Here is a 57,671-nt window from a genome sequence, read left to right as displayed (position 1 = left end):
GCTGGTCTTTATTAAACCAAAGCTCTTCTGCCTCAAAAACGGTGGTCATAAACCCAATTGACCATTCTTCAGCAATCGTTAACCACTGCTCTTCATCTTCTTCAAATTGAAAAGGTAATAAGGGTGGTTCTGCAAGATACAGTTGGCGTTGGATTTGTTGACCAAGTTGATTCAGCAGAGAGGCAAGCTCATCTAGTGGAAATTGGGTTGGAAGTGATGAGTCACCAATAACAACCTGGCAAATAGCTTGTTCCTGAATAGTGGGGGCAATGGCATTGGCGGTGAGCAGGCCTAAACACTCTAAATAGGTTAACCCATCTTCTGCTAATGCTGGGTGGTCCAGTAATTGCTCAAGTTGGCTGATATGCTGTTGAAAAGAAGTGTGTGGCATTATGTCTCAACTATCAAAAATAAAACCTATTTTAAGGGTATCTGCATTAATTGAAAATGCTGAGTTTTTTCTAGGTATTTTCTTTGCTAACTATTCAGCACTAGTGACTCTCTATATACTCTGCCATTTCCTTGTCAGGTAAGGTTTGCATAAACAGTGGGAGTAAAACTGGGTGAGCCACGATACGCAAGCTGAATTAAAGTGTTTATTAAAAAAGGTGTTTGGGTACGATGAGTTTAGAGGGCAGCAAGCAGAAATTATAACCAGGTTAGTTAATAATCAAGATGCAGTGGTCATTATGCCAACAGGTGCAGGTAAATCCCTTTGTTACCAATTGCCTGCTATTGCCCGTGCTGGTACCGCTATTGTGGTATCACCCTTAATTGCGTTAATGCAAGACCAGGTAGCTGGTTTAATTGAAAATGGGATTAATGCTGCTGCTCTCCATGGCCACTTAACTATAGAACAACGCCAAGCAACTGAACAAGCCTTGCTTGCTGGCCAACTTGATATTCTATATGTTGCTCCTGAGCGTTTAAAAAGCGAACGACTGTTGGGTGTGTTTCAGCAAATTCCTTTGGCATTATTTGCGATTGATGAAGCTCATTGTGTGTCGCAGTGGGGACATGATTTTCGGCCTGATTATTTAACACTAGGTTGTTTAGCTCAGCAATTTCCACATGTACCTAGAATTGCCCTGACGGCAACTGCAGATAAGCGAACTCAGCAGGAAATTATTGAACGTTTGCACTTACAGCAAGCGCAATTGTTTTGTTCAGGTTTTGATCGCAGCAATTTGTTTTATCATATCGAACCCAAACAACAAGCCAGGCAACAACTGTTGAGTTTTTTATCACAGCAATCAGGAGCAGCAGGAATTATTTATTGTGCCAGTCGTCGGAAAGTGGAGCAAACAGCTGAATGGCTGCAACAGCAAGGATTTGCTGCACTGGCTTATCATGCAGGGCTGGACGCGAATACAAGGGAAGTTAATCAGCGCCAATTTATTTACGAAGATGGTCAATTAATGGTTGCCACAGTGGCTTTTGGAATGGGGGTGGATAAGCCAGATGTGCGGTTTGTAGTCCACTTGGATATGCCGCGTAGTATTGAGTCTTACTATCAGGAGACAGGCCGAGCGGGACGTGATGGTTTGCCGGCCACTGCATGGATGTTGTATGGGTTACAAGATGTATTATTTAATCGCCAGTTATTGGCTCAATCAACAGCCGAGCCAAGAGTAAAAGCAGTTGAGCAACACCGCCTAGATACAATGTTGGCGTTATGTGAAAGCACCTGTTGCCGGCGTCAAGTATTATTACGTTATTTTAGTGAAAATTATCCCAAACCTTGTGGCCAGTGTGACTGGTGCGTTAATCCTGCCAGTACCTGGAATGCAACAGAAGCGGCACAAAAAGCGTTGTCTTGTGTGTATCGTACTCATCAACGGTATGGTGTCAGTCATGTCATTAATGTGCTGTTGGGTAGGAAAAATAAACAAATACAACAATGTGGCCATCAGCAGCTAAGTACGTGGGGAATTGGCCAAGAATTTAGTGAAGCACAGTGGCGGTCAGTATTTCGCCAGTTGATTGCGCAAGGTTATTTAGGAATAAGTATGGATGGTTATGGTACGTTGCAATTAACTGAACGCTGCCGTCCTTTGCTGCGTGGTGAAATAGACTTGTATTTACGTTCAGATCAGAGAGCGGTTAAACGTCCTAAAGGTCGCTTTGAGCTGGAAGTGTCTCCAGAAGACTACCCTTTGTGGCAGGCATTAAAACGATTAAGGCGCCAATTGGCAGCTGAACATCAAGTGCCACCTTACCGAATTTGTAGTGATGCTACCTTATTTGAGATGTTGCAGCTGAAACCAACCCAGCAAAGTCAGTTATTACAGGTGCCAGGTATTGGCACCCACAAAAGACGGCAGTTTGGTAACCAGTTTATTGAATTATTTACTTCTGCCCAATATTTTGGAGAGGAGTTATCTTGAGATGCTTTTAAAAGCGCTTATTATTTTTCCCAAGGCCACTTTTGGCGTTCAGGAGTAGCACTATCTTTAATAGATTGGGGATCAGCTTCGATAACTGGGTTGGCAAGCTGTCGCTTAACCCATAATTGTGTGACTACTAATAAACAGATCAAATGGTAAACTAAATCAAAATAGGCTAGCCCTAAGAATGCACCACCTGTTGCATAAGCAATAATACTCACTTGAATCATCCGGGCTAACTGGTTTGCCCATAACATGTCGGCTCTGTCTTTAGTATGGCGAATAATCCAACTACCTGTTCGCCAAGCTAAGAAAAATAGCAGCAAAAATAAGAAAAGCCCAATGAATCCCTGCTCACCCAATACCTCAAAATAGATACTGTGGGCATCATGGACCCGCTCCGGATTAGAATAAAGTGCAAAATTTTCGGGGGTCCAGCATTTGAACCCTCCAGCAGTGACACGGTGTGTAGCAATATTAAATGCCATTCGCCAAGCACTTAAGCGTCCTAGCCCTGATTCATCAATTTCAGGACCTTCATCTGCATTGGTAATGTACTTACCTACTACAGGGATAGAGCCCATACGTTCAATCCAATGATCGGGTAGGAAGGGGGTAATGGCTAATAAACTCACTATACAGACAATGGCAAGGGGTAGCTTATGTTTGCTTTTAAACCATAAAAAGCCAAGCATGCAAACAAATGCTAAAAAGGCACCTCTAGAGAAAGTACTCAAGATAGATAAAGCACATAACATGATGCTGGCTAATAGAAAGCGCTTGAGCATTTTTTTTGAGCTGTTTTGGTAGAGATAGACAAGCAGCGGAATAATCATCAATAGTGCAACTCCTAGCTCGTTATTACCTTCTATCACTGAGCCAGGTGGCCCCCAAACACGGTAGCTCAACCCAGTCGCTAGCGAAAAGACGCCACCCTTGATACCGAAAAAGCCTATGGAGAGGGCCATTACCCACACTAAACCATGAATTCTTTCTTTTGACTGAATAAGAATCATGGATAAAAAAGTGATAAATTGCACTTTTAGTATTTCTATATAACTGGTACTTGCTGCTTCAGGATATACAGCAAAAAGAGTACTGATACCAATCCATACAATAAATAGGATTAAGACCACCGTAATTGGAGTAGCGGGTAGTTTTTTATTTTCTTTAGAAACAATAAAAGCGAATATCGTGACAAGGGCTATTATATAAGCGAAGGGAAAGGTATAGGCAAAGCCCCAGCCGAGCCGGTGAGGGTTCATGTAGCTGATCCAGGCAAATAAAAAGATGCCGATATGTGGTCGGCGTAATACAAGGGGTAAACATCCAAAAACAATAAGCGTAACGATGATGTCGCGCATTTTCTATTCCCTTAGGCGTTACTTGACCAAGGTGGGCAATCGATTTACCCAACAGCTAATAAGTGAATGACTTGATAAGTCGTAAGTTGCACTGGAGTTGCTACACTTGCATCTTGCTAAATAAATATCATGACTGGTGTATGGCAACCCATTAATCATATTTATCAAGTATGGTATACCCTTCTCGGATGATTTTTAGGGTTTGTTATCGTCGCTCATTACCCAACCATTTATAAAAACATAAACTCATGGGGCATCGTCATTCGACTGTCCACAGCACTTTTATTTCAATTAGTGCTGCTATTGCTAGTTTTACAGTAGTAAGCCAGCCTCCTAAAAACCATTCGCTTTGGCTATAACTAAACAGATGTATTAAAAGTACCCAATAAAATAGTCTTTAATAGCGAAAAAAGCATGCTATAGGGTTAAAAACGACCCGTCAACGCTAAAGTTTAGTTTTAGGAATATTGGTTAACAAAATATTTAATTAAAGATTTGAATAAGATAAACAATTCCGGTTTGTTTTTGTAGGTATCATGTTTACCCTTAATGCTAAAGAGTAGAGTACATGAAATGAAGAGCGGCTATATTGCTAATTCAAACATCTGGTAAGTTATAGAAACAAAGTAAATGTGACTCACATCTCTAATTATAAGGTGAAGTCGTTGATATAAGTGATAATTGAGCACCATCACAATATTAGAACCTTACTTAAAGAAATATAGTCCGGCTTATATAAACGCAATATAATCTTACAACATGAATTACTTATCTATCGTGCTAAGATTGGTCTGTAAATGATAAACAAAATGATGAAGCCACCAACTTATGAGTGAGGATAAAAGAAAGAGGCTAGCTAACCGATTAACAGCTAAAATCTAGTTATTCATAAAAGTTTGACGCATACCTCCATAAAAAACCAGTCATATGTAGATCTACTCCTTAAAAGAAAGCCTGTGTAGTAACTGTTGGTGATATCCATGAAAAATAATACCCTGAGAATTTATACTAAAACAAATGATAAAGATCTATTTATAGAGTTCACTAAGAAAAATATTGCTAATAAAAGTGATCAGCATTGTATAAATGTTCAGTTGCCAGTCGCGGGATATGGAATTGTTAATCAGTCAATCCCCTTAGCAGATGATGATGTCAAAAAATTATTTGAGTTTTTATCGCTAGCGTGAGTTTTGATCAGAGATATCAAGCAGTTGAGCAGGGAACCCAAAGCGTGAAAATTTTAATTACAGCAGGTTACTTTCCTCCTTATTGTCCAGCGTCGGCAAGCCGGGTAAATAAGTTTGCAAAATATTTGGTTGATCAAGGGTATGATGTCAGGGTTTTATCACCAAAAGACCCGCGTTTTCCAGAAACGCTAAAAGCTGAAATTACGCAAGATCGGGTACTTTATACTGAATATACAGATATTAATGATATCCCTGTCCGTTTAAAAAAGTTACTACGGTCTGTGTTTTGTCGAAGCAACCAAGTAGCTGAGGCTACAAAACAAGAGCAGCCAGTCAGTGATACGAAACTGGTAAAAACCAACAAGGAATCCCTACTGAGTCGCCTTTATAGGTCCATGATGAATATACCTGACAATTCTGTGGGCTGGTATTTTCACGCAATCAAGGCTGGACGAACGCTTTTTGAACACTGGCGTCCTGATATTATTTTTGCAACTGCACCACCCTTTACTACCTTATTAGTTGGATCTCGCCTCGCTCGTTTAAGCAATGTACCTTGGGTCGCAGATTACCGCGATTTGTGGTCAGACCATGGTTATTACGATAGTGGTTATTTGCGCAGAAGGCTTGATGTATTACTTGAGCGTTATATGCTCAGTAATTGCAAAGGACTAGTGACCGTTACCGAGAGTTGGACTGACCTTTTAAGGGAGAAAAGAAATAAACCTGTTACCTGTGTGATGAATGGCTTTGATCCTGAGGACTTTTGCTTGCATGATGAAAAGCCTGATAGCAATAATGCTTTATTGGGAGGCGATAAGGTTACGATTCTATATGCAGGCCATCTCTATGGACAAAAACGAGATCCCTCTGTTTTATTTGAAGCACTTGGACAGTTAGGCGATAAAGCTAATTACTTTAAAGTGATCTTCTATACTGAAAGTGGTTTGGGGGACTTTAACACAGATCAGAAACAACTAGTTGAAAAGTATCAGCTTGAAGATGTAATAGAATTTAACACCTATATCTCACAAAAAGAGTTACATAAAGTTCAGCAGCAGGTTGATGTCTTGCTGCTACTACGTTGGAATGACCCTCGAGAAGATAGTGTAATCGCTGGTAAACTATTTGAATATATTGGTGCAGGTAAGCCGATTTTGTCTGTGGGAAGTACCACTGGCGAAGCTGCAGATATTATTCGATATAATGATTTTGGCTGTGTATCATGTGACCCAGATGAAATAGGCCATTTTTTACTACAAAAATATCAGGAAAAACAACGTGGTATTCCATTAAAACTCAACGAGAGTAATCGTAATAAATTTAAAAGGTCTGAACAGTTTTCCAAGCTTGAGATTTTCCTCAAGGCTGTTGTAGAGAAAAATGGTTCATCTTTGGGTAGCTATAAAGTTAATACTGAAGAAGATATTTTAAAATAGTTTACCATTTAGTGTGGTAAACTTTGGGAACTGTCTATTTACTTTGGTTTATACCAGTCGCGAGTTATTCTTAGGTTTCATAACCATGACTTTTTATCTCAATAACTTATTAATTACAAACTTATAGCGTTTCAGCACTAGGTGGTTTTGCTTAAAAAGCTTCGCACTAAGGTTATTTTAACTATGAGGTCAGACAGGAAACTTATTTTTTGTACTATCCTTTCGTATGATTTTTTTTGCCCAATTATCTAATATGTGAAAAATAACGGTAATCATAGGTTTATATAAATATTTTTTGCGCTCGGTCATGCTTCCTATAATGAAAGTGACTATTGCGACTAGTGAAATGATAAAAACAAATGAAACTAAAGAATTTTTGTTATAGTTGAAGTGGTACTCTAGTGTTTTAATGGTTGGTGCATGAACAAGATATAAGGTAAAAGTGAAAGATGCAAGGTAGCGAATTACTTTAGTGATATCCTCTCTAATTGATATTATATAATGCTTGGCTGCATATAAATGAATAACTGCTAAAACAGCAACAAAATAGTCGGAAATAAATTTTCTGGCACTTCCCAGGGGTAATTGTTCAAAGACCCAAATTTGATCTGCTAAACTGAATAGATATTTATCCCATAGCAAAGTTTTATATATAAAGTAAATAAAAATTGGTGACCAGAATAATATCGCAGACTGCAGGTAACTTAGCTTCCAACGATGAATATTTTTAAACAACCATACTCCAAGTAGCCAGATAGGGTAAAGTAACCATAATTTATAGCCTACAAAAAGGAATAAAATGGTGAAAAAGCCTACTCTTTTCCAACCAGTGAAGAAATATAAAGGAACAAATAGGATGTAATACCAAACTTCATAACCTAAGGACCAATAGGGGATGACGGTGAAAGGTTGTTCAGAAATAGTCCAGATTTCGCCGAAAAAGCCAAAATGTAAAGGTATATAAATATAAAGCTTTTGATATTGATAAAGACCTTGGTATTTATCAGGGTTGAACTGTAGACCAATGAGATCAATGATGACTGTTAATAGTAATACGGGGATTGCTACTGAGTAAATCCGAGTTGCTCTGTCAATTAAATACTGTTTAACAGAGGATTGTTTTTGGTTAACTGTATAGGTGATAACAAAGCCAGAAAGAATAAAAAATAATACAACAGCATCCCTACCTGATTCTGGAAGGTACTGGCCTATTTCTGGAGAAACTAAACCCCACATTGCAATATGGGCTAGTAAGACAATTAATGCAGCCAAAAACCGGCATAGATCAAGATAAGTAGAAAGTGCTTTATTCATATTTGAATTCTTTTTCACTACTGTAGTTGCATTAACACTAACGATTCACTGCTACTTTTAACTAATTCAAATAACAGACTTAGTTAGTTTTTTATAAAAGACAGTAGTTCCCTGATTATTCCTTTAAAAAATAGCAATAATAATGCTGAATAAGTCAACATGCCAGTGACTATAGCAAGTAAAAATATCTGTAAATCGGACAGTGTTCCCACTGTTTTGAAATACAATAATGCAACCACAGAGGCCATCAGAGTGCTGGATAAAAAACCTGGAAATAAGTTCTGTAAAAACTCGCTAAACCGAATGTTGAGGGCTTTACATGAAATATTAGTGCACAGCAAAAATTGGATTGGTGTTACCACTATCCAGGCTAATACTAAGCCTATAACGCCTTGCTCAACAAATAGAAGGATGGTTATGGCTAAGCTTGTTATCATAATGAGTGTATTAGCCAGATTCACTTTTGGCTTGCCAATGCCTTTAGTTGCCGGAGAGAAGAGGTTCAGTGAGAATCTCAGCGGTACTACCAGACAAAGCAGAGTGAAGGGAATAGCTGAGTCTGTCCAGTGATCTCCTAGAATAAGGGGTAATGCATAAAACCCAGTAGCGGCCATCCCAAAGAAAATAGGAAAAGAGATAATCCCCCCTAAACGTTGGCTTTTTAAAAAATAGTATTTAATCTCATCTGGATTTTGTTGTTTTTTGGAGTAAAAAGGGAATGCGACCTGGCCGATAATCGGAATCAGCTTGGTCATGGGTAGCATTGAAAGGCTGGCAGCTACAGCAAATATGCCAATTTGCTCAGTTGTTAAAAATCGACCCGCAATCAGGATGTCAACTTTAGTGTAAAGTGACCAAATGACTGAGGTTAGAGTGATAATGCCGCCAAAAGCTAGAAAATGTTTTATTTCAGAAAATTTGAAGCTGGGCACTATAAAAAACTTTGCAACTATACAATAGCTTATTGACTGGTAAACAAACATAAAAATCATAGAAGCTACTAGTGCCCAATGTTGGAAGTTATTAATAGCTAGGGTCAGGGCAATAATTGCTGATAGCACTGATGCGATTAAATCGGCAATGGACTTCTTTTTAAAATCCATTTCTCTCGATAGTAAGGCTGATGGTAAGGCAATCCAGGGTATGAGCAAAAATGTAAAGGATAAAACGATAAGTACTTGAAAAAGTGCTGGTTCAGAAAAGTATTCTGCTAGTGGTCGAGCGATGGCAAGGTGGACTAAAAAAATTGCTGCACAGGCAACGATATAAAATCCTAACAGATTACGAATTTGATTTTTTGATAGTTCTTTTGCCTGAATAAGGCTTTCAGCTAGCCCTGTGCTGCTAATTAGAACAAACAGAGAAAAAGAGATTTCTGCTAGACTAATGATACCGTAAGCGGTTGGGTTGATATACCGGATAACTAAAAAGGTTGATGCCCAAGAAAATAGCTGTGCTCCGAATCTTGCGGTTGCAGTCCAGAATAATGCTGTTTTTGCTTTTTGAATAAACGTTTTTTCCATAAGATGACTACAAACAAGAATCAGATCATTCGATTTTTATTTGACTTTCCAATAGTGTGCTGCAATAAGTGGGTCACTTATCAAGATAAAAGTTGAATTATATCTCGGTTTGGCTTTCCGATGCTTCCTAATTGCCAGTTTTGTGCAGTCCGTTAATACCAATTGCTTTCATCAAAAAACCAATAATTGGACACGGGAGCGTATAAGTTGGCGTTTTACCCCATTCGACGGTTATGGTTACTACCGAGCGTTACTCTACTAAGTCTAACCTTATAAATCAATACACCATGAATATTCCATTGTTATAACCAGTAATAAATAATTGTAAAGAATTCCTTCAGTTATGAAGCTTTCTTAAATGGAGTTTTGTTAACTACTAGCCTCAATTATTAGGGAATAGGCCTAAAATAATATGCGAAATTGCTGGCGTGCTGACTGAAATTTATCTACTGACTTTTATCTAGCGTATAATTAACCCTATTTATAGGGGCACACAAGAAAAAGTAGGAATGAGGATAATTGCTGGGACTAAAAAGCTTGGTTAAGTGTAATTTAATTCGACTTATTCAAACACTGGCGGCTGCTTCAAGTGGTTGTCGACATTGTTTACAAATATAACGAGCACCTTGTTGGGCTCGTTTATGTTGTATAGGCCCAAGCCAAACAGGTTGAGCACATTGGCAGTGATAAGGACGTTGATTGTTGACAGTGGATAGGTCATATTGATGACAACGCTCTGCTGGACAGCAAAAGACTTCCTCCATTACAAACTGCCATTCTTCACCATGGGGCTTAATATGACTGCCATAGATGAGGGGAGCGACCAAGTGAGCCACTTCATGGGCGACAGTATGGGTAATAAAGTGTTGTTGATGGTGGGTTAAAAATAGTGGGTTGAATCTTACTTCATTATTGAGCCAGTCGGCAGTGCCGGCACAGGTGCCTTTCAAGTCAAAACGAATAGTGGGCATTTGAAACATTCTACCAAAACGTGTTTCAGCTAGGCAGATTAATACTCTGACTCGTTTAATTACTGCATCTTCAAGCATTTTCAACTAGCACAACAATTGCCGAATAGATTACCCGGCAATTGTAGACTGTTGACTAATGACTGCCAAGTTGCAGTAAGTGTAGGAAAGCTAAAACACAACCTGTGATGGTCCAATGCCAATTCCCCAAACCAGCACTGTAATGGTGATAATAGAGACTAATACCACTAAGCCAACACACAGCACACTACTGGCAAATAAAAAGCCAACTTCTTTAGGTACCTGCATCATTACAGGAATACCGGTATAGAGAAGGTAAGTTGCATAACTGGCGCCTGCGATAGCAAGTAACATATTTAGCCATACGTTTGGTAACAGGGCACCCAGGCCAGTGAAGAATAAGGGAGTGGCAGTATAAGCAGCAAAGACAATAGTTTGACTTAAACTAGTGCTAGCGTTATAGGTTTTTGCCATCCACTGAATAAAGCAGCCCATCACAAAGATACCTGCCAACATAGCACAGTAGCTTAACAAGGCCATCCCAGCGGCATTGGATTCTGTCAGTTTGACAAGCTTGTCATTACCAACTGACCATCCCACTTGGGTAAAGCCAATATAGCCGCATATAGCAGGGATAGCTGCAAGTAACAAAACATGAGTAAGATAGACTTTACTGACAGAGCTGGACTCACTGCGGATCAGCTGCCATTCTTGTTGGGGCATCGTAAATAGACCCCAAATGTGGTTTAACAGCACTTGTGTTACCTCCTTGGCTTTAATCGTCATATAAAGTGTGCATTTAGCAGAGCCTGTAACTGGTTGCTGCATATGTTCACTTGTTTGACGGGTGAAAAGTAGTTTATTTCGCGTTAATTCAGCTGCTAAAGGCATCTCACCTAAGTGGTCAGTTCTTTCAATACATGAATACTTAGCTGCTACTATGGAATTATTGGAAATTGCTACTTTTCGTACCTTGTTATTGTTAGTTTATTTTTTATTAGTTTTTATTGCTTTAATTGACTTATGTTAAATCCAGTTAACAGGCTCAGTATAAATAAATCAACTTGGCGGGTCACTGGCTTTATTATATTTTTCAGGACTTAAGAATAGCATTTTTAAAAATTATTAAGCTTTTTCCCTTTTTATATGACTGCCAGTTATGAAGGAAACATCTCTTTAGTGTGAAATTGAAAGAAAATTCACTGTTTCCCCTTTCCTTTACTTAAAGAGTAAGAAAGCCTGCTAGGAGGTTGTTAAATGTTAGTCATTAAACGTTGGGTGTTGCCTTTATTGTGGGGAATATGCATATTGATAGCTTATCAAGCTCCCTATACTTATGCTGCGCCAAAAGCTGATTTGTGGGGTTTTTGGCAAACCAGTAATGAGCAGAATAGGGCTGAGATCAACCATCAACCATGGCAGCAGCTGTTAGATCGCTATTTAGTGACAAGTTCAAAGGGGCATTTAATTAATTATGAAAAAGTGACGGCCACCCATAAACAACAGTTGAATAACTATATTAAACAGCTAAGTGGTATTGACCCACGTGATTACAATAAACAGCAACAATTTGCTTACTGGGTTAACTTATATAATGCACTAACTGTACAGTTGGTGTTGAATAACTATCCTGTTAGCTCAATTAAAAAATTGGGTAAAGGGCTTTTCAGTTTTGGACCTTGGGATGATGAGATTATTCAGATTGCAGGACAAGCAGTTACATTGAATGATATCGAACACCGTATTCTCAGACCTATTTGGCAAGACCCTCGGATTCATTATGTAGTGAATTGTGCCAGCTTTGGTTGCCCTGATTTGGCTAGTCAAGCTTTAACTGCAGCCAATCAACAACAGGTGTTAAAAGCAGCTGCGAAACGGTTTATTAATCAAACCAAAGGAGTTTCCTTTACTAAAGGCGAGCTTATTCTGTCGAAAATATATGATTGGTACCAGGTAGACTTCGGGGCTAATGAAGCTGCTGTGATAAAGCACTTACAACAATATGCCAAACCTGCACTGCATCAACAGTTAGCGCAATATCAAGGTAATATAAGCTATCAATATGATTGGAACTTAAACAAGGTGAATTAAAAAACAGCGTTAGGCCAGGCTGGTCAAATGATACATGCCAGCCTGAGTAAGCTGTTTGTTATGCTTGAAACGAACTAGTTACAGAGAAATAAGCTTTACAATAGCTGCATCTTCTTCCATGTTTTCGCTTGGAATATTTGCTTGATAATCAATGTTTGGTGGGTCAAAGGCCTGATCACCATCTACAAACGGCTGGTCCTGGGTTGCCAGTGATTGAAAGTCAAATAGTCCTGTATCAACCATATGTGAAGGTACAATATTTTGCATGGCACGAAACATACTCTCAATGCGGCCAGGGAACTGACGGTCCCACTGGTTTAACATAGCCTTGATCTGTTTACGTTGTAGGTTTTCTTGAGAGCCACACAGGTTGCAGGGAATAATCGGAAAGTTTTTCAAATTGGCATATTTAGCAATGTTTTTTTCGCGGCTGTAAGCCAAGGGGCGAATGACCATATGCTGACCATCATCAGAAACCAGCTTGGCTGGCATAGCTTTCATCTTTCCGCCATAAAACATGTTTAATAATAGGGTCTCAATCATGTCATCGCGATGATGACCCAGGGCGATCTTAGTAGCACCCAGTTTTTTAGCAGTACTATATAAAATGCCGCGCCTTAACCTTGAGCATAATGCACAGGTGGTTTTTCCTTCAGGTACCTTTTCTTTGACAATACTATAGGTGTCTTCCTCAACAATTAAGTAGTCGATATTGAGCGTACTCAAATAATTCGGCAGTACATCTTCAGGAAAGCCTGGCTGCTTTTGGTCAAGATTGACTGCAATAATGGAAAAGCTGATGGGCGCATGTTGCTGCAGGTTGAGTAAGATATCCAGCAACGTATAGCTATCCTTACCACCTGACAAGCAGCACATTACTTTGTCACCGTCTTCAATCATATTGAAGTCAGCAATGGCCCGGCCTACTTCTCGACGTAATCGCTTTTGTAGCTTGTTGAGGGTGAGTCTGTCAGATTTTGGGTTTTGCATAGACATTGTACTGCTAAAGGCACTCAGTAATGGGGGGCTGATTATACCTGAGCATAGGGTTAATGAGAATAAAGTATGTCGATAAGGGAAGGGTAAGCAAACTTTTTACCGATATTGCTTGCCCAAACAATAGGGGCGTTAGAAAACGCTATAGTTAGATAGAGATGTAGACCATTAAAACAATAACGCCTTTTAACAATGCTTAAGTGATGAGGCACTGCATGACTTTATATGAAGACATTAAACGCCAGTTACAGGCAAAGCAAGTGGAGTTGGAACAGCGACTATCTCGGTTGAAACGTGATGCAGTCAAGCCAACCAGTAGAGATTGGTCAGAGCAGGCACAAGAGCGCGAAAATGATGAGGTAGTTGATGCTCTGGGGAATGAAACCTTGTCTGAGTTGATGAAAGTTCAGCGCGCATTGGTGCGTATTGATAGTGAAGAATATTTATTCTGTAGCCAGTGTGGTCAAGAGATCGCACCCGCTCGACTAAAAGTGATGCCCTATACAGACTTGTGTATTCAGTGTGCAGAACAATTGTCTAACTAACCCAGCCAATTACTGAGTCAAGAGCTATTATACGCTAGTAAGCAGTTAATCTGGTTTTTAGAATAAAATGTGATAAATAAACAAGTTGCCTTTGCCTGTTAGTAACTATAAAAAAATTCAACAGTTGCTGTGGTAAATTTTCAGGCGGCTTGTGGAGTACCAAGTATATACTGATGATAATTTTGGATGAAATCATCCATTGATGCCCGGGGCTTGCCGTGATAGTAACGGCGCCAACATTTTGCTAATAATCCTAAATTGGACGGGTCGCCTTTTGTTGGAAAATTGGGCACTCGTTGATAAACCATCCATGCTATGGCAGTCGCATAACTGAGATTTGTTGCTAGTTCTTGATGAGGATTTTCTAAAAATTCATGCTGGCTTGCGAGGCCTCTTACTTGGCTTGCTAGTTCAGGTTGGGTAACCAAATACTTATCCCAAATATTTTTATGCATGAGTGGGGTAATACAATAAATACCATAAGAGTGGTATGTTTTTGGTCTTAGGTAGAATCCTAGCCCACTTTCTTGAGCGGCTGTCCCCATTAGCAAATTTTCGGCTAAACAATGTTTGACTTGTAACTGCCTTAACGTTGGTTGAACTACATAATGTCTAAGTTCTTCTGCACAAATGCCCATCACTCAACTCTCATTTTCCCTACATTTATTCCTATTAGTCTTTGATGCATTTTTTTGACCAGAATGGGCCTACTCAACCTGCTTGCATCATTATATTCATTTTAAAAAGCAGGTTTATTTTATATTCTACGGTTAGTTTAGACTGAAATATTCAAGTTATTGGTTTGCTTTACAAGAAAAGAAGCTAAAAATCCGTTTTTTTTGAAACTGATTTGTTGCAAAAGTAGCGGTTATTATTGCCTGTCTTAATACAGATATAATAATGAAATAAAGGCCTGTGCAGTAAATCAACTTGCAATTTGATCAAATAGCTGACACTAATGTCATTTAAATGGCGAAGAAGGACATTTAGAAATAACCCAGCACCCAGTTAATAAGCAAAGAAGGGCACTGGGTAAACGGTTAATCTTTAGCAAAAGCACAAAGTGTATAGATAGGAATATCAGAGTCTTGAAGCTTTTGACTGCCTCCTAAGTCAGGTAAGTCAACAATAGCAGCTGCTTCGTAGACACTCCCTCCCAATCGACGGGTTAAGGCGGCGGCGGCAAGCAGGGTACCCCCGGTGGCAATCAAATCATCAACTAAGAGGATGCTGGCATCATTGCCAAAAGCATCTTCTTGAACTTCCAAAACTGCTTTGCCATATTCAATGTCATATTCTTCAGCGATGGTTTTGGTTGGAAGCTTGCCTTGTTTTCGAAATAGCACCAAAGGCTTGTTTAATTCATAGGCAATAACAGAACCCAGTAAAAAGCCTCGTGCTTCCATGGCGCCAATATGAGTAATTTCAGCATCAACATAGCGTTGAATAAAGCTATCAACTACCATCCGCTGTGCTTTGGGAGACTGATACAATGGGGTAATATCGCGAAATACAACACCTGGGGTAGGCCAGTCAGTAATATTGCGGATCAGTGACTTGATATAGTACTCATCAAAAATCATTGTTGTTTTCCATATGATGGTGTATCGACGCTGCCCTTGCAGGCTGCCGCAAATTGGCAGTATAGGATATTTAACTGATCACCTGATAACTTTTCGCGGAAGCCTTAGTGTGCTGATGAAATTAACCTACTAGTGAGTCATTGGTTCCATTGGGTTGATCAACAGACTTACCTCCGGCTAAGGAGCAGATAGCCATGGAGTCCTTAATTTGAATTTCCTTACCATTCGCATCGATTAAGCCATTTTTTTGGAAACGCGTGAAGACCCGGCTGACAGTTTCAACTGCTAGGCCTAGATAATTACCCATTTCATTGCGAGACATAGGGAGTCTAAAGGCTTGTGAGGAAAAACCGCGTCGACGGAAGCGAGCTGCTAAGTTGAGTAGGAATGTTGCAATGCGTTCGTCAGCAGTCTTTTTGCTGAGCAATAACATCATTTGCTGATCTTCCCGAATTTCCTTACTCATAATTTGCATTAATTTACGTCGTAGCTCAGGTAGGGTACTGGCTAGCTCATCCAGCTTCTCGAAGGGAATCTCACAAACCATAGTGGTTTCCACTGCTTGGGCTGACACTGGGTAGTGCTCATCATCAAGACCACTAAGACCAACCAGCTCACTGGGTAACTGAAAGCCGGTAATTTGTTCAATACCATCATCAGTGGTGGTGTAAGTTTTTAGGGCTCCAGAGCGGACAGCATAAATTGAGTGAAAAGAGTCACCCTGGAAAAATAAGTGTTCACCTTTGCGTAATGGTTTGCCTCGTTTGATAATGCTATCCAGCGTATCAATATCTTCTATTTTTAACGCAATAGGCAGGCAAAGAGTGCTGAGTATACAATCTTTGCAGGCGACTTGGTTAATGGGTTTTACTTTTGCAATCATTGTTATGCTGAGGCCTCAAACGCTAGAAGTGGGTATTCCATGCTAACGGATACATTTTGATTTATTGTAGGGGCGCACCCTGTTAGCGACAAGCTAATTATTGATGCAACTAAATCACTTTAGAAAATAAGTTGCTTGGTTGGTTCTTGGCTAAGTAGCTATCAAAAACCATGCAAATATTTCTCACTAACAATCTGCCGCTATCAGTGATAGTAATCTTGCTATCATCAATAGTGACCAAACCATCGCTTGCCATGGGGTGTAACTGAGTTAGTTCATCTTGAAAATAACTATGCCAATTAATATTTAATGGCTGACAATATTTAGCCAAGTCAACATGAAAGTGGCAGATTAACTGTTGAATAATTGACCGTCTGAGTAAATCATCCTGGTTTAATTGGATTCCACGCTTAATAGGCAACTGGTTATGTTTTTCCAGCGACTGGATATAGTCTTCTACTGATGTATGGTTCTGACAGTAATTATCTCCTAGCTGACTAATGGAGGATACCCCCAGCCCAATTAAGCTGCAGTGGCCATGGGTGGTGTAGCCTTGGAAATTACGATGTAACTCGCCTTTATTTTGGGCAATAGCCAGCTTGTCGTCAGGTAGTGCAAAATGATCCATACCAATGTAGTGATAACCAGCTGCCTGTAAGTGCTCAATAGTGTGCTGCAAAATACTGAGCTTTTCTTTAGCTGAAGGTAAATTTTCAGCTTTAATCCGTCGTTGTGGTTTAAAACGGTGAGGCAAATGGGCGTAATTAAATATTGACAGCCGGTCAGGGGCGAGTTGAACCACTTTATCCAGTGTTTCGAGAAAACTCTTAGTAGTTTGGAAAGGTAGGCCATAAATTAAATCCACATTAATGGACTTAAACATTAAGGCTCGAGCTGCTTCAAAAATAGCTTCGGTTTCTGCTTCAGACTGTAATCGGTTAACGGCTTTTTGTACTGTTGGGTTAAAGTCCTGAATACCCAAACTAATTCTATTAAATCCTAGTGAGCGGAGCAGTCCCATGGTTGGCCAGTCCGCTTCTCTTGGATCAATTTCAATTGAATAATCCCCATCAAAATCATCTGCTAGCTGAAAGTGCTGTTCCAGTAATTTAAAGAGTTGAATGGTTTGTTCGTGTGTTAAGAAGGTGGGGGTACCACCGCCCCAGTGGAGTTGCTCAACAATGGGCTTACAGCCCAGCTGTTTAGAAACTAATTGAATTTCTTTTTCTATAGCAGCTAAGTAGGGCAGGGCTTTTTGCCGGTTTTTGGTAATTATTTTATTGCAGCCACAGTAATAACAAACACTGGCGCAAAAGGGGACATGAACATAAAGCGAAAGTGGTGTTTGTTGCTGCTTAATTTTAGCAAGTGCCTGTAAATAGTGTTCAGGGGCAAACGCCTCTGAAAACTCGACGGCTGTTGGGTATGAGGTATAACGTGGGCCTTGCTGATTGTATCGCTCGATGAGCGAGGACTGCCACTTAAGAGGTCCTAACATAAATTTGACCTGTTTCTGTTGATGCAGATTAACAGTGTAAAGTGGTAGGGCTGAAAAGAATTGACGTGGGTCAAAGGCCTGTCTGAATAGCAGGTATAGGGCTCAATATAATTCACTATTACCCAATATCTACTAGCTTTTGCTTTCAGTATTTAATGATGATGGGCATGACTCTCATGGCTTGGCATTAACAGCGTTTGGTGGGGGCCAGGAATGGTCCATAACCCAAAGCCAATCATAATAATTGCCGCAATGGTGCGGGTGAGATGGTGAGCAATAAACTGCTTTAATACATCAGCAAAAAAGCCTGTAGCGAGAACCGTGGGGAGAGTGCCTAAGCCAAACCCCAACATCAGCAACCCGCCATTTAGGGTATTGCCACTGGCCGCTGACCAGGTGAGGGCACTGTAAATTAAGCCACAGGGTAGCCAACCCCATAAAATGCCTAAACAAAACCCTTGTTTAACAGTAGATGCAGGTAAAAAGGGTTTGGTTAACGGCTGAATGTGTCGCCATAGGTGCTGTCCCGCCTTCTCTATCCAGGTCAGTGCTTTCCACCAGTTAGCGATATAGCAGGCCATTAAAATCAATAAAATTCCAGCTATCCATCGGAGCCCTTGATTGGCAGTAGGGCCAAGCTGTTGAATAGACCAACCTAAACTGCCCACTAACATGCCTGCTAAGGTATAGCTGGTGATACGCCCAGTGTTATAACTCAGTAGCACCGGTAGTTTTTTCTGTTCTGGTAAGTGGAGGCTTATCGCTGCCATAATCCCTCCACACATGCCTAAACAGTGGGCTCCACCCAGTAAGCCCAGTAGAAAAGCGCTGGTTAGTTGGGTTAACTCAATACTCATTGCTGCTTATCAGAATCAGACGTGGGCTGTTTGCTATTTTCTGATGAGGGCTGATTGTCCTCTTGTTGTTGAGGGTTAGAGCGAGGTTCATCATCAAACAAAATACTGTGGGCTGGGCTTTCTAAGTCGTCAAACTGGCCACTATCCACTGCCCAGAAAAAAATCCACACGCCGATGGCAACAAACAATAAGGCAATGGGAATAAGTAAATAAATTGATTCCATAATCACATGCCTGCTTTGGTTTTGTGGGAGTGCTGACTATTCCAGGTTACTTGGGGAGCGATTTTGGGGGATGGTGTAGTCAGTTTCGTATTTAACCTTAAAGCATTCAGCACCACAACTAACGAACTACTGGTCATCCCTATAGCTGCCGCCCAGGGTGGGATCAACCCTAGAGCCGCTAAAGGTAGTGCCACTAAATTATAAGTAAGTGCCCAGATTAAATTGCCACGAATAATTTGCTGGGTTTTCTGTGCCTTAGTGAAGGCAAGTAGTAACGTGGCAAGTTTACCATTGAGTAAAACCCCATCGGCAGAGGTTTTCGCTAAATCAGTTGCTGAGCCCATGGCAATAGAAACATCCGCCGTAGCAAGCACAGGAGCATCGTTTACCCCATCTCCTACCATTAATACCTTATCACCTTGACTTTGCAATACCTTAATATAAGCCAGTTTATCTTCCGGAGAGGCTCCTTGCTGAAGGTTTTGAATGCCTAATGCTTGAGCTGTATTGGCTGCTTGGACAGAGCGATCCCCCGTTAGTAACGACAGCTTGAACCCTTGTTGCAGTAAAGCTGCTACTGTGTCGGTGGCATCTACACGCAAACTATCACTGACTTCAAACCAGGCTATCGGCTGTTCGGTGTTGGCTAATAACAGCCAATGGCCATTTGTGGTTGGTGGTGAAATAGTTCTATTCGGCCAGGCATAGCTAGTAATTCCAATACGGTAAACTGCATCATTAATTGAGCCACTAATGCCCTGGCCAGGAGTATTCTCAATATGTTCAGCTTGATAAGAAGGCGTAGCAGGGAAGGCTTTGGCTATTGGGTGTTCAGAGTGTGTTTCTAAAGATGTTGCTAGTTTAGTAGCTTGATCAATACTGATATCAACAATCGGTACTACCTGAATAAGACTGAACTGCCCAGAGGTGAGCGTGCCGGTTTTATCAAACACAACATGGTTGATAGTGGTTAGGCCTTCCAGTAAATGCCCTTTGGTAATTAGAAAACCTTGTTGTTGCAAAGCATAGGTGGCAGCCGTTAAAGCAGTTGGCGTTGCCAATGATAAAGCGCAGGGGCAGGTCACCACTAGCACGGATAAAGTAATCCATAGCGCATTTTCTGGGGCGAATTGCCACCAGCTCAAAAACACTAAGCTGGCAATAACCAGTACCCCTGCTACAAAGTAATGGGCGACTTTGTTGGCTAGTAAGGCAATGGGGGGCTTATCCTGTTGGGCTTGGGTTAACAGCTGCTCAATACAGGCTAGCTGAGTCTCAGGCCCTGTATTCATGACCTTTACCTGAATGGGCTGATCAACATTAATGCTACCCGCAATCACCTGATCACCTATTTGACGGGGCTCTGGTAAAAACTCGCCAGTAAGTGCAGCTTCGTTAATCGTGGTTTGACCTGCTTGAATAATTCCATCAGCTGGGACGGTTGCACCAGGCTTGACCAGAAGAGTGTCAGCTGGTTTAAGCAGGGTTAATGGGATAATGGCTTCTTTACCGTTGCTGATAATGGTTACTTGATCAGGCAATAGTTGATTCAGCCGATAACCACTGAGATGAGCTCGCTGGCGGGCACTGAACTCAACAAACCTTCCTAGCAGCAGAAAGAAGGTAAACATACATACCGAGTCAAAATAGACTTCGCCACTATTGGTTAGCATGGCCCAACTGCTTGCTGCATAGGCCCCACCAATGGCCAAAGCAATGGGCACATCCATGCTGAGCTGACGAGTGTTAAGGTCGCGCCAGGCGGCTTGGAAAAAGGGCTTGGCTGAATAAAACACTACAGGTGTCGCCACAATAAAACTGACCCAGCGTAAAAACCATTGGTGCAGATCGGCAATGCCTTGTAGTGCACCAGCATATAACGCTACTGCATACATCATCACCTGCATTGCGCCAATTCCAGCCACTGCTAGTTGACGAATCATTTTTCGCTGTTTTCTGGCCATTAAGGCTTGCTGCTGGTTAGGGTGATAGGGCAGAGGGGGATAGCCAATTTGTTGTAATGCAGACATCAACTCACTTAATGAGCTAATACTGGGATCCCAAGTGAGTTGTAGCTGATGCTGCGTAAAGTTGACTGTTGCCTGCTTAACTGCGGAGAGCTGTTGTAAGTGGTGTTCTATTAACCAGATACAAGCAGCACAGTGTATATTTTCTAGTAGGAGTAAAGCCGTTTTTAGGCCATTAGTCTGGGTTTTAACGAAGGTTTCTTGCAGAGCAGGCTCATCATAGACTTGAAATTGCGAGGTGTTGGCCTCAGCTTTGGCAGCTTTGTTAGTGCGATATTGGTAATACTGGCTCAGCCCACCTTGATCAATAGCTTCGGCTACTGTCTCGCAGGCGGGACAGCACATGGGCTGTTGTTCACCATTAATTGAGGCGAAAAACTCAATGGCACCAGTGATAGAAGTGCCACAATGATAGCAGGCAGTGAGTTGAGACACAGCTAAATACCAACGTCTTAATTAGTTTCGCTTGTGGCAGAGGCTTTAGTGCTACCTAAACTAATGGACTCTTGCTCATTACTGAGATACCACTCAGAAATTAGTCGCCAGTCATTGTCAGTGTATTGATCTCGCTCAGCAGGGATTGTTTCTAGTTGAATGTAACGCTTGCCCATTACCTTTTGTTTTAGCTGGCCAACATAGTGACCTTTGGTAATATGCTGCATAAGTAGCGACTGGTCATCATCTGGGATAGTTGGGGAAACCAGACTTAAGCTAAGTTGGGTAGGGTATTGAGCTAATTCACCAGTTAGTTGAATGCTAATATCGCCAGTTAAATTATCCACTTTGATAGTGGCAGCCAATTGTAAATCTTTCGCTTTATAGTCACGGGATAAGTCATTACGAATGGCCAGCCCATCTTTGTAATAATTATCTCGTACTAAGGTGTCGGCACCATTGATTGAAACGGTGATCATGGCAATCCCAGAAGCAATAGCAAGCAATGGAATGGCTATGATAAACCAGAACCAAAACTCTTTATACCAAGGGTTAGCTGCTTGTTTTTCGGGTTGTTCTGGCTGATCTATTGTCTGCATATCAATTACTTCAATCTAACGGGGTCGGTAGGTGCAATAAAACGACTTTCCTGTGTAGCAGCCAAGTGTTCGCTATCTTGGGAAACTATTTTAAAGCTAAAAGTCATATTGCGACTGGTGATTTTATCAGGGCTTAGCTCCAGTCGTACAGGTACCATTTTGACTTCACCAGTAGGGACGATGACTTTGGTTTCCTCTGATAGTTTTATTCCGGGAATACCACTCACTGTTACTTTAAAAGGATGGTCGTGCTGATCCATATTGCCAATTTTCAGCATATAGACATTTTCAATGGTGCCACGGCTAGTTTCATTGTAAAGGGTGTTGCGGTCACGGGAAATTTCCAGCGTCACAGGCACTCGGGTGAGTAAGGTATAGCTGAAAAAACCACTAATTATTAACAGGGCAGATAAGTAACCCAATAAACTTGGTCGAAGAATTTTGGTGGCTTTACCGGCTAGACTATTCTCAGTGGTATAGCGAATTAGCCCTTTGGGATAATTCATTTTTTCCATGATGTTATCGCAGGCATCAATACAAGCGGCACAACCAATACACTCATATTGCAGGCCATCGCGAATGTCTATCCCCGTGGGACAAACCTGCACACACATTTGACAGTCAATACAGTCACCCAAACCTTTGGTTTTATAGTCGCTGTCGCGTTTTCTAGGGCCTCGGGTTTCTCCCCGGTTAGGGTCATAGGAGACAATTAAGGTGTTTTCATCAAACATCACACTTTGGAAGCGCGCGTAAGGACACATATAAATACAAACTTGTTCCCGTAACCAGCCTGCATTGCCATAAGTGGCCAAGGTGAAAAAGCCGACCCAAAAATAAGCCCAGGAGTTAGCTGCCCCTGAAACTAGATCAATCACCAGCGTATTAATGGGGGTGAAATAGCCAACAAAGGTAATTCCTGTGGCTAAGGAGATCATTAACCAAAGCGTATGTTTAAGAAACTTGCGGCGAAATTTACTAATGCCCATTTCGGCTTTATCTAATTTCATCCGCTTATTGCGATCACCCTCAGTAATTTTTTCAGCCCACATAAATACCCAAGTAAATACACTTTGTGGACAGGTATAACCACACCAGATACGACCAGCTAATACAGTGATAAAAAATAGGCCAAAAGCACAAATAATTAATAAGGAGGAGAGGAGTATCATATCTTGGGGCCAGAAGGTAACACTAAAGATATGAAATTGACGGGCGGGCAAATCAAATAAAATGGCTTGGCGATCACCCCATGGTATCCAGACTGTACCAAAATAGAGAATAAATAAAAAAGCACCGCCAATTATACGTAAGTTGCGGTACACACCCTTAAACGCGCGAGTATAGACTTTTTCACGCTTTTGATAGAGGTCAACAACTTCTATTAATTCGGATTTGTCCGGTTTGACTTCATTTATAGGAGAGGTACTCATCAGGCATTACCGGTAACTGGTTAGAGACTGTAGTTAGTAATGGCAGAGAACGCCTAAAATATGGCTGTAGGAATTTATTATTAGAATAGAGGGAATGACCAGCTTCGATACTACTGGTCATTCAAAGGCTTTATTGTTTGTGGGACAGGCTATAAATATAGGCCGCCACAACATGAACCTTATCAGGCCCCAGGATTTTATCCCAAGCCGGCATTACCCCGTTGCGACCATTACGTAAGGTATATTCTATCTGAATTTGACGTGAGCCATACAGCCAAATATCGTCAGTTAAATTAGGGGCACCTACGTCGGTTTTACCTTTACCATCATTGCCATGGCAAACAGCACACTGAGTTTGGAAAGCTTTTTCACCTTCGGCAAGCTCTTCAGCACTGGCTGATACTTTCAAGCCAGCCAGGTTTCGTACATAGCTGGCAGTATGCTTGATTTGCTCAGGTGTTAATAAAGCACCCCAGGCAGGCATTTGGCCATTTCTACCTTTTAGTAGTGTCTCTTTAATTTTGTCTGGGCTACCACCATGAATCCAATCATTATCGGTCAGATTTGGATAACCATAAGCGCCTTTGGCATCAGAGCCATGGCAAATTGCGCAGTTGCTGGCAAAAATGCGTTGCCCAGTGGCCACCGCTTTAGGAATTTTTGCAACCTCTTCGATAGATAGTTCGGCATAGCCCTCAAACAGCTTGCCATATTGGGCATCGGCTTTTGCCACTTCGTGTTTTAGCTGACCACGAGCTGTCCAGCCGTAGTCTCCAGATTCTAGGCGATCAGACCTAAATTCCAAGCCATCTTCTTTAGAGTATGAAATTAAGCCCCAAGCGCCTTTCCATAACCCTGGATAAAGAATCAAATAAAGGGCAGCAAATACGATGGTGGCAACAAATAGGTTAAACCACCAGCTGGGTAAAGGGTTATCGTATTCTTCGATACCATCGTAAGCATGCCCAGTCGTTTCTTCCGTTAAGCTAGTACGATGTTTGCGGCGGGTAGCAAATAACACAATAATAATTAACCCTAAGCAGGTTAGTGTCAGTACAGCTATCCAGCCTTCCCAAAAGTCACTTAAATACTGGTTAATCTCGATCACGGCTCATCTCCTGAGTGTTGCCTTGTTTTTTTTCAGGCTCATCAGCAAAGGGTAAGTTTGCAGCTTCATCAAAGTCTTTTTTGCGACGGTGGCTATAGGCCCACAGACAAATGCCAATAAAGGCTACCATCGCAAATATTGTGGCCAGGCCACGAAACGTGTTGATATCCATAACTAGTTAACATCAACTGGTTTGGGTTTTATTCCGGTGACGCCCTTAGGAATAGCAGTACCTAGCCCTTGTAAATAAGCCACTAAGGCATCCATCTCAGTCTTACCTTTGACGTCATCCTGGGCATTGGCTATTTCTTCATCGGTATATGGAACACCCACTTTTCTTAAAGCACGCATCTTGTCGGCTGTGTGTTCACCGGTGAGAGTGTTGTCATATAACCAAGGGTAAGCTGGCATGACGGACTCAGGCACCACTTCACGAGGGTTATTCAAATGTTGACGATGCCAGTCATCGGAGTAACGGCCTCCTACTCGTGCCAGGTCAGGACCGGTACGCTTAGAACCCCACAGGAATGGGTGGTCATATACGCTCTCTGCCGCTAATGAATAATGCCCATAACGCTCAGTTTCGGCTCGGAATGGGCGAATCATTTGAGAGTGGCAGCCAACACATCCTTCACGGATATAAATATCACGACCTTCTAGGCGTAGTGGGCTGTATGGTTTGATTTCAACCTGCTGGATATTACCTTTGCTATCAGTGTAACTTAGCAAGTTGGTATTCAGCTCTTTAGAGAAGAATAAGGGAACAATTTCAACCAAACCGCCAAAGCTTATAGCTACTACGGTCAGGATCAGCATCAAGCCTAGGTTTTTTTCTACAATCTCATGGTTTTTCATTCGTCTGGTGCTCCTCTACTTAAGCCATTTGTGCTGCAGCTTTTGCTTTGGCAGGGTTAGCATCAGCAACTGTTTTCCAAGTGTTGTATGCCATCAGGAACATGCCTGCGAGGAAGAATGCACCACCAATTGCTCGAACTATATAGCCAATTTCACTGTTTTCTACAGATTCAACAAAGCTGAAGGCCAGGGTGCCATCAGTCTGGTTAGCAGCGCGCCACATAAGTCCTTGAGAAATGCCGTTCACCCACATAGAAGCGATATAAAGTACAGTACCAATTGTGGCTAACCAGAAGTGGCCATTGATCAGTTCAACACTATACATTTGAGCTTTGCCCCAAAGCTTTGGAATCAAGTGATAGACAGCACCAATAGAAATCATGGCTACCCAGCCCAAAGCACCAGAGTGTACGTGGCCAATTGTCCAGTCAGTGTAGTGGGATAAGGCATTCACGGTTTTGATTGACATCATGGGACCTTCAAATGTAGACATCCCATAGAAAGACAAAGAAACTACCAAGAAGCGAAGGACTGGATCAGTACGCAGTTTGTCCCATGCACCTGATAGCGTCATCATACCGTTGATCATTCCACCCCAGGAAGGTGCTAACAGGATGAGTGACATGATCATACCTAAACTTTGTGCCCAGTCAGGTAGTGCGGTGTAATGTAAGTGGTGAGGGCCGGCCCAGATGTAAAGGGAAATAAGTGCCCAGAAATGTACAACAGACAAGCGATAAGAATAAACTGGACGGCCAGCTTGTTTGGGTACGAAGTAATACATCATGCCCAGAAAGCCAGCAGTTAAGAAAAAACCAACTGCATTATGGCCATACCACCACTGGATCATCGCATCTTGTGCACCAGCGTAGGCAGAATAAGATTTAAATAAATTAACCGGTACTTCCATGCTGTTAACCACATGAAGTACAGCGACTGTTAGAATAAAGCCTCCATAGAACCAATTGGCTACATAAATATGCTTGGCTTTACGCTTCATGATGGTGCCAAAAAAGACGATCGCATAAGTGACCCATACGACAGTAATGGCAATATCAATAGGCCATTCTAGTTCGGCATACTCTTTAGAGGTAGTAATACCTAGTGGCAGGGTGATAGCTGCGGCGACAATAATGGCCTGCCAGCCCCAAAAGGTAAAAGCAGCCAAACCATCAGATATCAACCGAGCCTGACAGGTTCTTTGCACTACATAATAAGAAGTTGCAAATAAGGCGCAGCCACCAAAAGCAAAAATGACGGCATTGGTATGTAATGGACGCAAGCGACCAAAACTAAACCACGGTGTATTTAAATTTAGTTCAGGGAAGACGAGTTGGGCGGCGATTAATACACCAATGCCCATCCCGACGATGCCCCAAACCACCGTCATGATGGCAAACTGGCGTACCACCTTATAATTATACTCTGAGTTGTTTGTTGCTGAGCTCATGTTACAGGTTCCATCACTAAACGCGGAGTAGGGGTGGAAATACCACTGAGGCGGTAGGAAGTATGACTTAGCCCACTTGCAATAAAGCAAGTAAACCTAAGAAAAAGTGTTGGCCATAACAAGCTGGTCAGACAACCCATACAACACCGACCTAATACCAGGCTAATACTGTGTATATAGTTTAGTGGCTGATTATTAAATGTGCTGCTTATGTAGAACATAGGCAGCGTGCCGCGAGGATACGTGCATGCCATATTAGCTGTCAACATGCAATGCCCTTAGTTAGGGTTTCAATTACTGTAATCAGCGAGTAAATTTGACTTAAATCAAGACAGCTATTGTCGGATAAAACTGTAAGCTGCCTTAAGACAAGTCTTATTTGGAAGTAAAGCAAATGAAACAACGTTTTTCCTGTGGCGAAGTGATTTTTAACCAGCCTGACTCACCAATAGCCTTGTGTATTTTAGCTCATGGTGCAGGAGCAGGCATGGGTAGTGAATTTATGCAGGGATTAGCAGCAGAGCTGGAAATGCAACAGATACTAGTGGCTAGGTTTGAATTTCCGTATATGCAAAAGACAACACTTGATGGCAAGCGGCGACCACCGGATCGAACGGAGCGGTTAATAACACACTGGCAAACAGTGACCTCTGAATTAGCTCAACAGCAACAACTGCCGTGCTTTTTAGCGGGGAAGTCCATGGGGGGGCGGATGGCGATGAGGGTACTTAATCAGCTTGATCAGGCTGTGGCTGCTATTGGGTTTGGTTACCCTTTTTATGGCAGAGGGAAAAACCAGCAGCCTCGTATCGAACCATTACAGGCCCTGCAAAAATCGGCGCTGATTATTCAAGGTACCCGTGATCCTTTAGGTAATGCCGAGCAAGTGGCAGAGCTACCTCACTTTAGTAAGCTTCAGTTAGAGTGGCTGGAGGATGGCGACCATGACTTTAAGCCCCGTAAAGCGTCTGGCTTTACGCAAACTCAATATATCGCCACTGCAGCAGAAGTAACCAGTCATTTTATTCGACAGCAATTGAAGAGAGTTAAAAGCTAGTGGATATGGGGTAACGGGTGTTGGTGGTAAAGCTAAAGCCTCTTGCGTAATACTTCATAATCAGTACACTCGGCAGCTTTTTTCTAATCTAATTAATGAACTGATCAACCATGCTTAATCAATTGTTACTGTATTGCCGCTCAGGCTTTGAAAATGAATGCGCTGCAGAAGCCATGGCCAAAGCGGAAGCAGTTGGTTTAGCAGGTTTTGTGAAAGCGAAACCAAGGCAGGGTTGGGTATTACTTAACTTGTATCAACAAGATGGTGCCTTGCCATTACAGCAGCAACCGTTTAACCAATGGATTTTTGCAAGGCAATGGGTGGCTTGCTTGCCATTGCTGAATCAGTTACCAGTGACTGATCGGATTACCCCAATTGTTGATGCAGTTAAACAACTGCCTTTGTGTGGTACTGTCCAAATCGAAACCCCTGATACTAATGAAGGTAAGTCAGTGCAGTCACTGACTCGTAAAATTTCTGCGCCGTTAATTCAAGCGTTGAAAAAAGCTGGATGCCTAACTAACAAAGAAAACAGCCAAAAGCCGACTTTACATGTTTTCTTTATCTCGGGAACTAGTGTGTTAGTGGGAATCTCTCCAGCTAATAATCATAGCCCCTGGACCATGGGGATTCCGCGTTTACGGTTGCCTAAGCAAGCACCCAGCCGGGCTACCCTTAAATTAGAAGAAGCTTGGCATACTTTTATTCCAAAACCACAGTGGGATCAGCAACTGGCCCCAGAAATGACAGCCGTTGACTTAGGCGCAGCGCCTGGCGGGTGGACCTGGCAATTGGTTCGCCGGGGGATTAAAGTCTATGCAGTAGATAATGGTCCAATGGCTGAAGATATTATGGCTACTGGTTTGGTAGAGCATGTTCGAGCCGATGGCTTCACTTATCAGCCAAAACAGGCTGTCGATTGGCTGGTGTGTGACATTGTGGATAAACCAGCACGAGTGACCGCTATGGTTTCTCGCTGGCTCACCCAAGGTTGGTGTAAAGCCACTATCTTTAATTTGAAACTACCTATGAAGCAACGTTGGCAAGCAGTGGTACAAGCAAAAGCGGCCTTAATGGATGCACTACAACAGGCTAATTTAAGCTATCAGATTCAAATACGGCAGTTGTATCATGACCGAGAAGAAGTGACTGTATATATAGGCCCTTAAACTTTTCAACATGGCTAAAGATTTACCTTTTATGTGCAGGGTACAGCTTTAGTCGCTTAGGATTACGACTTTTTCTTCATGAAGTAGCATAGGCTGGATGTTGGCCACTAATGCTTGGCGTTTTTCTGATTTCTGCCAATTTTGCCAGGATTGCACATTGTCCCATTGGGTAATAATGACACGGTGATTAGGCTGCTGTAGGTTTTTTAATGTTTCACAACCAATAAATCCAGGTGCCTGTACGACTTCCTGAAAGGTTTGTTTTACGAAATTTTCGTAGTGGCTGGTCAGGTCACTGTCTACTACTCGTTCAATGATAACTTTGATCATAGAGAATATCTTTTTTAATCTTTTGGTTTTGCACTTAGCGGTATTTCTAAAGCCAGTGTAGTATTTAAATGTAACAACTACTTAAAGAATTATTGCATAAATAAGGCAGGTTGTTGGTAATTAGTTAAAAGCTGTGCTAATTGTAAAGTAAGACACATTATTTTTGCAGTACTTTGAGTTAGCGCTAATGCCGCAGTACCAGCGATCTATCAATATTGCTTCATCATCTCCTGAACCTCTATATCCTTGGACATATGCAAAATTACATTGGCAACATTGGCTTCCGGATGATCATGAGGCGAATATCCCAGGGTTACGTGCTAGTTGGATGAATATCCCGCTTGACCAACAAAATTTAGCTGCTTACGCCGAAATTTGTGGGGTCAACCTAGTGACTGATGTTGCTTTTCTCGGTGATAGGGGGTGGTATAGCCATGAAATTCCGCCTTTGTATTGGCTATCTCTAACTGCCCCAATTCAGATGCAGTTACTGCAAGGGGATAACTTACCTTTATCGTTACTCTTCACTCGTTTAACGCGGGTAAAGGTATTAGCAAAGAAACATCTAAATAAACAGACTGCGATCGATTTCCAGTTTTTTTTAATATCAGTTGAGCCTTCTTCCCTCGGTTGCCAAGTCACCTTGTTAGTGAGTGCAATAGCTAACTATGAAACCATTTGGCAGGCAGAAATAGGTTATGTTTGCTTGGGTCGGCAAAAGCATACTGAAACTTTTCGGCAACGGCAGTGTTACCAGAATGCCCAGTTGCTGAAAATTGGTTATTGGTATGTGCCTGCTGATATGGGGCGGCAGTTTGCCCGCATTTCAGGGGATTATCATCCGCTCTATGTGTCTTCACTATTTGCTCGATTGCTGGGGTATCGACGGGATGTTGCTCAAGAGTTATGGCTATTGGCAGCAGCACTTGCCCACTTTCCCTTACCTCCCCAGCCGTTTACCTTGGAAGCAGAGTTTGGTGGCCCTGTTTATAATGGTAGTAAAGTGGACTTGGTTGGACTGCAAAATCCTAAAGGCTATCACTTGCAATTGATGACACCAACCCAACAAGCACCTGTGGTGAATGCCAAGGTTGAGGTTTGTTAAATTATATATCGGGTGTTCCTAAGCTAAATTATTGTTACACTATGGGCCAACCATTGAAGACCAACACAGGGAGATGGAATGGCCATAAAAGCCGACTTTCAGTTAGATACCTCTGGGCTTTGTTGTCCTGAGCCAGTGATGTTATTGCATAATAAAATCCGTGATATTAATGCAGGAGAGGTGCTGGAAGTAGTGGCAACAGATCCTTCAACTACTCGTGATATTCCAAAGTTTTGTGCATTTTTAAATCATGATTTAGTTGCTCAGGACGAGCGGGAACAAAAATATTATTATTATATTAAAAAAGGCTAAATAATTATTTAGCCTTTTTTGATGTTATTTGAATAGCCATTTAGACTTACTTATTTCTTTTTTATTTTCCGTATACGCCACTAAGTGTCTACTAATAATGAAAAAGCAGCCATTGCTTCAGGATCGTTGGATTTAATTTTATTGGCAATGCGATGATGGAAAAAATATTTAAAACCAGGGTGGTTTTGTGCAGCAAACAAGCAAGGATCACCTGGTAGAACGGGGGTAGATTCCACTTTATTATCATCAATTAACATGGCTTGAATACGCCCATTGTGTAAAAGGCGCCAACTTACCACTTCCACTAGGGAAAAACTGGCAAAGTTATTGTAAGTGATAATTGCATGGGTGCCGATACTATCAGGAATTTCATGCACCACATCATCGGGTTTTTCAAAAGATGCTTCGTAATATTCCGCTGAACTTTCCAGCTCAACAATTTTATGTAGAGGCGCTTCAAAAAATATTTCATCAATCCCTGCGTCATAATATCCCTCCCAATGACCATTGAGTGGGTCGTTCAATTCATCGCAGCTGACAATATCATTCAACCAGGGAACCATCGCGACCACTTCTCCATTGGCCCGCAATGCCCAGCAGAGAATTTTCATGCTGAACAGTTTATTGGGATTGGAGTCATTGCTATAAAGCATTTCAAGACCATCTAACTCAGGCGCAAGACGAATGAGTTTTCGGGAATCCTGACTAGCGACAGGCTGGCGGGTGAAGATATCGATGACATTTTCGCTGGGCTTTTTGGCTTGGAAGGTACGCATAGAAGACCTCATCCTGCTGCAAAGAGTGATTGACCGGCCTAATACCGCATCCCTGCAGGTTGGCTACAACATCACTCAGGCTTTGCTACTACAGTTTCAGTATAGTTAGTGACTGACTGCCCTAGCAAATTGCAGTGAGTTGCGCCACTGGTACTGTAAGCAAAGACAATACCAGTTAAGTTATCGGCTAGATTTAAGCCTAACTTCTAATAGTAATAATTACGTTACATTTTGGATCATTAAAAAGCAATCAAAGTTTCAATCACTTAGCTGGGGCATAAGTTGGCATTGCCGCAATAGTTGCTGCCAGGCTCTAGCATGACGTTTTGTCGCTTGTTCAAAAGTATTAAGTTGTATCGCTGGTTGATTAGGCTGGCCAATCAACTGGTGTTTAAATCGAAGCCAAACCGGGTTGTTTGATTGGGCTGAGAGCTGTTGCAATAATCGTTGCATGGCTTGTTGCCACTCAATTTGCAATTGGTTGAGATGCGCCAGGTAGGGCTGAATTTCGCCAATGTAAAATTTAATGAAAACGGTGTTTAAAATTTTGGCTCGGGGGGTTGGTTTGCCTTGTGGGCAAAGCGAGTGGTGATTTTGTTGTTCTAGCCAGTGGCTCACCGTTGTTAACGTGGTAATGGCTAGCAGGTTCGCCTGGTTGAGTTCACCTAGATAACGACGCTGATACAGCTGTTTAAAATGTTGATCCCAATCAGCTTGGGAGGCTAATTGAGCCGTTTTATCAGGTAATTGCTTCGCTTGTGCTGTAAAAAATGCTAACGCTGAGATAGTTGCTTCTGAACGACTTTTATCTGGCGACAAAGGTGGGGTGCTGAAACTCAAGGAAAGTAGCATCTCATCAGTGGCGAAAATGCTGTTCCATAGGGTCGCAGGAAGTGCTGCAGTTTTTTTTTGTTGCCAACCCTGAAGTTGCTTGACTAATTGGCTGTCGGTTTGGGTTTCGGGGTGTTGTAAACAGTGGTCAAGTGCATCAAGCAGTGCAATTTCAAATAAAAAGCGATGATTTTCGACTAATACCTTACCTAAAGCGCTGTTGCGCTCGGCGAGTTTTTGGGTGAGTAGTTGACAATGAGTAATGGCTAATACATCAAATAGGTCCAGCCGAACTTCAGGTAATGCAAGTCGTAATATTCGCTTATCTAGGTTGAGTTTCAGGGGCTTTAGATTGAGTGGCTCATCATCTATGTCTAAGGTCCGGGCAACGCGACTGAGGTAATTGTCCATCATAGCGTTGGTGCTTGATGATTGGTTACAGCTGGATAGGCTTAATATGATGAGCAATAACCCGCTGGCTAATAATAATCGATAGAACCTGTTTAAGGTCTGTTGCGCCATATTTTGTTGTTGTATCGGCTAAACTATAATTCCAAAGTAGACACTGTCACTCACATTAACGCAACTACTTAATCAACAGGTTTAAATTAACTCGGTCAGAGAAAACTGATGGCGATTGAGATTCAGTTCTGGTTGATAATAATCCAATAATTGTTGGGTAAATAATAGGGCTCTACTGGGTAAACCATTGTTTAAATACTTAAGGGTTTCCTGGTATATTGCCTGCTTAAATGAAGTGGTATCTATGGTTGGGCCAGAAAGGTTATCGGCACTAATGAAAAACCGAATACCAGCCGCTTTTGAAAAAATCCATTCCAATGCTTGGGGCTTACTCTCCACTTGTTCAAAGGCTTTTTGTTGTTGTTGACTACGACCATCTGGCTGATACCAATAACCATAATCCACTAATAAACGACGTTTGGGGCCTGCAATACACCAGTGGGCAATTTCATGAAGGGCACTGGAAAAGAAACCGTGGGCAAAGATAACTTGGTGTTGGTGGCTATCTTTACTTTGCGGCTGATAAAGTGGTTCATCATCACCCTTTATTAAAATGGTATTTTCACTCTGTTGAAAGCATTGATTAAATAGCCTGATTAAATCATCACAACGATGTTGAATCACACTAGAGTTGTCGCTGGTTACAGGTTGTTCAATACAGTTATTCATGATGGTCATTGCAAAGATTGGTCTAGTCGCAATAGTAAAATGGCCGGGAATTATAACACAATCACTTAATACTGGTAGAAATGGTTAATGAGCTGGCTATTTCAAAATTGCCTCAATAAAAGTAGTAAGTGTGTCGATATTACCTGGGAGTGTACTATAGTTGTCTGAAATTTAACTTAAAGGCTGTTGAAATGAGCAAGCAGACAGCAAAAGCTATGTACTATTTGATCTTATTTTATTTTGCGCTAGGGCTTATTTTGCTTGCTTTTATCTTAGTATATCGTGAAGGAGTGGATGGGGTTTTTCCCAGTTTAATCAGCGGTATTATAGGGTATAATTTGTTGGAATACCTGGAGGAAGTGTAACAAAATATGTATTGTTTAATTGAGATAGGCTTGTCAACTGAAGAACTAAGAATTTTATTGGGTTTAATGAAATAATCCATATTGTAAGCAACTTTTTCTTGGGGATTTTTATTATAAGCTGCTTATTTGATGGGTTTGTTAAATTACTAAAAATTAAAGTAAATACTCCGTTGCTATTTCTAGCAAATATTTTGTTGTATGATGCTTATAATGCTAGTTCCCGAAGAGTAAGTTTTGGCTACAGTTAATGTGTTGTGCATTAGATAAAAGTCGACATATTATCTCAAAAATCTGTAAAAAGCTTGGAGAATATTTTAAAAAATCAACTCCCTTATTCAATACTGAGCAGTCAGCTAAGTGTTCTGGTTACCCATAGAGATGTGACATCAAGATACAGTTAAACCAAAAGCCAATAATAGTAAGTATAAATGGTGTCCCTGTGCTAGTGTTTTGCAAAAAATTTTTTGAAATTTGTGTGTTTGCTGAGGGGGTACCCCCAAACCTGTTAATTTTTATATAAAAATTAACAGGTTTATCCTAAAAAAATAAATCACTTAGGTTTGTACTACACATCATAAATATTCTTTATTTTCTAATCTTTTGTTCGACCAATAAACTTGTAAACAACTGCACCAAGGCAAGCCCCAATGATAGGTGCTAACCAAAACAGCCACAGTTGAGCGATAGCCCAATCACCAACAAATAATGCAACCCCTGTACTACGAGCAGGATTTACAGATGTATTGGTTACAGGAATACTAATTAAGTGTATTAAAGTAAGGCAAAGGCCAATAGCAATTGGAGCCATCCCTTGCGGTGCCCGTTTATCAGTTGAGCCAAGTATAACGAGCAAAAACATCATGGTCATTACAACCTCAGTAATTAAAGCTGAAATTATTGAATAACCACCTGGTGAATGCTCTGCATACCCATTAGATGCAAAGCCTGCTGAGACATCAAAACTGGCTTGGCCACTGGCAATTAGGTATAAAACACCTCCAGCAACAGTAGCTCCCAATATTTGAGCAATTATATAAGGCAGTAGTTGATTTGCAGGGAAACGACCTCCCACCCATAGCCCGATGGAAACTGCTGGATTGAGATGACAACCTGAAATATGACCAATTGCATAGGCCATAGTCAGTACTGTCAAGCCAAACGCAAGAGAAACACCAACCCAACCAATACCAACACTTGGAAATGTTGCAGCTAAAACAGCACTCCCACAGCCACCAAAAACTAACCAGAATGTTCCAAAAGACTCAGCAACATACTTATTCATACAAATTTCCTTTGTGCCGCTATTTATGATTTCTACAGATATTTAGCTATATCTGCTAGAATAGTTAAATTAATTGACACTTAATTTAACATTTATATATTTTGTGCATGGGGAAGTATAAATATTTTTTTTATATGTGACAGCAAAAAGTGCATGTTAAAACTCTATATTTAATGCGATTAGATCACACTTATTCATTTTTTTACCTACTCTCTTTCTCATGCTTTTCATAAATTAGCTTCAAGTGCTTCTCCATAACGATAAATTTAACCAAAGATGATTTTTACTATTTTATGGTATAAGTAATAAAAAAATGTGGAAAATTCCTGTCGTAATTCATTGATTTATTTGCTTCAAGTTACGGTTAGTTTTTAATTGGTCGTTTTGTATTATAAAGAGCTTCACTATTTGTTTGAATTTGCATGTCTCACTGAAATAAAGTCTTGTTGCATGGTGGTAACGGATATGATTTGCATATTATCATTTTTATAAATTACTTTGACTCGAATTTAATGGTATTGATTAATCTAGAGAATTTATATGCTAAATATTTTTAATGTTAGAAAAATAATTATGAGATCAGTTAAAATTTAAAAATAAATATTTTACCTAAGACTATTTCTATATAGCATTTCGAAATAATGCTATCAGAATAACAAGTGTATGAGTTCATTTTTTTAATCAGTGTTGTTTTAAATTATCGCCTAATGAATCTTGTTCACATTCTTGCCTTTAAGGTCTGTATAAAATTCGCTCACTCAAATTTATTCAAACAATTAATTTAAGGCAAGGACTCAACGATGAAAGCTCGCTATCTACTCTCTCTTACCATACTTGGTTTATCGATTTCAGCCGTAAATGCTGAAGAATATCAGCCACTGAAGTCTGGCAGCGGACTTTGTCTTGATGTCTTTAACGCTGGGGTAGCGGATAAGACTCCTGTCACTCCATTTAGCTGTCATGGTAGGGCTAATCAGCAGTGGCTCATGGATAGTTTAGGGCGGCTTCATCCTAAGAATGCACCTGATAAATGCTTAGAAGTAGGGCGTCATGTTACCTACAACAAAACCGCTTACATTGCGCGGTGTAACAATGAAATTTACCAACGTTGGAGTTGGTCAGGGAACAGCATACACAACCAAAGTAACCCTTACATGGTGCTTGATTATTATGCTGATCGTCAGCTAATCGGAGCATGGCAGTTTCATGGAGGACCAAATCAACAATGGGAGTGGGTTAAGTCAGAGAAGCCAACAACCACAACAAAACCTAAGAAACCTATACCAACTGATGACGTACGCAACATCATGCTTTCTGTCAATATATGGGGAGAATACAATAATCGAGGCTGGGAAGGTCAAAGCAAAATTCGCGAAAAGGGTAATTTTAAGCTTTATAATGCTGTCGTATATTTAGATCAGGTTGAAGGCTATGATTTAGGAAATGATGAAAAATATCAGCCTAACCGTTCGTTAGACCCAAGCAACCTTATGACTCGAGCCTCAATATCTCATATACACGATATTAGAGGAGAAGCACAAGCTAAACAGCACAGTAAACAACTGTTAGCCTTTTTCAAAGAATATGTAGGTACAATTGTACAGAAAGAAAAACGTGCTTATCCTAATAAAAATCTACGTTTTAGTTTAATGGTTCACGGTCACGGAGGCCCTAATAAAGGAAGCCTGTTTGAAAGTAGATTATTTCCAGAAGATGCGAGAGAGCTTCTTACTTATATAAAAACAGTTTCAGGTCAAAAGCTAGCTATGCTTGATATAGCCACCCTATGTAATGAAGGTTTTTGGGCTAATATAAGTAACTTTGCACCTTATGCTGATTACATACTTGCTTCCGAGTTTCTATCAGGAGGATTGACTAGCTCTGGTAAATTTGTGTCTGAAGCTCATAGTATCCCTGAAAAATACTACCCTGAAGCATTTAATAGTGAATTAAGTGTAAGGGAGATAGCTGTTAATCGACTAAATAAAGTCGAAAAATACACTTATCCTTACTATAACAAAAGGGGTAAGCATACTATCACCACTCAGCAATCGAAAAGTTTGTTTGACTCAAGTAAAGTAGATCAATTTGTATGTAGTTTAAAAGGCATTCAAGGTGATTTAGTGCCAGAGAGGCATCATGATGATAGAAATGTACATGATGTTAAAAAATATCTTTTAGCATTAAAAGCTCATGGAACAAATGGCCAAAATAAAATTAACGGAGCTTTAAAAGCATACGATAATTTGGTTATTCATCATGTTACCAATGAGAAGGCTATGCCTGAAACCTGGTCAAAATACCGTAGCTATGGGTTATCAATACTAAATACTCACTCTTTATTTACCAACCCAACAGGTAAAGATCTTTTTGAAGCGTTCACTGAAGTGATGCACCGAAAGCCGCAGTGCAAACAGTAGACTAAACCTGAAATTAAAGGGCCATTCAAAGAGTGGCCCTTTTGCAAAAAACTGGTTAGCTTATTGTATGATAGTTAACCAGTTTTCATTATGTAAATCAATCACCTGGGTTTTGCTGCACAAGCCTATCTTGTGGTATAAGGTGGAAGCTGTGTATTCCACCCCTTCAGCTAGCATCTAGAAACTGCAAGGTTTTTAATATCTTGAAGGGGTTCATTTAATTTAAATGTCATTGGTCCTATGGGTATATCCCAACTCAATACTAAAAGTGCCTTAACCCACTGATAATTAACCACAGAGATATATTGTCACTTCGTCACTGTAGGGGGACATGATCAATACTTTTTCAAAGCGCCTAAGAATTTTATCGGTATTGAGCTGAGTATTTTGCAATATTCCACAATAAGCGCGAAAGGACAGAGTAACTGAGAGGAGCGGTGGGGGAAGAGCCACCCAGGCATCTCTGTTATCATGATAGCCGTCTTGAGCAACAATCATTTCATTTAGTGATGGAGAGGTATTCACCGGTATTTTATCAAATTGTTAAGTATTTATCCTTATATATGAGATATGAATACAACTTTTTTTGTTTGTCTGTTTAAATTACAATCTTCAAACTTCGAGATTCTATATTGCCGTTTTCTGCTTTTTTCTAATTTAAGAAGTATTAAGGTTAATAATATCCCGATTTACTTTGATCAAGACTAGATTGTAGTTCTCTTGTTATTAAGTGTAATAAAGTTAGTTTTATGTATATTCGCTTAGCTCAAATAGGAAGTAATATTGTTACAAATAACGATCAAGTACAATATTATCACTATCAATGTGTAAATGACTTTTTAGCTGATGCTTTAGATACTGATATCATTATTATTCAAAGCAATAATGATATTATAGAAAATGCTTGTTCTATTAGAAAGATACCAAAATTTCGATACACTTTGCTATTATCAGAAAGCATTTGTGATTTACCATGTGCTAAGCAATTAATAGATGGTCACTGGTCTTCTCTAAATGATGCAATTAAAAGCTTGAATATAAAGGTAAACAGAATAGCACAATTACCAAATCGAGAACAAAAAGGCTCTATTTATTCATTCGCATCTTACTTATATGTCAATAATGGGATGAATATAGCTCCAGAACGGAATCTATCGCATCCGACACTATTTACATACCCTATTCTTGATTGTTTCTTTGAAAACCAATCACAAAACAAAGTAATAGACGAGTTGAGTAAATTAAAAGTTATTCAACCACTAGAACTTGTAGAACGTCTTCGATTGTGCCCTAACTGCGATGATGCTCATCTTAATTACGTTGATCAATGTCCTCAGTGTCACAGTATTGATATATCAACAGAAGTTTCAATTCATTGCTTCATTTGTGGCCATGTTGATAATCAGGATCATTTTGTAAACAGATGTGGACTTAAATGTCCCAATTGTTTACATAAATTAAAGCATATTGGAACTGACTATGATCGTCCTATCGAAAATTTAAGATGCGCTCAATGCTCAAACTACTTTGTTGATGGTGAAGTAGTTGCTAAATGTATGGTATGTGACCGAAAACATACACCAGAAAACTTAGAATTAAGATCAATTTACTCACTCTCTGCAGGGTCTAATATTGAGAAAATACTTTTTAGTGAGGACCTAACTGAGCAAACAGCTCAGTTAGGTGAAGTAGTTGGATTTAAGCATTTTACTTGGCAGTTAGACTGGGCTTTAAAGTTGGCTAGCCGCGGTTTATTTTTTGCTAGTTTAGTAAAGTTGCAATTTGATCGCCATAATGATGACCTGCAGAAATTTGATAAAAATAAAGAACTACGTTTCAAAGAAGCATTTATTAATCGATTAGCAAAGCAGTTTCGGGTAACGGATATTATTACTCAAAAAGATGAGCTTACATATTATATACTGTTACCTTGCACAACTGATGAATTGTTAAAAATTGTTCTAGAAAGAATTCACACTTTTGTTGATTCAATCGTAGATGAAGAAAGTAAATATTTAGATATCAAAGTGAGCGTTTTGAGCTTAGATAAAGAACTTTCCATAAAAAATAAAGTGTGTGAAATTTTTGAAAAATTAATATAGACGGTTTAGGTTTGTCATGTTTGACTCGCTACAATATGTGATACTAACATCAGTAGAGCTTTTAGTATACATAATGAAAAATAAAAATATAGTAGTTACAGTTCTACCAATATTTTTTATATTTGAAATCCCTTTGAATTTGCTAATTATTTTCGGCGCAATCACTTGGTTTAGGCAGAAAAAAAGCTTAATAATAACCAATTTTTCACCCCGTGTATCGGTAATAATCACTTGCTATAGTGAAGGCAGGGATATTGAAAAAACGCTTATATCATTATGTGAGCAAGTATATAGTGCTGAAATTGAAATTATTGCTGTAATTGATGGGGCTTCTTCAAATAAACTAACTTGGTTAGCAGCAAGTGAGTTTAGAGAAAAAATTAAAAACTATCCTTTCCGCAAACTGATATTAATTCCAAAGTGGCAAAGAGGGGGACGTGTATCTACTCTAAATGCTGGTTTATCAGCAGCGACAGGTGATATTATTATTAATGTTGATGGAGATACCTCATTTGATAATGATATGGTATATCGGATCACTCAACATTTTTCAGACCCAAATGTTCCTGCTGTTGGAGGAGGTCTCAAAGTAAGAAATTATCAAACTTCAATTATTACAAAAATGCAAGCTATAGAGTATATGCTATCGATTCAATTAGGAAAAACCGGGCTTGCTCAATGGAATTTAATTAACAATATTAGTGGTGCATTTGGAGCATTTCGTCGTAGCTTTATACAAAAAATAGGTGGTTGGGATACTCATACAGCAGAAGATCTTGATTTAACAGTGCGCATTAAACAATATATGAGTCGTTGGCCGCAATTACGAATACCATTTGAACCATTGGCAGTAGGACATACTGATGTTCCTCATAATTTAAAAACACTACTATCACAAAGATTACGTTGGGATGGAGACTTAATGTTTCTTTATTTGAGAAAACATAAGCATGCTTTCTCTCCCTCCCTGTTAGGCTGGAAGACTTACTTGTACACTGTCATATACGGTGTTATGCAAAATGTCATGATGCCCTTAATCATTGTAGGATATACACTTTATATATCATTTCACTATTCTTCTATCATAGTTGCCTCAATATTTATAAATATATATTTATTATACCTTTTGATTACAGTTATATTATATGTATTTTATTTAATATTGATTTCAGATGCTCAAAAAAAAGATGTTAAGCTAGCTATATTTCTTATTATATTTCCTTTGTACTCTTTATTAATGCGATTTTGGACTGCTTTTTCAATTATCAATGAACTATTCAGAAGAAGCCATGAAGAAAGTGGAATGGCCCCTTGGTGGGTATTAAAACGTGGTAATAGATTTTAGTTAAAAGTAGTAATTAGTCAATGAAAATAAGATTTACTCCAGCAAAAGAAAATAACCCTGACTCTGAGCATGGTTTAAAGGTTGCGTATGGGTTAGCAAAGCGTAGTGGATATAAGATTCGCTGGTTACTAATACTTTTTATAGTTATTAGTCCAATTGTTTTTGCAGTTTGGCAATGGCTATGTAATGATGTTTTAATCACTGCCCCTGGCATTATAACAACAGAAGTAATTGAAGTAGGAAGCCCATACAAGGGAATCATTGATGAAATTTATGTGAAAAAAGGGGAAAAGGTATCTAACAAACAGTTATTATTAAAAATAAATAATACACTACTCAATAGTAGGATAAAAAAACTACAAGAACAATATAAGCTACTTGATAAAAATACTCTAGAGAACAGTAATAATATTTTGAGTAAACAAAAACAAATTATTGAATTAAATAAAGCGAATGTTGAAGATCAACAGAAATTAGTTGAACAGTATAAACAATTCGTGAAAAAAGGTGTGGTATCTTTGGAGGAAACCTCTACCATAACTCAGTCATATTATAATGCGAGAATTCAATTACAAAATGCATACATGAAGTACCAAAAATATATTAATTTACAGAATATTGAGCTGAAAACAGGCCCTATCGTTGCAAAGAAAGCAGAGCTTGAACTTCATATTGAGGAAGCCATTGCCCAACAGGAAATGTTAAAAGTCCAGGCAAATATGAAAGCGTCAGTTGTTGATATTTTAGTCAAGCCAGGTGTAATGGTGACCGAAGGCCAATCCTTATTACTGTTATCTCAACGCAAAGAACCAATCGTTCATGCTTTTTTAGATCCCAAGTATATAGAAAAAGCTAGACCAGGCTCACAAGTTACTATTTTAATGCCTGATGGGAAGTCTGTTTTAGGTGAAGTTAGTAACCAGGTTAATTTAACTACAAGGCTTAGATCAACTTTAGCTAGCCCATTTGATAATAATAAACAAGTATTGAAAGTTGAAATAGCTTTATTAGAGCAATTACCTCCAGGACTTTATATTGAAAATCTGCCTGTTAGGGTTAAATTTCCTTTACTATTTAATAGATGATAGATGATAGATGATAGATGATAGATGATAGATGATAGAGGAAAAACTGTGTCGCTTAGGTAAGCTTGCTGAGCTAAAAAAGATTTCACTCTACACATGCTAGCCAAGGAGGCACATTTGGTGCCTTTTATTATCTTCTCAAAACTTTTGTTAGTATAAACTGATTATAAGGCTTGGTTTAAAAGATGACCATGCCCTTTGATAAGTGTCTATAGAAGGTTTTTTCAAATACATGGTTGTCGAGGTAAATGTCTACAACTGATTCACTTTTCTATGGAGTCTAGTCAGTTTACCCATTGAAAATCAATCACTTGGATTTTACTACACACCTAGACCCGTTTGCTCAATAAACCACTGTCATAAGTTGCTATACTAGTTACAAAGCTTTATATCTAGTAGAACCTATATGCTTCAATACATTCGAATATCTTTACTGTCACTGTTACTATTTAGCTCTTACTTAGTAGCAGTAGACCAACCAACAGTTATAGCTACTGGAGATTGGGCTCCTTTTACTGGTAAAAGTTTGCTAAATGGTGGAATGTTAGTAGAAGTAGTTGAAACAGCATTAAAGCAAACAAAGTACAGGTATAAGATAGACTATCTACCCTGGAAAAGGGCCTATAAAAGCTTAGTAGAAGGAGATATTGCAGGATCTTTCCCATGGATGTTGACTGAAGAACGCCAAAAGCTATTTTCCATTTCTGATAGCATCTATCAATCAACAGAAAGATTTTTTGTAAGTAAAGATTTCAGCATAGATTATAAAAAAGATCAGGACATTAAGGGGTTGAGCGTATGCTTACCATCAGGTTGGACACAAGCCCCAATTCAAAAATTTCTAGACAATAAAATATTAAATTTATATCAGCCGAAAACAGAAGAGAATTGTTTTGAAGCCATAACTCTAAAACGTGCTCATTTGTATTCAGTCAACTCTATATCTGGATGGGAAGCAATTAAGAAAGCAGGTTTAAAATCAAGTGATTTTAAAATACTAGGGCCAGTTATTAGAGAAAATACATTTGTTCTTCTTGGTTCAAAAGAAGATAAAAATAGCGCTAAGCTTATTAAAAACCTCAATGAGGGTTTGAGAATAATTATAAAAAATGGTGTTTATCAAGAAATAGTTGATAAACATATATCTGCTATTCAAGGGAAGTAACTTTTTTGAAAAGAATAGCAGCCATATCTTTAGTAGATATGAATTCATCTAGTGTTTACTCAGAACACCTATTCAGGGCAACGAATAGGTAATATTTTCTATAAATGACTTTTAATGTAACAACATATCAATCTAGTTTTTTGATATGTACTTTGTTCTTTTCTGAAGATAAGGCTCTACAAATAATAATACGTTTCTCAAGAGAAAGTACAAAATTCACAGATAAATGCAAATAATAACGGTTATTATTCATTGTGGTTTATACAGCAACTTCATTATAAAGAATGATATCTCGGGAGCTTGCTCCTGAGTAGTCGAGCTGAAGAAGTTTTTTTAATCAAGCTAACACATATCTAACGAATGCTTTTTTTGACTTTTATCAATGTTTACTATTATTAATAGCTAACTTATAGGATTTCTATCAATATCTAAAAATAGTGTTAACTTTATTGTATAGCCGTTTTTTTATTGACACTCAATCAAAGAGTTTATTTCTACTAACAATCCACAGTATTTTCTGCACAAGCTGACACACTGTACTGACTTATTAGTTAATAGCTGCAATTTACTGATAACGCTTCCATTCCATTGACTGTTTTAAGTGATAATGAAAATGATGTACGACCATGAGGAGACTACACGCCATAAACGTTCTACTCCTACAGAGCCTAGCACGACCATAGGTGAACGTTACAGTAATCGTGAAATTGGTTTACTTAAACTTGAATCAGCTGGTATTCAAAGAGGTTTAAAAAATCCCGAATCTATAGATATTCCTGGCCTGCGTAGTGGCTTAGCCAGCATCGAAATGAAAGCATTTTTTCTTAAAACCGAGCTAACACCTGTCCAGCAGGGTGCTCTTATTAGTCGCATTAAGACGAAAAGCCAGCAAGAATTTATTTCAGCAGTTCTTGATAAATCAGCAATTATTGCTGGTGATTTTCAACAAGCAGGGGGAGACTCAATTCGATTAGTACCTCAAGATCTTTTTCTTTCTCAAATAGCCGGTGGCGACAAGTATAGTGGTCGATGCTATCCATTGGTTCGAGCCATGGCGGTTGCAGTAGCCAAAGGGAATGACTCAATTAATGGTTTTGTGGATAGACTTTTTGTAGCTGCAGCAGATCCAGAAACACCTTCATCAATCTCATTGAGGCAAAACTTAGCCCATTTGCATGTTAACGTTACCGCTAAGCAAGCAGAAACTTCATTAGGCAATCTTGGCTTATCAGGTGTTGTAGAAAATATCAATGAAGCAGAAACAACATCAGTATTTACGTTAAATACTCGAATGCATGCAATGCTGGTCGGTGTTCGGGTTGATGGAAACAACCGGTCTTTTTATTTTTATGATCCTAACTTTGGACTTGCTGTTTTCAATAGTTCAAATTCTCTGAGCAAAGCACTTAATAAACATTTTAAAACCCGAAAGTTTGCGAAATTTTATCACGCCTTTGGCACTGAAGCCGCTCCAGAATTTAACTTGCGCCAAATAAATACTGAACAAATGGCTGAAGTGAGCACACTCGTCAGTGGTCAGAAGGTGGAAGATTTGATTAGTGGAGACGGTTTTCTCACCGTGCGAGAGCAGTTAGCACAACTGGACACTACCAATCCCATCAAAATCGGCGAAGTGGATGTTACCCGAACGATGCTCTATGACATAGGTGCCACCATTGATGGACAGCGTATTACTTCTGGCTTATCGCTGGATAGTGCCGATACCCAAAGACAGATCCGTTTTAACCCTGATGCTTTAACTCAATTCTTTACAACCGCCAGTGATGCCAGTGCAGCAACAGGCAAGCGAGCATTAACTGCCCTTGGCGGGCAAAGTGGTGGGGTCACAACACTTCTACGGGAGGTAGGGTTAGAAGCGACACAAACCCGGGCACATAACTTACTTCAACAGTTGCAAACCAGTGCAACGATCACCGAGCTACGCACAACAGCTAGTGCCAATCCGCAAAGTGTTGTAACTAGCTTGACGAATAAAGTCAGTGGGGGAATGCAAACAGTTTCTATCTTATCTGGCGTTACCCATAGCATTAACGCTTTTCAAAAAGGAGAAACTCGAGAGGGTGCCATTGCCATTGGCTCAGTAGCTGCCGAATTAGCCTCAATTCCTGTTGAAACAGGAATTCGTACCTTAGGACAGCGTATTTGGCAGTCCAGTGTTCAAAGCGTTTCGACCACCGGCCGCTTTGCCAGTGCTTTAGGCCGAACCTTAGCTCGGGGAGCAGGGGCTTTAGCCAGTGTACTAACATTACCCTTTGATATTTACTCAGCTGTCGACAGCTTTAAAAAGGCGGCCAACGCACCTTCCAGCAAAGAAGCCCAAGACCATTACGTCATGGGAGGGATGGCGGTTGCTAGTGCGATTACTGCAGTGGCCTTAGGGATTGCTGCCGCAGCAGGTGCGTTAACCGCAGCGGGGGTAATCGGATTAGCGGTAGGAGGTGTATTATTGATTGGTGGCCGAGTTTATACGGCGGTCCGCACTATTGAAGCCATTGATGAATATGTAAATCTCTCCACCGGTGATCGTTGGAAAATTGGTGCTTCCGTGGCCTTTGGCTTTGGGGTGCCGGAAGAATTTGAAAAAAGGCAGGCGATTGCCCAGGGGCGCAAGCACTTTGATAAAACACTACAGGATCAATACACAGAACAGTTACAAAAACCGGAGCTCACAAAAGCTGGGGTGGGCACGTTTGTTTATTCTCGTGGGGAGGTTGATGCTGAACGTACAACAGGCTACAGCGTATTTAAAAAAGTCAGTGTCAGAAATTTTTTTCCAAAAAATCCCATGGAAGTGGCTGAAATGGAAAGATATCGAAGTCAAGGCGTTCAGTATATTTACCAGCAAACGGAGATACGAGACCAGTCACGAGCAGAAGCTGAGCGTTTAGCCGCTGAACGTTACTCAGGCGTTGAAACCAAAATCTTCGCTTCTGGTGAAGGCCCTTATATTCCCTTCCTTAAAGACAGTAATGACACAATAGACGTTTCAAGTGGCAGCATCCCTTCGAACAGTGATGTGGCAGCGGTATCTACTACAGCTCCTGAAGAAAAGGCAGTGTTATTTCAGCTGGGAGCAGGAGTGGATGATGCAATAGGTTATCAAGAGCGTGAAAACATTTTTATAGCAGGAGATGGCCGTAAAACCTTTACTGGTGGTAATAAAAACGACAATTTTTTGTTTACGGCTACTCCACAAGCAGGTGTTCACACCTTTCATGGCGGGGGTGGTAATAACACCTTGGTGATTGCAAAAGAGCCATTGGAGGGCAGTTCAGGCTATTTAATCGACCTAAGTGACTCAACAACAGGTACTTATTCCTATGTAAGGTCGACTGGATATTCACATGGTCATCCAGGTGATGCTTTGATAAGAATTAAAAACATTAGCAATGCTATTGCTCCAGCAAATAGTAACGATATGGTCTCTGGTACTCCTCAAGCTAACTTTCTTGATGGTGGCGGTGGAAATGACGAACTTAAGGGTTTTGGCGGCGATGATATTTTTATAGTACGAGCAGGTACCAAGGCAAAGGGTGGGGCAGGAAATGATGTATACCTGGTTAAGCGGGGTAATGGTTTTGCCACGATTAATGATACGCCACTGGATTACGCCTCAGAAGAAACCTCTGTCGTTCATTTAGATTATGACTTAAGTGAAATACAAGCATGGCGACTATCGAATAAACATCTAGTGATAGAGCTTGGCGACAGTGATGCAAGTCTGACGTTAACCATTGAAACGATGTATCCCTTGATTGGACCCAGCCCCAAAAAGCTGCTAGGTAAGAAAATCGCTTTTCTTAGCCGAGATGGCTTCTTACTTACCCCTAAACTTCCAGCGATTCTTGAAGGTGAGCCAGGTGATGTAGCGCTTCGCATCAGTGCAACCTATCTACAAGCAAACGATCCTCTTCGCAAAAATGCCGATAGCGGTATAACCCTAAACGTAGCCAATAAAGCCATTCAGTTTGCTGATGGTAACAGCATCACCCTGCCCGATAATTATGACTTAGTGGCTGAAGGTACCTTGCATGCGGATACTATCACAGGCTGTGATGGTAATGATTATCTTGCAGGCCACGGTGGTGCCGACACCTTAATCGGTGGTAATGGCCAAGATACCTATGTAATGGCCGCTGGTGTTGGTGATGTCATCCTTAATAATACGGCATCTGACCAGCAAGTTGACTTTTTAGTGACGCCAACAGAGTGGGAAGATCTTTCTTTTCAACGTGGAACAGGGGATCAATCCAGTGACCTTATAATTGAAACTAAATTACCTATCTCGGAGGAACTGGCAAATGAGCTGAAAAAGCAACACCCTGATCTCTCAGTAGTTAACGGTAAAGTTGAGCGCAAGTTACGTGTAACAGAGTTCTTCGGTAATGAAGCGAACCGTCATCTTAACTTGGTTACTCAAGATGGCATCCAACGGGGCTTAGGAGTCAATGACCAAGGCGAACTGTTTATCACTATAGTGGGTGATGAGTCTGCTAATAGCCTACAAGGCCATGCTAATTTTGCAGGAGCATTGGTTGGACTTGATGGTGAAGATACTTTATTAGCAGGTGATAACGGCGATAATCTCTATGGTGGTAAAGGCGCTGATACCCTCACTGATGGTAATGGTAATGATAAAATTTATGGTGATGATGATAATGACACCATTATAATTGCCCATGCTGGTACGGATGCTGTATCAGGTGGTGCAGGAGAAGACCAGATTAAAATTGATCAGACCGCTACAGGAACTAAGCTTATTACCCGGCTATCCGGCGACGTCGCAATAGATACTGTTGTATTACCGTTTTCACCGATTGGTGCTTTCTATAGCCGAGAGGGACAGCACTTAGTGATTACTGAGCAAAAACCTACTGTAGCTAATGAGCCTGTGCTCTCAATAGTGTTGGTTGATTACTATAACACTGAGCGTAACCAGGCATATCAGCTTTGTACGATGATAGAAGGACAACAGATTTCTATTGCCAGCGAAACCTTAGCTGATTTTGCTAAGTTAGCAGCACTTCGAACAAATCATTTATCAAGTCAAGCAGAAAATAGCGACACTTTAATTCAAGCAATGGCAGCACTGCCTGACAGTGTTGCGATAACAAGTGCTGTTGATGCACCTCAAGTGAAATCTCAGCCTACACCAATAGATTTAGCCTCTGCTCCTTAATATAAAAGCCACCATTTAATGGTGGCTTTTAATATGATGTCAAAACAGGAACTAATAACTGATGAAGTCTACAGCAAGTGTTTTTTGCTCTATCAGGCTGTCAGATTTTTAACCCTAAACCAAGTGATACACCACCGAATTTTCAATTAACCATTTAAAACAATTAATATATGTAAAATAATTAATATATGTACTGACGTACTTTTAATAAATTAGTAATACTCAATAATTTATGACTTATATCAATCTAAATAATTTATTTTAAATTAATAATTAACTTAAATTATGGCTGGATAATTGATATGAAAAAGGTTGTTAGTTGTTTTCTCATTTCCCTATCTTTACTCAACGTTAACGCTTATTCTTCAGACTCAGAAGATGAAAACCAAGTTGGAATGTGCTCAGGACCCTATTTTGATTCGTTAGGTGGATGCGCACTGAGCGACAGAAAGATCAAAACTGACCCAGTTGCTTTGCAAGAACCACTAGAAAAACTCTCAAAAATAAAGGCTTATCAATATAAAATACCATACATTGATTACAACACTTTAACCTTGAATTTAAAGGATGAAATCGGTGTTATCGCTCAAGATGTAAAAACCGTTTATCCTTTGGCTGTCTATCGAGATCAAGACAAAGGATTGTTGGGCGTCAATTACTCCAGGCTAGTAGTACCGCTGATTGCTGCAGTTAATGAATTAAATAAGAAAGTAGAAAGGCTAGAAAAACAGTTAGAAGAGCAAAAACAATAGGTGTTCAATATTAAGGTGAAATACTCATGAAATGTCTTGTTGCTCCTTTACTTGCAGTCACATTAGGCTTGTCTCTAGCTGAATATATGGCTTGTTTTACCAGCTGCTATGATGAGCCAGTCAAGCTTAATTTTTCCTAATTATCACTATACCTAAGCCATTAACTGCTGTATATTTGAACAGCATGGAAACTTAATTGAGAAGGTATAAATAATGGCTATCAACAAAGTTCAATTTCAAAAAGGCCTGAGTTTAAACGAGTTTCTCAAACAATATGGTACAGAAGAACAATGCTTTAATACCTTATACAAATTGCGATGGCCAGAAGGTTTTCAGTGCCCCAATTGTGGATACGACAAATGCTGTCAACTCACTACTAGAAAGCTTCAGCAGTGCTATAAATGTCACCAGCAAACATCTGTAACTGCAGGTACTATCTTTGAATCAACCAAATTACCATTAAAGACTTGGTTCCAAGGGATGTATTTGATCTCCCAAGACAAAAAAGGTATATCAGCCATAGAATTACATCGCCATTTAGGTATTTCCTATCAAGCTGCCTGGAGAATGAAACATAAGCTCATGAAAGTGATGCAAGAAAGAGAAGGCACCAAGCAATTGTCGGGTTTTATTGAAATTGATGATGCCTATCTTGGTGGTGAGCGTACAGGTTGCAAAAGAGGTAGGGGAGCAGATGGGAAAATACCTTTTGTAGCAGCCGTAGAAACAACAAAACAAGGTCAACCGACACGAATTAAACTGAGCATTTTAAAAGGGTTTAATAAAGAAGAGATAACGGCTTGGAGTAGGCAGAATTTGGCCAAGGGCAGTACCGTAATCTCCGATGGACTGGCCTGTTTTAATGGTGTCATAGAAGCAGGTTGTCTTCATGATAAAATTGTATGCGGTGGTGGTCGTGCATCAGTAGAGGAACCTGAATTTTATTGGGTTAACACCATCCTTGGAAACTTAAAAAGTGCTTTACGTAGTACTTATCATGCTATTCGCGCTAAATATGCACAACGTTATCTTGCTGAATTTCAGTATCGATTTAATCGAAGATTTAGCTTAGTAGAATTTATTCCTAGGCTAGCATTTGTAGCACTGAGAACACCTCCACTACCAGGTAAGCTACTAAATATAGCTTAGGTATGATGATAATTAGGTAATTTTTTGGAAGGCATTTTTGACTAATCGCTTTTCTTCACTTGAAAAAATAAACCCCGACTGGCAGGTGCGGGGTGAAAAGCTTGACGTACGCTTTTACCTTGCCAACCCTGCTTAGGAATGTATATTTTTTAATCTATATAATGTGGCGCGTTACAATAAATCAGCCTGTTACAGAAAAGAAGGTTTAAAGCACTTTGCAAACTTCTCAGACTACCCACTCAATTAAAAATTTTATTAAAGTACGCTGTGATAATGATCACTAAATAATCTGTACGGTGATATTTAGTCTGATTAAAATTTCATAAATTAATTAAAACTAACTATTACCAGAAGGATAAATCTAAATGGTTCAGCCATTTGATCGGCATAACTCTGCCAGTTTTGATAACTTATTTAACCGACAGTCTCAGACTAATCAAGGTTCCCAACGAACAAAAATAAGTCCAACAACCCGTTCAGGCTCAAATGCCGGTGCTCAGTCTTCCCAAAAGTCGGGTGTACCAAAATCAGTACTTCAGCATACAGTCAATGGAGTTATCGGCTCTTTAAGTAGTGATGCAGTTGAAAATGTTAATTATTCCGTATCTTTAAATGGGGATTTGTCATTACAAGCAGGCTCTATTCTTGAAGCTAGAATATTGGCTGTTAAAGCATTATTGGGTAGTGAAGGAAGTCGATACGAAGATGAGCAGTTATTAAATGTAGCTAATCAAATTCACACTAATGGAGCTAAATCTACTGCAACAGATGAGGAAAAAACACTATCAAAAGCATTATTAAATCAAGAAGCTATCTTATGGGGAAGACAAAGCGCAAGCGATTTATCAAATGGTGCAAATCAAGAGCGACGGCTAGCAAATTATTTAGCATTATGGGAGCTTTCACTCAACCCACCAGAGGTTCCTCAATTTAAGAATCGTCAGCAAATGGCTGAAGAAAAAGTAAGACGTGACTACCCAAATGGTGATTATGGCTCTCAGGCAAAAGCAGCAAAATTTGGAGTACATCATTACACCTTTGATGAAAGAGTGAGTGAAGCATTGAAATTTGGAGCAAGTAATGGCCTAGATAAAGCCTATTATGGCCAATTTGCTGAGTATATAAATAATAATATTGAAAAACTGGCTTCTGCCAAGGCTGCACTGATAGCACAGAATGCTGGAATGGGAGGAGATCAGCTGATTTCCGAACCAAAACGGGTGTGGGAGGTTAGTGGGTTTAAAGAGGTTGTTAATAAAGGCTCTTACTCCACCAGTGGAGGTGGTTATTTAGGTACTAGTACCCGCTGGGAACTAGAAAGAGAGTCGAGTGATGTTGGAGGAATTACGGGCAACAAACCCGCTTTTATATTTGAGTTGAAAAACGGCAAATTTGGCATGGTTAAGCCTGATGGCAATATTCATCAATTTCAGGGCAATCCTATAGGGGCTGATCAATTGCCAAATTGGGGGGGCATAGCAGAAGGCCTTGGTGTTTCACCTAGCGAAACTCGTTATCATGTTTATTCACATAAAGTTACCAATCAGCATGTTGGCTGGGAACGAGTAACTCAGCAAATTAGTAATAACCGTTCGTTACAAAATTTAATTGAGAGTAATGTTCGTCAAGCAACCACTGAACAAATAGATCAATGGAAAGATAATAATTATGGAGCCACTGGTTTTCAAAAGTTTATTCGAGCAGTGGTACCGTTCTATGAAAATATTGTAAATGCAGTGAATGATCCACGCTCTAAACTTGATGTTGCCAGTTTAGTATTGGACTCACTGGATGTGGGAATTACACTACTGACAATGGGGGCTGGCGCTGTAGGTAAGGCAGGCTTTAGTGCAGCAAAATTAGCCTTTAAAGGAGCTTCTGGCTTATCAAAAGCCACTAATGCCGTGAAGGCTGCATTGCAGTCTGTTCGAACAGGTAATGCTTTAAAGAAAGTCGGTAAAGAATTAGCAGACTTTGTTATACCAGTTTTTACAGCTAAGGATATTGTTGTATCTGCTAGTACAGCAGGAGCAAAAGGAGTATTAAAATTAACCGATGTTATTAAGCAACAGTTGCGTAGTGCTGATGTAAAAATATTTGAGCCTACTGGCACGGTAAGGCAGTTTAAATTAGGTAATAAACAGTTTCAGGGAACCATGTTTGAAGGCCAATTATGGTATAAACCTGCGAATGCTGCAAATAATTGGCAGCCAATGAATAAAATAAGTGAACTTGCTTATCGCTTACAAAATGCTGGAGTTGCATCTAAAGGATCAATCAAAGGGCCTCCTGAAGCTGTTCGGGAAAGAATCAATAATTTACCATTTAACGATCCTATTAGAAATGGCTCGCAAGCCATTGAAAAACAGTCGGGTAATTATGCAGGGCAATCGCATATAAAAATACAACAAAATCAGTATAATAGGATAAAAAGCAACTGATATAGAGTGCAACATTGGTAAAAAATAGTACAGTTTTAGATCATTTTGAACAGTTAGATGATCCTCGAATGGAACGCCATCGTCGCCATAAGCTCATTGATATTATTACTATTACGATTTGTGCCGCTTTATGTGGAGCAGATGACTGGGTAGCTATTGAGCGATTTGGTAACGCCAAAGAATCATGGTTTAAAAGCTTTCTAGAACTACCGAATGGAATACCCTCTCATGATACCTTTGGTCGTTTTTTCTCACGCCTTTGCCCTATCTCGTTTCAAAGCTGCTTCATCCAATGGATTCAGTCAATCACTGATAGCTTACCTGGCAAGCTGGTAGCAATTGATGGTAAAACCCTTAGACGATCATTTACTGAACCTGATAAGAAGAACGCTATTCACTTGGTTAACGCATGGTCAATAGAAAATAAGCTGGTGTTAGGCCAACTTAAAACTGATAGGAAATCCAATGAAATCACCGCCATTCCTGAACTATTAGAAGCAATAGCAGTTAAAGGTGCTGTTGTATCAATAGATGCGATGGGATGTCACAAAGCCATTGCTGAAAAAACTCGTGAAAAAGAGGCTCATTACTTGTTGGCAGTTAAAAATAACCAACCTCGTTTATATTCTGCTATTCAAGAACAACTGTATTCTAAAAAAGCCAAAGTGTATCAACGTCCCGCTATAGACTTTCATTCTTCAGAAAAAGAACAGCATGGCCGTCATGAGATACGGCGCTGCTGGGTTTATCACTCAGTGGCTAAACTACCTATAGCAACAGAGTGGATCGATTTAGCGGCTGTCGTTAGGGTTGAAACAGAGCGCACCTTGCAAGGCAAAAAAGCAAAAGAACAACGCTATTATATTTCTAGCCAGCCCTTGTCAGCAAAAGCTGTCAGTGAAATGATTCAGCATCATTGGCAAATTGAGAATAGCCTACATTGGAGTCTGGATGTTGCATTTAGGGAAGATGATAGTCGAATTCGTATAGGCCATTCAGCTGAAAACATGTCCAGGATTAGACAAATAGCCCTTAATATACTTAAACAAGATGACACTTATAAAATTGGTATAAAAAATAAGAGGCTGTCTGCTGGTTGGGATCATGAGTATTTAATGAAGTTGATTTGTTCCGTGTAAATTTATATGCGATTGCCCTGGGTAATTATGTGTTTAGTCATTATAGTTATGATTTGGTTCAGAGTGGCAATAATAGAGGCATTTTAAAGGATAATGATCACCTTACTATTGAAAATACGTTAGCTGCATTCATTACTGAGAAAGCTAATAAAGATAATCCCTATGCTGTAGAAGGTTGGATTGATAACACCCAAAATTTAACTAAACGAGATTTTAACGAAAAACTAAAAAATAATGGTTATGGAGAAGTAGATAACTTTAATTTTCGCCCCAAACCGGATCATCAAAAAGCGAATTCGCAAGCACAATATACCCGTGAAAATGCAGGTGAAATTAAACAAACACCTTCGACAAAAGTTGACGTTGATGAAGACATTAACTTACAGCAATTTACGGACTGGCTAAGACCAAAGCTTGCTAAGCTGAATGTAGACGAAGGTAATATTAATACAATTATTGAATCCATGGAAAACATGACTGGTCGAATGGGTTATGCCTCAGATGAAGTATTTATTAATGCTGGTCAGAAAAAAGACGTAACTAAATTTGTATTAACTGTTTTAAGTGCAACTGATGAGGCAAGTGAAGTACCTTCAATGCTTAGGAGTTTAGCAAAAATACCTAACGCTACTACGAAAAATCCAACCCCAAGACCAACAATTTTTTTGCAACCTGAACATAGTAGTAAAGTTGATGAAAGTTTTGGAAATAACGCTGCACTTATTAAACAAAGATTAGAGTTAGGAAAGCAACAAGCAATACCTGAAGGTTCTGATGCTTGGAGTGCTACATTGAAATTAGCAATAAGTGAGAACTGGGACTGGGTTAAAAGGCAAATTTTGAGTTAACTGATTGTTTAATCGTTACAAAAATTAAAAAAACCTTCAGCTCAACGGTAGTGACTCATTTATGTGTCTACTCTACTTATCGTTATTCTCTTACTGTTGGAAACAACAAGTATTCTAACGATTGACTTTTAATTAGACATATTTTTGAGTCACCACTAACTTTTTCACCACTGAGCGTAATTTTGGCTGGGAGGATAACTTTAAGCTTTTATTAATTTGACTTTAACACATTAGCACATTGCATTATTCACTAAAAAAACCATCGCTCACACGATGATTAACCAACAATATTTTTGTTAAATAATGTTATTTAATTTGTAGGTTGTTTTTGAGTTAACGAATACTATAATGGTGAAATGCTAGGGTTACTCACACCTATTTTTCGCTAAAAAAACTGTAAAAACATATTTTCAGGCTAACAATAAACTATTTTTAAATAATTTCTCCTGCTATTTTGATTTGATCAGGCATTGAGGCTGTAAAGCTCTTCAACGCATATGAAATCGGAAACCAGTAGTGATACATTAAGATTTACAAGTGGCTCTATGTATTGCAAGCTGTAAACATCAGTATAACTCAACGGCTGATATACAGACTCCATGAGTGGCTGGCTCTCGGATAAACCAAGCAAACTGTCAAAAGAATGCACATCGCTCGCTAGCACATCCTCAATACTCAGTACTGCTTGTGCTGTATTCGCATTCATGGGTTGCAGTATATCCATCGTTTCGCTTGATTCAAGTTCACTGCTTTTAATTATATTCCCACTCGGGAACAAGCCAGGATCATCGACCAGAATCGGGTCAACATTCTTACCATAGACTGTCGCTTCACCCGTTGTGGCAGGAATATCGTTTGCCAGGTACTGAAAACTCACATCGGCTGCCTCCGTTATTGAACCGTCGTGATGCATGACTTGAGTGGTACCATGAACCATGACGCTTCCGGCTGCAGTGACATATGAGGTTTCATCACTGATGAGGTTAATGGAGATGTAGTCATCACCGAGTGCATTCCATTCTCCAGTATCAACCTGGCCATTGAGGTTACGGTCTTGCCATAAGTGAAAGGCCGAAAACGCCTCATCTGATGAATCGAGCTGTTGGTTATTATTGGTATCGAAATAGTGTAGACCCGCTAAGTCTGTGGTTGCCCCTTCTAGGTAATGGGTAAACTGAAACTCCAGCGGCGAGCTGACTTGCCCATCACCATTTCGGTCGTAAACCAGTATCGCATCATCCGCCCCAGCCCAGGCTGTATAGTTGGCTTGGCCATCACCGGTAACATCAAATTGGTAAGGGGTTTGAAGGCTAATAAACTCAACCCCATCGCCATCTAAGTCAATTACAACTGGCGGAATGGTGGGAGCCACCCGAATATTAATGGTTTCAGTATCCATCATCACGCCACCTGTCCCTGCATTGCCATTATCCGTAATGGTAACGGTCAGTGCTTCCGGGTTGGCTTGGGTGGTAAGATAGTTCAGGTTGGGGGTATAAACAGCCCCTTCCAATGTGGCATTCACATCGGCGACGCTCCCCATAATGGAGATCGCGGCCGTCCCATTATTTGTGACAACAGCCGTGCCGCTGGCAGTCACATTTAAGATACCATTCGTCACTGTTAAAGAAGCGGTTAAAAGACTGCCAGCATCAGGATCACTGACCACGATAGCGTTACCATTAACCGCTGAGAAAGTCAGAGGGGTATTGGGTGTGGTGCTATCAATACTTTGGTTTTCAAACCAGGCAATCCTGTCATCAAAATGTGAAGAAGACCCGATATCTAAATCACCATCGCCATCAAAGTCCGCTGCGGCTACCGTGTTAGCCCCATCCAGATTAATGCCAATGACATTTTTCGGCCCAAACCCTCCTGCCCCATCGGTATTTTCAAACCAGACGACTCTATCACTACTAAAATCAGGTACAATCACATCCAGGTCGCCATCCCCATCGATATCTTCTGCAAGGGCATTTAAGTAAAGCGTAAAAGTAGTATCAATTGTGTTTTCAGGCCCAAAGGTGCCTAGTCCATCGGTATTTTCAAACCAAGCAATGACACCGGGCTGAAAGGCAAATGCATTGTCTGCCGTTGTAATTACGTCCAAGTCGCCATCCCCATCAATATCGGCAGTGGTTACCCACCTAGCACCATCTTGGGCATTATTAATGATATTCTCAGGGCCAAAGGTGCCCAATCCATCAGTATTTTCAAACCAGGCGATGGTGTCATCTAGGGTGGATGCTGTCACCACATCTAAATCCCCATCCCCATCAACATCGCCTATTGTCACGTTTTCAGCGCCATCCTGGGTATTGCTGATGGTGTTCTCAGGCCCAAAGGTACCCAGTCCATCAGTATTTTCAAACCAGGCGATGGTGTCATCAAGGTTAGATGCGGTCACCACATCCAAATCCCCATCGCCATCAATATCGGCAGCTACCGCATTCTGTACACTATCTTGGGCGTTATTAATAACATTCTCAGGCCCAAAGGTGCCCAGCCCATCGGTATTCTCAAACCAGCCCACCGTATCATCACCTCGCCCAGCAAAGATGACATCCAGGTCACCATCTCCATCAATATCCGCTGAAGTCAGCCTTTCAACACCGCCCCGGGTATTACTGATAATATTCTCAGGGCCAAAGGTACCCAGCCCATCGGTATTTTCAAACCAGGCGATGGTGGTATCATTTTGTGCAGAAGCGATTGCATCGAGATCGCCGTCACCGTCAATATCCGCTGCAATGATGCCAAAAACATTATCTTGGGTAGTACTAATGGTATTTTCTCCCCCAAAAGCAGGGAGCTGGCCAG

At 40.2% G+C, this 57,671-nt stretch carries 48 protein-coding genes (2 of these 48 only partly in view); 21 read left to right on the top strand and 27 right to left on the bottom strand.

What is annotated here, in order from left to right:
* Positions 1-391, bottom strand: the 5' portion of a protein-coding gene (locus G4Y78_RS16945) for a YecA/YgfB family protein (protein WP_163834146.1). It extends 212 nt beyond the left edge of the window; 391 of the gene's 603 nt are visible here — the first part of the coding sequence; it begins with the start codon at positions 389-391; the stop codon falls past the left edge of the window.
* Between the two features lie 172 nt (positions 392-563).
* Between G4Y78_RS16945 and recQ the strand changes: the two genes are divergently transcribed.
* The gene (gene recQ, locus G4Y78_RS16940; protein ID WP_163834145.1) at positions 564-2,387 is read left to right on the top strand and encodes a DNA helicase RecQ; all 1,824 of its coding nucleotides are present in this window, start codon (positions 564-566) and stop codon (positions 2,385-2,387) included.
* Between the two features lie 20 nt (positions 2,388-2,407).
* Here the strand turns inward: recQ and G4Y78_RS16935 are convergent, their stop codons facing one another.
* Positions 2,408-3,751, bottom strand: a complete 1,344-nt coding sequence (locus tag G4Y78_RS16935) for a putative O-glycosylation ligase, exosortase A system-associated (protein WP_163834144.1) — start codon at positions 3,749-3,751, stop codon at positions 2,408-2,410.
* 980 nt (positions 3,752-4,731) lie between these two features.
* Here G4Y78_RS16935 and G4Y78_RS16930 point away from each other — a divergent pair.
* Together G4Y78_RS16930 and G4Y78_RS16925 are read left to right on the top strand one after the other, a co-directional pair.
* On the top strand, positions 4,732-4,938 hold the full coding sequence (locus G4Y78_RS16930; protein WP_163834143.1) for a hypothetical protein: 207 nt from the start codon (positions 4,732-4,734) through the stop codon (positions 4,936-4,938).
* A gap of 44 nt (positions 4,939-4,982) precedes the next feature.
* Complete coding sequence (locus G4Y78_RS16925; RefSeq protein ID WP_163834142.1) at positions 4,983-6,377, top strand: glycosyltransferase family 4 protein; 1,395 nt, start codon at positions 4,983-4,985, stop codon at positions 6,375-6,377.
* A gap of 189 nt (positions 6,378-6,566) precedes the next feature.
* Here G4Y78_RS16925 and G4Y78_RS16920 read toward each other — a convergent pair whose 3' ends face one another.
* The 4 genes from G4Y78_RS16920 to G4Y78_RS16905 all read right to left on the bottom strand — a co-directional run bounded on the left by G4Y78_RS16920 (position 6,567) and on the right by G4Y78_RS16905 (position 11,031).
* Entirely contained in the window at positions 6,567-7,691 is a 1,125-nt protein-coding gene (locus G4Y78_RS16920; RefSeq protein WP_163834141.1) for an acyltransferase family protein, read from the bottom strand.
* An 83-nt stretch (positions 7,692-7,774) separates the two neighbouring features.
* Entirely contained in the window at positions 7,775-9,214 is a 1,440-nt protein-coding gene (locus G4Y78_RS16915; protein WP_163834140.1) for a lipopolysaccharide biosynthesis protein, read from the bottom strand.
* 566 nt (positions 9,215-9,780) lie between these two features.
* Positions 9,781-10,263 (bottom strand): SprT family zinc-dependent metalloprotease, encoded by a 483-nt coding sequence (locus G4Y78_RS16910; RefSeq protein ID WP_163834139.1) that lies wholly within the window; start codon positions 10,261-10,263, stop codon positions 9,781-9,783.
* A gap of 90 nt (positions 10,264-10,353) precedes the next feature.
* On the bottom strand, positions 10,354-11,031 hold the full coding sequence (locus tag G4Y78_RS16905) for a Yip1 family protein (RefSeq protein WP_230425606.1): 678 nt from the start codon (positions 11,029-11,031) through the stop codon (positions 10,354-10,356).
* Positions 11,032-11,460: 429 nt separating this feature from the next.
* Between G4Y78_RS16905 and G4Y78_RS16900 the strand changes: the two genes are divergently transcribed.
* Positions 11,461-12,294 carry a DUF547 domain-containing protein gene (locus tag G4Y78_RS16900; protein ID WP_163834138.1) on the top strand — a complete coding sequence of 278 codons (834 nt, stop codon included), beginning with the start codon at positions 11,461-11,463 and terminating at the stop codon, positions 12,292-12,294.
* 78 nt (positions 12,295-12,372) lie between these two features.
* Here the strand turns inward: G4Y78_RS16900 and ttcA are convergent, their stop codons facing one another.
* A complete protein-coding gene (gene ttcA / locus G4Y78_RS16895; RefSeq protein WP_222937517.1) occupies positions 12,373-13,290 on the bottom strand; it encodes a tRNA 2-thiocytidine(32) synthetase TtcA in 918 nt (305 codons plus the stop codon).
* A 215-nt stretch (positions 13,291-13,505) separates the two neighbouring features.
* On the opposite strand from ttcA, the gene G4Y78_RS16890 reads away from it, so the two are divergent.
* Complete coding sequence (locus G4Y78_RS16890; RefSeq protein WP_163834136.1) at positions 13,506-13,835, top strand: TraR/DksA family transcriptional regulator; 330 nt, start codon at positions 13,506-13,508, stop codon at positions 13,833-13,835.
* Between the two features lie 140 nt (positions 13,836-13,975).
* On the opposite strand, the gene G4Y78_RS16885 is transcribed toward G4Y78_RS16890, so the two are convergent.
* The 13 genes from G4Y78_RS16885 to ccoN all read right to left on the bottom strand — a co-directional run bounded on the left by G4Y78_RS16885 (position 13,976) and on the right by ccoN (position 26,787).
* Positions 13,976-14,476 carry a hypothetical protein gene (locus G4Y78_RS16885; RefSeq protein ID WP_222937516.1) on the bottom strand — a complete coding sequence of 167 codons (501 nt, stop codon included), beginning with the start codon at positions 14,474-14,476 and terminating at the stop codon, positions 13,976-13,978.
* A 399-nt stretch (positions 14,477-14,875) separates the two neighbouring features.
* Positions 14,876-15,418, bottom strand: a complete 543-nt coding sequence (locus G4Y78_RS16880; protein WP_163834135.1) for an adenine phosphoribosyltransferase — start codon at positions 15,416-15,418, stop codon at positions 14,876-14,878.
* 121 nt (positions 15,419-15,539) lie between these two features.
* Entirely contained in the window at positions 15,540-16,301 is a 762-nt protein-coding gene (gene fnr / locus G4Y78_RS16875) for a fumarate/nitrate reduction transcriptional regulator Fnr (protein ID WP_163834134.1), read from the bottom strand.
* Positions 16,302-16,410: 109 nt separating this feature from the next.
* Positions 16,411-17,799 (bottom strand): oxygen-independent coproporphyrinogen III oxidase, encoded by a 1,389-nt coding sequence (gene hemN / locus G4Y78_RS16870; protein WP_163834133.1) that lies wholly within the window; start codon positions 17,797-17,799, stop codon positions 16,411-16,413.
* A gap of 152 nt (positions 17,800-17,951) precedes the next feature.
* A complete protein-coding gene (locus G4Y78_RS16865; RefSeq protein WP_163834132.1) occupies positions 17,952-18,656 on the bottom strand; it encodes a sulfite exporter TauE/SafE family protein in 705 nt (234 codons plus the stop codon).
* Positions 18,653-18,880: a cbb3-type cytochrome oxidase assembly protein CcoS gene (ccoS, locus tag G4Y78_RS16860; RefSeq protein ID WP_163834131.1), complete on the bottom strand. Its 228-nt coding sequence runs from the start codon at positions 18,878-18,880 to the stop codon at positions 18,653-18,655. The genes G4Y78_RS16865 and ccoS overlap by 4 nt, the downstream gene beginning before the upstream one ends.
* 2 nt (positions 18,881-18,882) lie before the next feature.
* The gene (locus tag G4Y78_RS16855) at positions 18,883-21,342 is read right to left on the bottom strand and encodes a heavy metal translocating P-type ATPase (RefSeq protein ID WP_163834130.1); all 2,460 of its coding nucleotides are present in this window, start codon (positions 21,340-21,342) and stop codon (positions 18,883-18,885) included.
* Between the two features lie 17 nt (positions 21,343-21,359).
* Positions 21,360-21,941 (bottom strand): FixH family protein, encoded by a 582-nt coding sequence (locus G4Y78_RS16850; protein WP_163834129.1) that lies wholly within the window; start codon positions 21,939-21,941, stop codon positions 21,360-21,362.
* 5 nt (positions 21,942-21,946) lie between these two features.
* Entirely contained in the window at positions 21,947-23,374 is a 1,428-nt protein-coding gene (gene ccoG / locus G4Y78_RS16845; protein ID WP_163834128.1) for a cytochrome c oxidase accessory protein CcoG, read from the bottom strand.
* Positions 23,375-23,504: 130 nt separating this feature from the next.
* Positions 23,505-24,482, bottom strand: a complete 978-nt coding sequence (gene ccoP / locus G4Y78_RS16840; protein ID WP_230425605.1) for a cytochrome-c oxidase, cbb3-type subunit III — start codon at positions 24,480-24,482, stop codon at positions 23,505-23,507.
* Entirely contained in the window at positions 24,469-24,654 is a 186-nt protein-coding gene (locus G4Y78_RS16835) for a cbb3-type cytochrome oxidase subunit 3 (protein WP_163834127.1), read from the bottom strand. The genes ccoP and G4Y78_RS16835 overlap by 14 nt, the downstream gene beginning before the upstream one ends.
* A 2-nt stretch (positions 24,655-24,656) precedes the next feature.
* On the bottom strand, positions 24,657-25,337 hold the full coding sequence (ccoO, locus tag G4Y78_RS16830) for a cytochrome-c oxidase, cbb3-type subunit II (RefSeq protein ID WP_163834126.1): 681 nt from the start codon (positions 25,335-25,337) through the stop codon (positions 24,657-24,659).
* A 19-nt stretch (positions 25,338-25,356) separates the two neighbouring features.
* Positions 25,357-26,787 carry a cytochrome-c oxidase, cbb3-type subunit I gene (ccoN, locus tag G4Y78_RS16825; RefSeq protein ID WP_163834125.1) on the bottom strand — a complete coding sequence of 477 codons (1,431 nt, stop codon included), beginning with the start codon at positions 26,785-26,787 and terminating at the stop codon, positions 25,357-25,359.
* 394 nt (positions 26,788-27,181) lie between these two features.
* Here ccoN and G4Y78_RS16820 point away from each other — a divergent pair, with 394 nt between their 5' ends.
* The gene (locus G4Y78_RS16820; RefSeq protein ID WP_163834124.1) at positions 27,182-27,844 is read left to right on the top strand and encodes an alpha/beta family hydrolase; all 663 of its coding nucleotides are present in this window, start codon (positions 27,182-27,184) and stop codon (positions 27,842-27,844) included.
* A gap of 110 nt (positions 27,845-27,954) precedes the next feature.
* Entirely contained in the window at positions 27,955-29,013 is a 1,059-nt protein-coding gene (gene rlmM / locus G4Y78_RS16815) for a 23S rRNA (cytidine(2498)-2'-O)-methyltransferase RlmM (RefSeq protein ID WP_163834123.1), read from the top strand.
* 48 nt (positions 29,014-29,061) lie between these two features.
* On the opposite strand, the gene G4Y78_RS16810 is transcribed toward rlmM, so the two are convergent.
* Positions 29,062-29,343, bottom strand: a complete 282-nt coding sequence (locus G4Y78_RS16810) for an antibiotic biosynthesis monooxygenase family protein (RefSeq protein ID WP_163834122.1) — start codon at positions 29,341-29,343, stop codon at positions 29,062-29,064.
* A 187-nt stretch (positions 29,344-29,530) separates the two neighbouring features.
* Between G4Y78_RS16810 and G4Y78_RS16805 the strand changes: the two genes are divergently transcribed.
* Together G4Y78_RS16805 and tusA are read left to right on the top strand one after the other, a co-directional pair.
* A complete protein-coding gene (locus G4Y78_RS16805; protein ID WP_163834121.1) occupies positions 29,531-30,448 on the top strand; it encodes a hotdog family protein in 918 nt (305 codons plus the stop codon).
* A gap of 78 nt (positions 30,449-30,526) precedes the next feature.
* Entirely contained in the window at positions 30,527-30,760 is a 234-nt protein-coding gene (gene tusA, locus G4Y78_RS16800; protein ID WP_163834120.1) for a sulfurtransferase TusA, read from the top strand.
* A gap of 80 nt (positions 30,761-30,840) precedes the next feature.
* On the opposite strand, the gene G4Y78_RS16795 is transcribed toward tusA, so the two are convergent.
* From G4Y78_RS16795 to G4Y78_RS16785, 3 genes are all read right to left on the bottom strand, one after another.
* Positions 30,841-31,536, bottom strand: coding sequence for a hypothetical protein (locus G4Y78_RS16795; protein ID WP_163834119.1), 696 nt, complete (start codon positions 31,534-31,536; stop codon positions 30,841-30,843).
* 258 nt (positions 31,537-31,794) lie between these two features.
* Positions 31,795-32,781: a DUF3080 family protein gene (locus G4Y78_RS16790; protein ID WP_163834118.1), complete on the bottom strand. Its 987-nt coding sequence runs from the start codon at positions 32,779-32,781 to the stop codon at positions 31,795-31,797.
* Positions 32,782-32,970: 189 nt separating this feature from the next.
* Positions 32,971-33,558, bottom strand: a complete 588-nt coding sequence (locus tag G4Y78_RS16785) for an elongation factor P hydroxylase (RefSeq protein WP_178124465.1) — start codon at positions 33,556-33,558, stop codon at positions 32,971-32,973.
* A gap of 191 nt (positions 33,559-33,749) precedes the next feature.
* Here G4Y78_RS16785 and G4Y78_RS16780 point away from each other — a divergent pair, with 191 nt between their 5' ends.
* Positions 33,750-33,923, top strand: coding sequence for a hypothetical protein (locus G4Y78_RS16780; RefSeq protein ID WP_163834117.1), 174 nt, complete (start codon positions 33,750-33,752; stop codon positions 33,921-33,923).
* Positions 33,924-34,515: 592 nt separating this feature from the next.
* On the opposite strand, the gene aqpZ is transcribed toward G4Y78_RS16780, so the two are convergent.
* On the bottom strand, positions 34,516-35,205 hold the full coding sequence (aqpZ, locus tag G4Y78_RS16775) for an aquaporin Z (protein ID WP_163834116.1): 690 nt from the start codon (positions 35,203-35,205) through the stop codon (positions 34,516-34,518).
* A gap of 800 nt (positions 35,206-36,005) precedes the next feature.
* On the opposite strand from aqpZ, the gene G4Y78_RS16770 reads away from it, so the two are divergent.
* Positions 36,006-37,625, top strand: coding sequence for an RICIN domain-containing protein (locus G4Y78_RS16770; RefSeq protein WP_163834115.1), 1,620 nt, complete (start codon positions 36,006-36,008; stop codon positions 37,623-37,625).
* 288 nt (positions 37,626-37,913) lie between these two features.
* Here G4Y78_RS16770 and G4Y78_RS30815 read toward each other — a convergent pair whose 3' ends face one another.
* Positions 37,914-38,150 carry a hypothetical protein gene (locus G4Y78_RS30815; protein ID WP_222937515.1) on the bottom strand — a complete coding sequence of 79 codons (237 nt, stop codon included), beginning with the start codon at positions 38,148-38,150 and terminating at the stop codon, positions 37,914-37,916.
* 224 nt (positions 38,151-38,374) lie between these two features.
* Between G4Y78_RS30815 and G4Y78_RS16765 the strand changes: the two genes are divergently transcribed.
* From G4Y78_RS16765 to G4Y78_RS16720, 10 genes are all read left to right on the top strand, one after another.
* The gene (locus G4Y78_RS16765; protein ID WP_163834114.1) at positions 38,375-39,727 is read left to right on the top strand and encodes a TackOD1 domain-containing metal-binding protein; all 1,353 of its coding nucleotides are present in this window, start codon (positions 38,375-38,377) and stop codon (positions 39,725-39,727) included.
* A 73-nt stretch (positions 39,728-39,800) separates the two neighbouring features.
* Entirely contained in the window at positions 39,801-41,072 is a 1,272-nt protein-coding gene (locus G4Y78_RS16760) for a glycosyltransferase family 2 protein (RefSeq protein ID WP_222937514.1), read from the top strand.
* A 20-nt stretch (positions 41,073-41,092) separates the two neighbouring features.
* Complete coding sequence (locus tag G4Y78_RS16755; RefSeq protein ID WP_163834112.1) at positions 41,093-42,157, top strand: HlyD family secretion protein; 1,065 nt, start codon at positions 41,093-41,095, stop codon at positions 42,155-42,157.
* A gap of 406 nt (positions 42,158-42,563) precedes the next feature.
* Complete coding sequence (locus tag G4Y78_RS16750; protein WP_163834111.1) at positions 42,564-43,322, top strand: substrate-binding periplasmic protein; 759 nt, start codon at positions 42,564-42,566, stop codon at positions 43,320-43,322.
* Between the two features lie 613 nt (positions 43,323-43,935).
* Positions 43,936-48,522 carry a calcium-binding protein gene (locus G4Y78_RS16745; RefSeq protein WP_163834110.1) on the top strand — a complete coding sequence of 1,529 codons (4,587 nt, stop codon included), beginning with the start codon at positions 43,936-43,938 and terminating at the stop codon, positions 48,520-48,522.
* Positions 48,523-48,824: 302 nt separating this feature from the next.
* The gene (locus tag G4Y78_RS16740) at positions 48,825-49,274 is read left to right on the top strand and encodes a tail fiber domain-containing protein (protein WP_163834109.1); all 450 of its coding nucleotides are present in this window, start codon (positions 48,825-48,827) and stop codon (positions 49,272-49,274) included.
* A gap of 213 nt (positions 49,275-49,487) precedes the next feature.
* Positions 49,488-50,423 (top strand): IS1595 family transposase, encoded by a 936-nt coding sequence (locus G4Y78_RS16735; protein WP_163830705.1) that lies wholly within the window; start codon positions 49,488-49,490, stop codon positions 50,421-50,423.
* A gap of 365 nt (positions 50,424-50,788) precedes the next feature.
* Positions 50,789-52,864: a hypothetical protein gene (locus tag G4Y78_RS16730; protein WP_163834108.1), complete on the top strand. Its 2,076-nt coding sequence runs from the start codon at positions 50,789-50,791 to the stop codon at positions 52,862-52,864.
* 14 nt (positions 52,865-52,878) lie between these two features.
* Entirely contained in the window at positions 52,879-54,003 is a 1,125-nt protein-coding gene (locus G4Y78_RS16725; protein WP_222937513.1) for an ISAs1 family transposase, read from the top strand.
* Positions 53,991-54,851 (top strand): hypothetical protein, encoded by an 861-nt coding sequence (locus G4Y78_RS16720; protein WP_163834107.1) that lies wholly within the window; start codon positions 53,991-53,993, stop codon positions 54,849-54,851. The genes G4Y78_RS16725 and G4Y78_RS16720 overlap by 13 nt, the downstream gene beginning before the upstream one ends.
* A gap of 463 nt (positions 54,852-55,314) precedes the next feature.
* Here the strand turns inward: G4Y78_RS16720 and G4Y78_RS16715 are convergent, their stop codons facing one another.
* On the bottom strand, positions 55,315-57,671 hold the 3' portion of the coding sequence (locus G4Y78_RS16715) for an FG-GAP-like repeat-containing protein (RefSeq protein ID WP_163834106.1). It continues 1,429 nt past the right edge of the window; the window shows 2,357 of its 3,786 coding nt (coding positions 1,430-3,786); its start codon lies beyond the right edge, outside the window; it ends in the stop codon at positions 55,315-55,317.

This window comes from Spartinivicinus ruber (assembly GCF_011009015.1).
In the GTDB taxonomy this organism is placed as follows: domain Bacteria; phylum Pseudomonadota; class Gammaproteobacteria; order Pseudomonadales; family Zooshikellaceae; genus Spartinivicinus; species Spartinivicinus ruber.
This window is presented reverse-complemented; position numbering and strand designations above follow the sequence as displayed.

Coding starts and splice junctions, on each gene's coding strand:
- G4Y78_RS16935 (WP_163834144.1), bottom strand. CDS start 3,751: ATGCGCGACATCATCGTTACGCTTATTGTTTTTGGATGTTTACCCCTT.
- ccoO (WP_163834126.1), bottom strand. CDS start 25,337: ATGAAAAACCATGAGATTGTAGAAAAAAACCTAGGCTTGATGCTGATC.
- G4Y78_RS16810 (WP_163834122.1), bottom strand. CDS start 29,343: ATGATCAAAGTTATCATTGAACGAGTAGTAGACAGTGACCTGACCAGC.
- G4Y78_RS16920 (WP_163834141.1), bottom strand. CDS start 7,691: ATGAATAAAGCACTTTCTACTTATCTTGATCTATGCCGGTTTTTGGCT.
- G4Y78_RS16745 (WP_163834110.1), top strand. CDS start 43,936: ATGATGTACGACCATGAGGAGACTACACGCCATAAACGTTCTACTCCT.
- G4Y78_RS16905 (WP_230425606.1), bottom strand. CDS start 11,031: ATGCAGCAACCAGTTACAGGCTCTGCTAAATGCACACTTTATATGACG.
- G4Y78_RS16740 (WP_163834109.1), top strand. CDS start 48,825: ATGAAAAAGGTTGTTAGTTGTTTTCTCATTTCCCTATCTTTACTCAAC.
- ccoS (WP_163834131.1), bottom strand. CDS start 18,880: ATGGAATCAATTTATTTACTTATTCCCATTGCCTTATTGTTTGTTGCC.
- G4Y78_RS16900 (WP_163834138.1), top strand. CDS start 11,461: ATGTTAGTCATTAAACGTTGGGTGTTGCCTTTATTGTGGGGAATATGC.
- G4Y78_RS16910 (WP_163834139.1), bottom strand. CDS start 10,263: ATGCTTGAAGATGCAGTAATTAAACGAGTCAGAGTATTAATCTGCCTA.
- G4Y78_RS16780 (WP_163834117.1), top strand. CDS start 33,750: ATGAGCAAGCAGACAGCAAAAGCTATGTACTATTTGATCTTATTTTAT.
- G4Y78_RS16850 (WP_163834129.1), bottom strand. CDS start 21,941: ATGCAGACAATAGATCAGCCAGAACAACCCGAAAAACAAGCAGCTAAC.
- G4Y78_RS16835 (WP_163834127.1), bottom strand. CDS start 24,654: ATGGATATCAACACGTTTCGTGGCCTGGCCACAATATTTGCGATGGTA.
- G4Y78_RS16795 (WP_163834119.1), bottom strand. CDS start 31,536: ATGCGTACCTTCCAAGCCAAAAAGCCCAGCGAAAATGTCATCGATATC.
- G4Y78_RS16805 (WP_163834121.1), top strand. CDS start 29,531: ATGCCGCAGTACCAGCGATCTATCAATATTGCTTCATCATCTCCTGAA.
- G4Y78_RS16755 (WP_163834112.1), top strand. CDS start 41,093: ATGAAAATAAGATTTACTCCAGCAAAAGAAAATAACCCTGACTCTGAG.
- hemN (WP_163834133.1), bottom strand. CDS start 17,799: ATGTTAGGACCTCTTAAGTGGCAGTCCTCGCTCATCGAGCGATACAAT.
- rlmM (WP_163834123.1), top strand. CDS start 27,955: ATGCTTAATCAATTGTTACTGTATTGCCGCTCAGGCTTTGAAAATGAA.
- G4Y78_RS16770 (WP_163834115.1), top strand. CDS start 36,006: ATGAAAGCTCGCTATCTACTCTCTCTTACCATACTTGGTTTATCGATT.
- fnr (WP_163834134.1), bottom strand. CDS start 16,301: ATGATTGCAAAAGTAAAACCCATTAACCAAGTCGCCTGCAAAGATTGT.
- G4Y78_RS16915 (WP_163834140.1), bottom strand. CDS start 9,214: ATGGAAAAAACGTTTATTCAAAAAGCAAAAACAGCATTATTCTGGACT.
- G4Y78_RS16820 (WP_163834124.1), top strand. CDS start 27,182: ATGAAACAACGTTTTTCCTGTGGCGAAGTGATTTTTAACCAGCCTGAC.
- G4Y78_RS16750 (WP_163834111.1), top strand. CDS start 42,564: ATGCTTCAATACATTCGAATATCTTTACTGTCACTGTTACTATTTAGC.
- ccoN (WP_163834125.1), bottom strand. CDS start 26,787: ATGAGCTCAGCAACAAACAACTCAGAGTATAATTATAAGGTGGTACGC.
- G4Y78_RS16730 (WP_163834108.1), top strand. CDS start 50,789: ATGGTTCAGCCATTTGATCGGCATAACTCTGCCAGTTTTGATAACTTA.
- G4Y78_RS16880 (WP_163834135.1), bottom strand. CDS start 15,418: ATGATTTTTGATGAGTACTATATCAAGTCACTGATCCGCAATATTACT.
- G4Y78_RS16930 (WP_163834143.1), top strand. CDS start 4,732: ATGAAAAATAATACCCTGAGAATTTATACTAAAACAAATGATAAAGAT.
- G4Y78_RS16765 (WP_163834114.1), top strand. CDS start 38,375: ATGTATATTCGCTTAGCTCAAATAGGAAGTAATATTGTTACAAATAAC.
- tusA (WP_163834120.1), top strand. CDS start 30,527: ATGGCCATAAAAGCCGACTTTCAGTTAGATACCTCTGGGCTTTGTTGT.
- G4Y78_RS16785 (WP_178124465.1), bottom strand. CDS start 33,558: ATGAATAACTGTATTGAACAACCTGTAACCAGCGACAACTCTAGTGTG.
- G4Y78_RS16790 (WP_163834118.1), bottom strand. CDS start 32,781: ATGATGGACAATTACCTCAGTCGCGTTGCCCGGACCTTAGACATAGAT.
- G4Y78_RS16865 (WP_163834132.1), bottom strand. CDS start 18,656: ATGAGTATTGAGTTAACCCAACTAACCAGCGCTTTTCTACTGGGCTTA.
- G4Y78_RS16890 (WP_163834136.1), top strand. CDS start 13,506: ATGACTTTATATGAAGACATTAAACGCCAGTTACAGGCAAAGCAAGTG.
- G4Y78_RS16760 (WP_222937514.1), top strand. CDS start 39,801: ATGAAAAATAAAAATATAGTAGTTACAGTTCTACCAATATTTTTTATA.
- G4Y78_RS16735 (WP_163830705.1), top strand. CDS start 49,488: ATGGCTATCAACAAAGTTCAATTTCAAAAAGGCCTGAGTTTAAACGAG.
- ccoG (WP_163834128.1), bottom strand. CDS start 23,374: ATGAGTACCTCTCCTATAAATGAAGTCAAACCGGACAAATCCGAATTA.
- aqpZ (WP_163834116.1), bottom strand. CDS start 35,205: ATGAATAAGTATGTTGCTGAGTCTTTTGGAACATTCTGGTTAGTTTTT.
- ttcA (WP_222937517.1), bottom strand. CDS start 13,290: ATGTCTATGCAAAACCCAAAATCTGACAGACTCACCCTCAACAAGCTA.